50 protein-coding genes, 1 tRNA gene, 3 rRNA genes and 1 riboswitch (2 of these 55 cut by a window edge) are annotated in these 57,671 nt (G+C 49.5%); of the genes, 12 read left to right on the top strand and 42 right to left on the bottom strand.

Annotated features, from left to right (window positions below):
* The 3 genes in view from MKX74_RS00590 to MKX74_RS00580 are tightly spaced (at most 19 nt apart) and all read right to left on the bottom strand, a layout consistent with a single transcriptional unit that may run on beyond the window.
* Window positions 1-53, bottom strand: the start of a protein-coding gene (locus MKX74_RS00590) for an ABC transporter permease (RefSeq protein ID WP_018888094.1). Its footprint begins 1,615 nt before the window's first position; the window shows 53 of its 1,668 coding nt (coding positions 1-53); the start codon lies at window positions 51-53; its stop codon lies beyond the left edge, outside the window.
* Between the two features lie 13 nt (window positions 54-66).
* Window positions 67-1,125 (bottom strand): ABC transporter substrate-binding protein, encoded by a 1,059-nt coding sequence (locus MKX74_RS00585; RefSeq protein WP_341177174.1) that lies wholly within the window; start codon window positions 1,123-1,125, stop codon window positions 67-69.
* Window positions 1,126-1,144: 19 nt separating this feature from the next.
* Window positions 1,145-2,128: an ABC transporter ATP-binding protein gene (locus tag MKX74_RS00580; RefSeq protein WP_341177173.1), complete on the bottom strand. Its 984-nt coding sequence runs from the start codon at window positions 2,126-2,128 to the stop codon at window positions 1,145-1,147.
* A gap of 183 nt (window positions 2,129-2,311) precedes the next feature.
* Here MKX74_RS00580 and MKX74_RS00575 point away from each other — a divergent pair, with 183 nt between their 5' ends.
* Window positions 2,312-3,211: a LysR substrate-binding domain-containing protein gene (locus MKX74_RS00575; protein ID WP_018888097.1), complete on the top strand. Its 900-nt coding sequence runs from the start codon at window positions 2,312-2,314 to the stop codon at window positions 3,209-3,211.
* Window positions 3,212-3,330: 119 nt separating this feature from the next.
* Here the strand turns inward: MKX74_RS00575 and MKX74_RS00570 are convergent, their stop codons facing one another.
* The 6 genes from MKX74_RS00570 to speE all read right to left on the bottom strand — a co-directional run bounded on the left by MKX74_RS00570 (window position 3,331) and on the right by speE (window position 11,098).
* Window positions 3,331-4,302 (bottom strand): MBL fold metallo-hydrolase, encoded by a 972-nt coding sequence (locus MKX74_RS00570; RefSeq protein WP_018888098.1) that lies wholly within the window; start codon window positions 4,300-4,302, stop codon window positions 3,331-3,333.
* A gap of 267 nt (window positions 4,303-4,569) precedes the next feature.
* Window positions 4,570-6,249, bottom strand: coding sequence for an arginine--tRNA ligase (gene argS, locus MKX74_RS00565; protein ID WP_018888099.1), 1,680 nt, complete (start codon window positions 6,247-6,249; stop codon window positions 4,570-4,572).
* Window positions 6,249-6,671 (bottom strand): DUF1934 domain-containing protein, encoded by a 423-nt coding sequence (locus MKX74_RS00560; protein ID WP_018888100.1) that lies wholly within the window; start codon window positions 6,669-6,671, stop codon window positions 6,249-6,251. Before MKX74_RS00560 ends, argS begins: the two co-directional genes overlap by 1 nt.
* 156 nt (window positions 6,672-6,827) lie before the next feature.
* Window positions 6,828-8,525 carry a methyl-accepting chemotaxis protein gene (locus tag MKX74_RS00555; RefSeq protein WP_341177172.1) on the bottom strand — a complete coding sequence of 566 codons (1,698 nt, stop codon included), beginning with the start codon at window positions 8,523-8,525 and terminating at the stop codon, window positions 6,828-6,830.
* Window positions 8,526-8,744: 219 nt separating this feature from the next.
* Window positions 8,745-9,947 carry a WD40/YVTN/BNR-like repeat-containing protein gene (locus MKX74_RS00550; protein ID WP_341177171.1) on the bottom strand — a complete coding sequence of 401 codons (1,203 nt, stop codon included), beginning with the start codon at window positions 9,945-9,947 and terminating at the stop codon, window positions 8,745-8,747.
* Window positions 9,948-10,270: 323 nt separating this feature from the next.
* Window positions 10,271-11,098 carry a polyamine aminopropyltransferase gene (gene speE, locus MKX74_RS00545; RefSeq protein ID WP_018888103.1) on the bottom strand — a complete coding sequence of 276 codons (828 nt, stop codon included), beginning with the start codon at window positions 11,096-11,098 and terminating at the stop codon, window positions 10,271-10,273.
* Window positions 11,099-11,351: 253 nt separating this feature from the next.
* Here speE and MKX74_RS00540 point away from each other — a divergent pair, with 253 nt between their 5' ends.
* The 3 genes from MKX74_RS00540 to MKX74_RS00530 all read left to right on the top strand — a co-directional run bounded on the left by MKX74_RS00540 (window position 11,352) and on the right by MKX74_RS00530 (window position 15,169).
* A complete protein-coding gene (locus MKX74_RS00540) occupies window positions 11,352-13,352 on the top strand; it encodes a transglycosylase domain-containing protein (RefSeq protein ID WP_341180495.1) in 2,001 nt (666 codons plus the stop codon).
* A gap of 263 nt (window positions 13,353-13,615) precedes the next feature.
* Complete coding sequence (locus MKX74_RS00535; RefSeq protein ID WP_018888105.1) at window positions 13,616-14,311, top strand: DNA-3-methyladenine glycosylase; 696 nt, start codon at window positions 13,616-13,618, stop codon at window positions 14,309-14,311.
* A gap of 117 nt (window positions 14,312-14,428) precedes the next feature.
* Window positions 14,429-15,169 carry an MBL fold metallo-hydrolase gene (locus MKX74_RS00530; RefSeq protein WP_018888106.1) on the top strand — a complete coding sequence of 247 codons (741 nt, stop codon included), beginning with the start codon at window positions 14,429-14,431 and terminating at the stop codon, window positions 15,167-15,169.
* 139 nt (window positions 15,170-15,308) lie between these two features.
* On the opposite strand, the gene MKX74_RS00525 is transcribed toward MKX74_RS00530, so the two are convergent.
* Window positions 15,309-15,812, bottom strand: a complete 504-nt coding sequence (locus MKX74_RS00525) for a YwhD family protein (RefSeq protein ID WP_018888107.1) — start codon at window positions 15,810-15,812, stop codon at window positions 15,309-15,311.
* A 168-nt stretch (window positions 15,813-15,980) separates the two neighbouring features.
* On the opposite strand from MKX74_RS00525, the gene MKX74_RS00520 reads away from it, so the two are divergent.
* The 4 genes from MKX74_RS00520 (at window position 15,981) to MKX74_RS00505 (ending at window position 20,763) form a co-directional block, all read left to right on the top strand.
* On the top strand, window positions 15,981-17,954 hold the full coding sequence (locus tag MKX74_RS00520) for a M1 family metallopeptidase (protein WP_018888108.1): 1,974 nt from the start codon (window positions 15,981-15,983) through the stop codon (window positions 17,952-17,954).
* Window positions 17,955-17,966: 12 nt separating this feature from the next.
* Complete coding sequence (locus tag MKX74_RS00515) at window positions 17,967-18,812, top strand: hypothetical protein (protein WP_341177170.1); 846 nt, start codon at window positions 17,967-17,969, stop codon at window positions 18,810-18,812.
* Window positions 18,813-19,350: 538 nt separating this feature from the next.
* Window positions 19,351-19,488, top strand: a riboswitch (cyclic di-AMP (ydaO/yuaA leader).
* Window positions 19,489-19,493: 5 nt separating this feature from the next.
* Window positions 19,494-19,994 carry a C40 family peptidase gene (locus MKX74_RS00510; protein WP_018888111.1) on the top strand — a complete coding sequence of 167 codons (501 nt, stop codon included), beginning with the start codon at window positions 19,494-19,496 and terminating at the stop codon, window positions 19,992-19,994.
* Between the two features lie 268 nt (window positions 19,995-20,262).
* Window positions 20,263-20,763 (top strand): GNAT family N-acetyltransferase, encoded by a 501-nt coding sequence (locus MKX74_RS00505; protein WP_018888112.1) that lies wholly within the window; start codon window positions 20,263-20,265, stop codon window positions 20,761-20,763.
* A 104-nt stretch (window positions 20,764-20,867) separates the two neighbouring features.
* Here MKX74_RS00505 and rbsK read toward each other — a convergent pair whose 3' ends face one another.
* From rbsK to MKX74_RS00490, 3 genes are all read right to left on the bottom strand, one after another.
* Complete coding sequence (rbsK, locus tag MKX74_RS00500) at window positions 20,868-21,833, bottom strand: ribokinase (protein ID WP_341177169.1); 966 nt, start codon at window positions 21,831-21,833, stop codon at window positions 20,868-20,870.
* Between the two features lie 94 nt (window positions 21,834-21,927).
* On the bottom strand, window positions 21,928-22,227 hold the full coding sequence (locus MKX74_RS00495; RefSeq protein ID WP_018888114.1) for a 4a-hydroxytetrahydrobiopterin dehydratase: 300 nt from the start codon (window positions 22,225-22,227) through the stop codon (window positions 21,928-21,930).
* Between the two features lie 139 nt (window positions 22,228-22,366).
* Entirely contained in the window at window positions 22,367-22,660 is a 294-nt protein-coding gene (locus tag MKX74_RS00490) for a hypothetical protein (protein WP_018888115.1), read from the bottom strand.
* Window positions 22,661-22,919: 259 nt separating this feature from the next.
* Here MKX74_RS00490 and motA point away from each other — a divergent pair, with 259 nt between their 5' ends.
* The gene (gene motA, locus MKX74_RS00485) at window positions 22,920-23,714 is read left to right on the top strand and encodes a flagellar motor stator protein MotA (protein ID WP_133570602.1); all 795 of its coding nucleotides are present in this window, start codon (window positions 22,920-22,922) and stop codon (window positions 23,712-23,714) included.
* Window positions 23,707-24,504 (top strand): flagellar motor protein MotB, encoded by a 798-nt coding sequence (gene motB, locus MKX74_RS00480; RefSeq protein ID WP_028591795.1) that lies wholly within the window; start codon window positions 23,707-23,709, stop codon window positions 24,502-24,504. Before motA ends, motB begins: the two co-directional genes overlap by 8 nt.
* Before the next feature lie 175 nt (window positions 24,505-24,679).
* On the opposite strand, the gene rluF is transcribed toward motB, so the two are convergent.
* Window positions 24,680-25,381: a 23S rRNA pseudouridine(2604) synthase RluF gene (gene rluF / locus MKX74_RS00475; protein ID WP_028591796.1), complete on the bottom strand. Its 702-nt coding sequence runs from the start codon at window positions 25,379-25,381 to the stop codon at window positions 24,680-24,682.
* A 5-nt stretch (window positions 25,382-25,386) separates the two neighbouring features.
* Window positions 25,387-27,210 (bottom strand): ATP-binding protein, encoded by a 1,824-nt coding sequence (locus MKX74_RS00470; protein WP_341177168.1) that lies wholly within the window; start codon window positions 27,208-27,210, stop codon window positions 25,387-25,389.
* Between the two features lie 348 nt (window positions 27,211-27,558).
* On the opposite strand from MKX74_RS00470, the gene tadA reads away from it, so the two are divergent.
* Together tadA and MKX74_RS00460 are read left to right on the top strand one after the other, a co-directional pair.
* On the top strand, window positions 27,559-28,044 hold the full coding sequence (tadA, locus tag MKX74_RS00465; protein WP_018888120.1) for a tRNA adenosine(34) deaminase TadA: 486 nt from the start codon (window positions 27,559-27,561) through the stop codon (window positions 28,042-28,044).
* Complete coding sequence (locus MKX74_RS00460) at window positions 28,041-28,613, top strand: GNAT family N-acetyltransferase (protein ID WP_341177167.1); 573 nt, start codon at window positions 28,041-28,043, stop codon at window positions 28,611-28,613. The genes tadA and MKX74_RS00460 overlap by 4 nt, the downstream gene beginning before the upstream one ends.
* A 187-nt stretch (window positions 28,614-28,800) precedes the next feature.
* On the opposite strand, the gene MKX74_RS00455 is transcribed toward MKX74_RS00460, so the two are convergent.
* The 27 genes from MKX74_RS00455 to cysK all read right to left on the bottom strand — a co-directional run.
* Window positions 28,801-29,877 carry a hypothetical protein gene (locus MKX74_RS00455; RefSeq protein ID WP_341177166.1) on the bottom strand — a complete coding sequence of 359 codons (1,077 nt, stop codon included), beginning with the start codon at window positions 29,875-29,877 and terminating at the stop codon, window positions 28,801-28,803.
* 324 nt (window positions 29,878-30,201) lie between these two features.
* The gene (locus MKX74_RS00450; RefSeq protein ID WP_018888123.1) at window positions 30,202-30,354 is read right to left on the bottom strand and encodes a small acid-soluble spore protein P; all 153 of its coding nucleotides are present in this window, start codon (window positions 30,352-30,354) and stop codon (window positions 30,202-30,204) included.
* Window positions 30,355-30,518: 164 nt separating this feature from the next.
* On the bottom strand, window positions 30,519-30,734 hold the full coding sequence (locus MKX74_RS00445) for a hypothetical protein (protein WP_341180681.1): 216 nt from the start codon (window positions 30,732-30,734) through the stop codon (window positions 30,519-30,521).
* A 124-nt stretch (window positions 30,735-30,858) separates the two neighbouring features.
* Window positions 30,859-31,200 (bottom strand): hypothetical protein, encoded by a 342-nt coding sequence (locus tag MKX74_RS00440; RefSeq protein WP_018888125.1) that lies wholly within the window; start codon window positions 31,198-31,200, stop codon window positions 30,859-30,861.
* Between the two features lie 159 nt (window positions 31,201-31,359).
* A complete protein-coding gene (locus MKX74_RS00435) occupies window positions 31,360-31,827 on the bottom strand; it encodes a DinB family protein (protein WP_018888126.1) in 468 nt (155 codons plus the stop codon).
* A gap of 121 nt (window positions 31,828-31,948) precedes the next feature.
* Window positions 31,949-32,037: transfer RNA gene (locus tag MKX74_RS00430), tRNA-Ser, on the bottom strand.
* A gap of 83 nt (window positions 32,038-32,120) precedes the next feature.
* Window positions 32,121-33,401 carry a serine--tRNA ligase gene (gene serS, locus MKX74_RS00425; RefSeq protein ID WP_018888127.1) on the bottom strand — a complete coding sequence of 427 codons (1,281 nt, stop codon included), beginning with the start codon at window positions 33,399-33,401 and terminating at the stop codon, window positions 32,121-32,123.
* 160 nt (window positions 33,402-33,561) lie between these two features.
* Window positions 33,562-34,137, bottom strand: a complete 576-nt coding sequence (pdxT, locus tag MKX74_RS00420; protein ID WP_018888128.1) for a pyridoxal 5'-phosphate synthase glutaminase subunit PdxT — start codon at window positions 34,135-34,137, stop codon at window positions 33,562-33,564.
* A 13-nt stretch (window positions 34,138-34,150) separates the two neighbouring features.
* Window positions 34,151-35,032, bottom strand: a complete 882-nt coding sequence (pdxS, locus tag MKX74_RS00415; RefSeq protein WP_018888129.1) for a pyridoxal 5'-phosphate synthase lyase subunit PdxS — start codon at window positions 35,030-35,032, stop codon at window positions 34,151-34,153.
* A gap of 157 nt (window positions 35,033-35,189) precedes the next feature.
* Window positions 35,190-36,575 (bottom strand): D-alanyl-D-alanine carboxypeptidase family protein, encoded by a 1,386-nt coding sequence (locus tag MKX74_RS00410; protein WP_341180494.1) that lies wholly within the window; start codon window positions 36,573-36,575, stop codon window positions 35,190-35,192.
* Between the two features lie 360 nt (window positions 36,576-36,935).
* Window positions 36,936-38,393: an IMP dehydrogenase gene (guaB, locus tag MKX74_RS00405; protein ID WP_018888131.1), complete on the bottom strand. Its 1,458-nt coding sequence runs from the start codon at window positions 38,391-38,393 to the stop codon at window positions 36,936-36,938.
* 338 nt (window positions 38,394-38,731) lie between these two features.
* Window positions 38,732-40,840 carry a methyl-accepting chemotaxis protein gene (locus MKX74_RS00400; RefSeq protein ID WP_341177165.1) on the bottom strand — a complete coding sequence of 703 codons (2,109 nt, stop codon included), beginning with the start codon at window positions 40,838-40,840 and terminating at the stop codon, window positions 38,732-38,734.
* Between the two features lie 260 nt (window positions 40,841-41,100).
* Window positions 41,101-41,217 (bottom strand): 5S ribosomal RNA (gene rrf, locus MKX74_RS00395).
* Between the two features lie 133 nt (window positions 41,218-41,350).
* Window positions 41,351-44,273: ribosomal RNA gene (locus MKX74_RS00390) — 23S ribosomal RNA — on the bottom strand.
* A 347-nt stretch (window positions 44,274-44,620) separates the two neighbouring features.
* A 16S ribosomal RNA gene (locus tag MKX74_RS00385) occupies window positions 44,621-46,172 on the bottom strand.
* The 16S, 23S and 5S rRNA genes sit together here, the layout of an rRNA operon.
* A 578-nt stretch (window positions 46,173-46,750) precedes the next feature.
* Window positions 46,751-48,088: a TrkH family potassium uptake protein gene (locus MKX74_RS00380; protein ID WP_341180493.1), complete on the bottom strand. Its 1,338-nt coding sequence runs from the start codon at window positions 48,086-48,088 to the stop codon at window positions 46,751-46,753.
* Between the two features lie 165 nt (window positions 48,089-48,253).
* Window positions 48,254-49,792: a lysine--tRNA ligase gene (gene lysS / locus MKX74_RS00375; protein WP_018888012.1), complete on the bottom strand. Its 1,539-nt coding sequence runs from the start codon at window positions 49,790-49,792 to the stop codon at window positions 48,254-48,256.
* Window positions 49,793-49,969: 177 nt separating this feature from the next.
* Complete coding sequence (gene greA, locus MKX74_RS00370; protein WP_018888013.1) at window positions 49,970-50,446, bottom strand: transcription elongation factor GreA; 477 nt, start codon at window positions 50,444-50,446, stop codon at window positions 49,970-49,972.
* A gap of 192 nt (window positions 50,447-50,638) precedes the next feature.
* Window positions 50,639-51,640: a tRNA dihydrouridine synthase DusB gene (dusB, locus tag MKX74_RS00365; RefSeq protein ID WP_341180492.1), complete on the bottom strand. Its 1,002-nt coding sequence runs from the start codon at window positions 51,638-51,640 to the stop codon at window positions 50,639-50,641.
* A gap of 11 nt (window positions 51,641-51,651) precedes the next feature.
* Entirely contained in the window at window positions 51,652-51,870 is a 219-nt protein-coding gene (locus tag MKX74_RS00360; RefSeq protein WP_026281389.1) for a helix-turn-helix domain-containing protein, read from the bottom strand.
* On the bottom strand, window positions 51,822-52,367 hold the full coding sequence (gene folK, locus MKX74_RS00355) for a 2-amino-4-hydroxy-6-hydroxymethyldihydropteridine diphosphokinase (protein ID WP_025678977.1): 546 nt from the start codon (window positions 52,365-52,367) through the stop codon (window positions 51,822-51,824). The genes MKX74_RS00360 and folK overlap by 49 nt, the downstream gene beginning before the upstream one ends.
* 9 nt (window positions 52,368-52,376) lie before the next feature.
* Complete coding sequence (gene folB / locus MKX74_RS00350; protein ID WP_018888017.1) at window positions 52,377-52,739, bottom strand: dihydroneopterin aldolase; 363 nt, start codon at window positions 52,737-52,739, stop codon at window positions 52,377-52,379.
* 70 nt (window positions 52,740-52,809) lie between these two features.
* Window positions 52,810-53,667, bottom strand: a complete 858-nt coding sequence (gene folP / locus MKX74_RS00345; RefSeq protein WP_026281390.1) for a dihydropteroate synthase — start codon at window positions 53,665-53,667, stop codon at window positions 52,810-52,812.
* Between the two features lies 1 nt (window position 53,668).
* Window positions 53,669-54,553, bottom strand: a complete 885-nt coding sequence (locus MKX74_RS00340; protein WP_341177164.1) for an aminotransferase class IV — start codon at window positions 54,551-54,553, stop codon at window positions 53,669-53,671.
* Between the two features lie 3 nt (window positions 54,554-54,556).
* On the bottom strand, window positions 54,557-55,132 hold the full coding sequence (pabA, locus tag MKX74_RS00335) for an aminodeoxychorismate/anthranilate synthase component II (RefSeq protein WP_018888020.1): 576 nt from the start codon (window positions 55,130-55,132) through the stop codon (window positions 54,557-54,559).
* 18 nt (window positions 55,133-55,150) lie between these two features.
* Complete coding sequence (locus tag MKX74_RS00330) at window positions 55,151-56,725, bottom strand: anthranilate synthase component I family protein (protein WP_018888021.1); 1,575 nt, start codon at window positions 56,723-56,725, stop codon at window positions 55,151-55,153.
* Window positions 56,726-56,871: 146 nt separating this feature from the next.
* On the bottom strand, window positions 56,872-57,671 hold the 3' portion of the coding sequence (gene cysK / locus MKX74_RS00325; protein ID WP_018888022.1) for a cysteine synthase A. The gene runs 139 nt beyond the window's last position; the window shows 800 of its 939 coding nt (coding positions 140-939); its start codon lies off the right edge, out of view — the gene reads right to left on this strand; it ends in the stop codon at window positions 56,872-56,874.

Genomic DNA, 57,671 nt, shown 5'->3' with positions numbered 1-57,671 from the left:
AGGACGAGCAGCGCCAATGCTATGCTACACGCCCGTATATAACGACTCGTCATGTATACTCCCGTATTACTTGAATAGCTTCAGGAAGCGATCAGTTACGTCAGCACCGTGCTCAGACATCCAGTTCCAGTCCACTGCAAGCACCGGAATCTCATCGAGATTGGCACGATTCTCAGCGTGAATATCCGTACGCCCTGGTAGCAGATAAGCATCTCCCACCAGCTTCTGTGCTTCATCCGAGAGCAGGTAGTCAATGAATGCCTTGGCTTCATCCACGTGCTGGCTGGATTTCATAATCATCGCTGGTCGTGGGCTGATTACAGTGCCTTCCTTCGGGTAAATAATGTCGATTGGCTCGCCCTTATCCTTGGCCTTATAAGTCATATAATCTACCGCAGACGCAACTACGCCCTTTGCACCAGTAATAACCGGATCAAGCGCCTCCTGGTTCGCTCCAGCGAGCGCAACTCCGTTAGCCTTGTAGTCGTCGAACAACGTCCAGCCTTCCTCGCCCTTCACGCTCAGATAGCCCGTCATGAAGTCCAATGCAGACCCTGACAGCGATGGATCGGGAATGTTCACCTGATCCTTGAACTCGGGCTTGCTGAGATCTGCCCAAGATGTCGGTGGGATCTTGACCTCATTCGTGTTGTACGCAATGCCAAGTGCAGATGCGCTGGTGCTGAAGTAATGACCCTCAGCATCGGACCAGTCCGGGTTCAGCTTGTCTGCGTTCGCAGCTTCTGGATAAGCCATGGTCAAGCCGTCAGCCTTGAGTCCCTGTGCGGATGGCAAGGATGCCAGAATGACGACATCTGCGACTGGATTGGATTTCTCTGCTTCCATTCTGGCCAGAATCTTGCCAGTCGTACCTTGGAACATCTCCACCTTAACACCACTTGCCTGCTCATAGCCTGCAATCAGATTTTTGGCCAGCCCCTCTGGTCCGGCACTGTACACGACCAGCTTCTTCTCTGCTGATACTGGTGCTGCTCCTGCTTCAGCTCCAGATGTCCCTGTCGTCGCCGCAGGGCCCGCCGCTCCACAGCCTGTCACTGCCAACCCAATCATCAAGGCCAGACTGCTCAGCACAGGCCCACGTGTCCATTTCATCTTGCTCTTCATCTCTCCATCTCCCCCTAATTCATGATTGCTTCATATAGTGAATATGTTCTTTGGATACAAAGACATCGCGCTGCTCACCAACAGATAACCTTGTGTGATGGTAGGCCAGCCAGTGCTGCCCTGTATCTGTAGTGAGTCCAATCTCGTATCGGTCCCCCAAATAGCTGACATGTCGTATATTCACCCGATAACGCTCCAACTGCTGAACAGAAGACTGTTGATCCGCCTCCCATAAGATGTGCTCTGGCCGGAACATGATCTCGTTCTCGATCAACCAGTTGGATTTGCCAATGAACCGGGCTACCAGCGCATTTCTAGGACGGTTGTAAATATCCTCCGGGACTCCTGATTGCAGAATCTGCCCGCTGTTCATCACCACGATCTCACTCGACATGGACATGGCCTCCATCTGATCATGCGTGACATATAATGCCGTCAGTCCGAGATCATGTACCAATGACATCATTTCCACCCGCATTTCCTCACGCAATACAGCGTCCAGCGCGCTTAACGGCTCATCGAACAACACCAGTCTTGGACGGATCGCCACTGCCCGGGCAAATGCTACCCGCTGCTGCTGGCCACCCGAGAGCTCGTGAGGATAGCGTTGCTCCATACCCTGAAGCCGTACAGATGCCAATGCCTCCATCACCGTGCTACGTACATCTTTGTGACGTTTGCCTGCCATAAGTCCATAGGCTACATTGTCATACACCGTCATATGCGGCCAGAGGGCGAAATCCTGGAACACCATGCCGAACTGACGCTTGTGCACGGGCACATCCTTGCGCTCCGTAGCTGAGAACAGCGTCTGGTCACCCATGGTTATCCGTCCTGTATCAGGACGTTCCAGACCAGCTATCATCCGCAGTAGCGTTGTTTTGCCACAGCCGGAAGGACCAAGTAACGTAGTGAACCGACGATGGCGTACGACGAGATCCGTCTGATGCAGTGCAGTGGTCTCACCGAATGTCTTGCTAACTCCTTGTATATTCAGATCCATTGCTTACTCCCTGTTATTTCTTATCTGTCATGACTGTTTACAGTGTAATTGTTCAATTTAAGAGCAGTGTCAGCGGAAGGTAAGAGCAAAATTAATAATTTCAATGAATTCTATTAACATTCATAGATTTAATCTATATAGAGGGATCTTCAGATGGGTACCAGCTTGAAAGGAGAGAGTGAATTGCACCTGAATCTACTAAAGCTACATATCGTGGAATTGCTGGATAAGCATCAGAAAATCACCGCAGTTGCCGATTTGCTGGGATTGAAGCAGCCAACGGTGACCTTTCATATGAAAAATCTGGAGAAGGAAATGGGGGTTAAGCTCTTCGATGCACGTATGGGTCGAATCCTGCTCACGGATGCGGGACGTGCCTTACTGCATTATTCGGTCAAAATTAACGCGCTCGCGAACGAAGCGCAGCGGGTGGTCCGTGAATTCGACAGCCTGCAGCGTGGCCACATCTCCATAGGCGCGAGCTATGTATCGGCAACTTACATTCTGCCATCCATTTTGCATCGGTTCTCTCAGGAGTATCCTGGCATTCAGATTTCGTTGTCCGTCAAGACCGCTCCAGTCATTCAAGAGAAGCTGCATCGCCGTGAATTCGATCTTGGTCTCGTCTCCACCGAGCCATTCACTATGAGCTCCCTAACAGCTGAACAGATCTGTAAGGATGAGCTGGTCTTAATCTGTGCCCCGACACATCCACTGGCGAGCACGCAGGAGCTTACCCCGGATATCTTGGCCTCGGCCTCCTTCATTCTCCACGGCAGGGATTCCAACACACGACAGCTAACGGACAAGTGGCTAGCTAATGCAGGCAGATCCCTTACGTCCAGACTGGAGATGGACTCTCTGGAGGCCATTAAACAGACAGTTATGCTGGGAGAGCACGTATCCTTCGTATCCCGTATTGCTGTGGAGGCCGAAGTCGCTAGGGGGCAACTTATCGCTCAGCCGATTCCTGACAACCCTTACGAACGGTACATCTACCTCGTCAGCAACTCAGATCGGCACCGTTCGGCACTCATTCAACATCTAGCCGGGTATATAGCACTCGCATACCAGCCTGTCTAATCTCTATTGGGCCCAAGTAAAGATTCTGACAGGAAGGCTTCCGTTCATACGAAAAATGGGGTTGTCACCCAAGTGAACATCCCCATTTTTCAGAAATTTATAAATATTTAAACGAATACTTATCGTACACCCACAGATTCCGTAATCATGGCATGAATTTTACTCAAATTTGACTTGAAATATGTAGTAAAGTACCAGTCATGATATTCTAGCGGTACATGAATCTCATCAATGCTTTCCTGACGCTGAACGGCTTCGGTCACTATTTCAGTGATACGCATTATGTATCCCTTCACTTCGTAAAGCTCTTGCAAAGAGCATACCTCGCCATGTCCCGGTACGATAGTCTCGACATCCAGCAGTTCGACCTGCCCCAAAATATTAAGCCATTCCTGAGGATTGGCATACATTAGAACCGGGTGATGCTGTGATAGTACCAGGTCCCCCATTACGACAATTTTGTCCTCCGGGATGTACACGATTGCATCGCTTTGCGTGTGACCGCCGCCAAAGGTATGGAGCTGAATGCTACGCTTGCTGCCATGTATGGTCATCTGTTGCTCAAAAGTGACCGTCGGCAGCGAATGTACGAGATTAGGTAGCATCTTCACGAACTCACGGTCGGTAGCATTTTCCCATGCCATTTCCCTTTTCAGCTTTTCATCTGTCTCGTATTGTATTTGCACATCCGATTCATCAATAGCCTGATTGAGCTTCTCCATGTTTTTCAGATGTTGAGCCAATCTGTCTCTCGCAAACGTATCCATAATCTCTCGAGTAATGGATGTTGAGATGATTTGGGCCGTAGGGATGAACACTTGATTTCCAGAAGTATGGTCACTATGCCAATGCGTGTTGACTACGTAGGACACAGGGTTTCCCGTAAGGTGCTCTGCAGCTGCCTTCAAATCCTCTGCAGCCTGTATTGTCGAGAAGGTATCCACCACAACAGTTGTATCGCCTAAATCAATGATTGCTGCATTCCCCAAAGAACCTGTACCAGGAATTGCAATTGCTGCTACTACACTATCCGCTACGCGATTCAGTCGAAAATGTCTGGATCCCCTAAATGATTCAATCCTATTGTTCATAGTCACCTCTCCCATCAATATGGGAATAGATTATAAGCCAGAAGAATGTGGTCGACAATGATTTTTTTTCCAAAGAATCCTGGTGGAGAGCACCCAAATGGGCTGAAACCGCGGCTACTGCACCTTATAAAGAAAATAGGCCACCCCCTAGGATGGCCCTTTCTTTGAGTCTCAGCACACTTCGCATTACAATCCGTCCTGCAACAAAACTAGCTCTGAGACCATTTTATTTAAATTGTAATCACTTAAGAGGTACGGTTGAACAAGCTACATCCGTTCTGGCGCGCTCACGCCTACCAGCTTCAGTACGTTCGCAATGACAACACGTACTGCAGACAGCAACGCCAGACGAGCCTGGGTCTGCTCTACATTGTCAGTGATGACACGCTCGGCCTTGTAATAGCTGTGGAACATGGATGCCAGGTCATATACATAGCGGATGACACGATGCGGTGCGTAGTTGGCTGCTGCTACAGATATTTCCTCAGGCAGCTCACCCAGCTTGCGAATCAGATCATACTCGCGCTCGGTATTCAGCTCGGTCAGTGCAATCTCAGAGAGTGGGCGCAATGTAATACCCTGCTCCTCTGCTTGACGCTGCACACTGCATACACGAGCATGTGCATATTGTACATAGAATACCGGATTCTCGTTGGACGTGGAGATCGCGAGATCCATATCGAAATCCAGATGCGAGTCCATACTGCGCATGGTGAAGAAATAACGGATGGCATCCACGCCCACTTCATCCATCAGATCCTCCATCGTTACCGCTTTGCCCGTACGTTTAGACATCTTGACCTTCTCGCCGTTCTGGAAGAGACTGACCATCTGCGCAATGAGGACTTTAAGCTTGTCTGGATCATTACCCAGTGCCTCCATAGCCGCCTTCATCCGTGGAATGTAACCATGATGGTCTGCTCCCCAGATGTTAATGATCGTATCGTAGCCGCGGGCATACTTATCCCGATGATAAGCAATGTCCGGTGTCAGATAGGTGTAAGTCCCATCATTCTTGATCAATACACGGTTCTTGTCATCACCGTATTTGGTGGTGTTCAACCAGGTTGCGCCTTCCTCCTCGTAGATCTCGTTGCGATCACGAAGCTCATTCAGCACCTTCAATACTTCACCATTCTCATACAGTGAGGTCTCGCTGAACCAGGAATCGAATGGCACACGGAAGCGCTCCAGATCACGCTTGATCTTGCCAAGCTCCTTCTCAAGACCATAATCGCGGAAGAAGCCTGCACGGTCACCAGGGCTCATCGACAGCAGCGAATCCCCCTTCTCAGCCACGAGCTCCTTGGCGAAGCCAATAATATCCTCACCGTGGTATCCGTCCTCAGGCATCTCGGCATCCTGCCCCAGCTCCTGAAGGTAACGTGCCTCGATGGAGCGGCTCATGTTATAGATCTGATTACCGGCATCGTTGATATAGTACTCACGGGTTACCTTATAGCCTGCAAAATCCAGCACATTACAGAGTGCATCTCCTACAGCCGCACCACGCGCGTGACCGAGATGAAGACTTCCCGTCGGATTCGCGCTTACGAATTCCATTTGTACCTTCTTGCCAGCTCCATCCTCTACCCGTCCATATTGCGCCTGCTGTTCCAACACACGCTGAATTACAGGATACAAATAGCTCTTGTCCAGTCGAAAATTAATGAAGCCCGGGCCTGCAATCTCCGCTGTCTCGATGGATGCAGACTTCCGATCCAAATGCTCAATGATCTGCTCAGCAATCTGACGTGGATTGCGCTTGGCAATACGGGTCAACTGCATAGCCACATTCGTAGCGAGGTCACCATGCGCTTTATCCTTCGGGACCTCCAGTGTAATCGCCGGAATCTCTTCCTGGCTCACAATACCAGCTGCCAGTACCGCAGCTTCGATGGCTTCCACCACCTGCTGGTGAATTCGTTCAAGGGGATTGCTCGTCATTATTCCTGTTCCTCCTGTATATGCAAACTGATAGCGAACGCTCCGGACAAATCCTCATACACATATAAATCATAGTCCCATTCCACATGCGCAGTCAGACCTTCACGCTGAATGGTTAACCTGCTAGTATCCGTGGACATGGAAAAATTAGTGTAAGGAGAACGATAAAAACCGGGCAGTCGTTTTCCTTCTTCGAAGGACTGCTCGGATTGCACCTCACCGTGTCGAATCAGCTTCAGTTCAGCTTGTCCTATTTTAATCGTGACATTGGTTGTTCCGCCCAGCGGACTTTCCTGCGGTTCCTCATACCTTATGTACAGCGTGCTGCCGCGAAGGATGGCCTCAGCTGGAATGTCCTGCACCACATCTTCACCTTGGTGGCGACTGTGCAGACGGACTCTTACCTGTGTGAATTGCGGCATGGCTTTGACTCCCTGCATATCTGTCCTATTGTACTACTATATCCAGTTCACCCAAGCAATTCAATTGGGATTTAGCAGCACATTTCTATGTTATCACAAAAGACCGGAAAATTTCATACTGCAAGAGTAGAAATCTCCGGTCCTTATTCTTCATTTCTAATATACTTTGAATCGCTCGATTAATTGCTGTAGCTTGCCCGACAATTCGGACAGCAGCGCTGCGGAGGCATCTACCTCCTGCATCGCCGCAAGCTGCTGCTGAGATGCAGCGGACATGCTCTGTGCTCCGTCCACTGTCGTATCCGCTACTTCAACCAATTCGTTCATAGACTGCACGAGATGGTCCGAGCGCAGCAATAAATGGTCCGCCGCCCCTGCTACCTCTGCAATAGCCGTCTCTGTCTGACGTGCAGACTGCTCGATGGCGACAAAAGCCTCTCCGGCGCTGCGCACCAGCTCCGTACCGTGGGCAACCTCCCCGGAGGTCGTCTGCATCATCTCGGAGGCCAGCTGCATCTGTTGCACGACGACTGATACAATATCCGCAATCTGCTTCACAGAAGCCGTGGATCGCTCTGACAGCTGACGGACGGACTGTGCAATGACACCAAAGCTCCTCCCATGCTCTCCAGCATGCTGGGCTTCAATGGTTGCATTGAGCGCCAGCAAATGGGTCTCGCCTGCAATACCGGTGATAACGCCCAAAATACCGTTAATCTGTGTAGAGAAGCCTGTTAAGCTCTGAATAATTGAAGATAGCTCACTGATTCGACGATCCATGGCGTTCATCTGCTGATTGCTGAGCGCCACGGACTGTCCTCCTGCGAGAGCAAAGGAGGATGATTCGCGAGCAATACGTGCAGCCTCATGAGCATGCTCAGTCATGCGAGATAAGTGGGTAGCCATGTCTTGTATCGTTGCAGATCCGGACTCAAGGCTCTGTAGCTGTCTCTCTGCGCCATCAGACATCTCTTGAATAATCATGACGGCTTGCTCACTGGCTTTGCTGGTCTCCTCAGAGCTGGCTGACAGCTCCTGTGCTGATGAGCCCACCTGCAAGGAGGCATCGTTCACCTTCGTTATCATGTCCCGTAGCTGCGCCACCATCGTCTCCACGCTACGTGCGAGCCTTCCTACCTCATCCTTGCTCGTCCATGGGAGCGGCTTGATCGTCAGATCTCCCGCCGTCACCCGATCCACCTCCGCTGTTAACAGCGTAATCGGCCTCATCATCCAATGGACCAGAAGATAGATCAACAGAGCTGTCACCAGTAGCACCCCAGCTCCAATCATTAGCGGCGTAGACAGGGTATCCCAGGTACGCTCGTTCAGGATGGAGGCATCGAAGTTGATCACCATCACAGCAATAATGTCCTGACTGGAGTCATTATTTTTATAAATAGGCCCATAGCCAGACATCAGTTCCACACCATCATAGGTGAATACGTCCGAGTACATGGAATGCTTCTGTTCCTTAATCATCTGCTGCGCCACTGGATCAAAATAAAAGCTATCTCCTGACTGATACCCACGCGCCTTCACATTCTGATCGGCGGCTAGAATCTTACCGTCCAGCGAGAGCAGAAAGACCTCCTTGAAGAGAGATTTATGCTCCACGGTCCAATTCAATCGCTGCTCCATACTTGCCAGACCTGCGTTATTACCTTGCAGCAGCTGCTCGACATCGCTGGGATTAACCAGCCCTGTCGTAATATTGGCACAGCCGACCAATTCAACGCCAGCCGACGTCTTCACCTGCTCATAAGCAGTCCGGTAGCTGAATATCCCCAGAATCATGCCCATGACCAACAGCAGAGCAATCAGGCTATACGTAATTTTAGATGCTAAGCCCATAACTCACTTCCCATTCCCATATGAAATTGTACGCGAAAGCCGTTAAGGCCCTCGGGCTGTACTCATTATAGGGAGGGAGCGATGTTTTCACATGTGATCTAGATCATAAGAATTGGCAAATATAATGCTATTTTCGGAGTAGACGATGAATTTAGCGAAGATTTTACAATTCCTCCGCTCCACACCTTGCAGCAACCTCGGCCAAACCTCATATGGATATCAAAGGGATGGTAACCTCAGCAGCTGGCTCCAATGCTTACCGCTATCCTGTGTAGCATACACTGCTGGTGTCGAAGAGCCGATCACTGCCATATACCCTGTCTTGCTGTCTGTAAATGATATTCTCGCACCATAACCTTCTACTACAGGAGTGTTGTTGGTCCAATGAACACCGGCATCAGTAGTGTAGCCTACGGCCACTTTGCCGCCTGCCGGAGAGCCACCAGCCAGAAATGCAGTCTGACTCCCGATCAGCTCCATATTACCTGGATGTCCTCCAGGGTTAGCAGGACCTTCGTGCACCTTGGATACCTGTCCACCTGGTGCCGGGCCTCCGCCTGCTGTCGCCTGATTCAGCACCTGTCGCCATTGCTTACCCCCATCCTTGCTGCCATACAGCGCGTAAGACACCTGTGACATACCAGAGTCGCCATACAGCAAGGCATAGACCTGTTTATCCTTCACATACAGATCACCTTGAACGGGGTCCTTGAAGGGAACCTCCAATACGAGACTCCAGCTAGTGCCTCCATTCACTGTCTTCATCACCGCATATCCTTTTCCCGGACGAACGACGGTTGCCCATCCATCCTGTGCACTAGCAAAGGTCGCTCCACGCGTGTTGGCTGGCACCTTGACCTTGCTCCAGCTGTCACCACCGTCCTTGGTCACATAAGCACCTGACGATGTATAGCCGAACCCCGTGCTCTTGTTCAGCAGCTGAATGCGGATGAACGGAGCTGGCGTATTCAGGCGCTTCCAATGCGATCCACCATCTTCTGTTCTTAGTAAGTACATCGTCGGCTGCTCGCCTACAGTGGCCAGAGCCCAGCCTTGCACATTATTGGGGAAGTCGATCTGCGCGAAATTCCACTGACCTGTATAAATAGCCTGCCAATGACAGCCTGCATCCGATGTCCCTATTAAAAAACCACTGCCCGCTACGCGGCCCGTCTTCGTATTCAGAAAATCAATATCCGTCAGGACCAGCTGCTCTCTCGGATGGCCTGTGCCCTCCTGCTTCAGCTTGCTTAACAATTCCTGATCTCCACTCATGCATGCTCCGGTTGCCGCTGTAGCATTCACTGTTCCTGCTGGCATACTCGCCACCGTCAGCAGTCCCATAAGCATTATGATTCCTATTCGCCGATATAGGGTGCTCCATGACAATCTGGCTGACTGACTTGATTTCATTCGTTTCATGATGAACACCTCCTGAATGGCTTGTCTCACACCTCACATTTTATAGGTCAAGGTATACATATACAAGTTACGATATATACATATCCGGCTAAAAAAATGACACCAGTATGCCCCATATCCGCATGAAAAACCGCCTTCGCCTGCAGACCACCAGGGAAGACGGCTACTATGGCCATACCTCGCTATATTCAGCTAACCTCATAATTCCAATCTACTACCACATTCCAGTAGAGCGTGGGCTGTCATACTGCTGGGGACTGTCCTTGGATAAAGACTTGAATGCATCCAGTAGCTTAGCTACAAGCAGTCATAGCTGCAGCAGTCTACTTCGTCAAATCTTCTACGAACTTAGGCAATACGAATGCTGCTTTATGCAGGCGTGGACTGTAGTATTTCGTGTCCATCTCCGGAATCCGTGACTCATCCACCTCTAGCGGATCGTATTTCTTACTGCCCAACGTGAACGTCCACAGCCCACTTGGATAGGTTGGAATATTGGCACTATAGACGCGAACAATCGGGAAAATCTCTTTGACGTCCTTGTTTACCTTCTGGATGAGGTCCGCCTTGAACCACGGGTTATCGGTCTGAGCGACGAAGATGCCATCCTCCTTGAGCGCCTCATAGATCCCTTGATAGAAGCCCCGCTCGAACAACGGCGCAGCCGGACCGACAGGCTCGGTAGAATCGACCATGATGACATCATATTCATTTTTGTGCTCCAAAATATGCATATATCCGTCGTTCACCAGCACTTCTACGTTCGGCTCATCCAGCTTTCCTGCAATCTCCGGCAAATATTTCTTGGAGTATTCGATCACCTTGCCATCAATCTCAACCAACACAGCCTTCTCTACCTCGGGATGCTTGATCACCTCACGAATTACACCACCATCTCCCCCGCCGACAACCAGTACGCTCTTGGGGCTCGGGTGCGTGTGAAGCGCCGGATGGGCCACCATTTCATGATATACAAATTCATCCTTTACCGTCGTCATAACCATGCCATCCAGCACGAGCATGTTGCCGAATTCCTCCGTCTCGATCATGGCCAGCTCCTGATATTCCGTCTGTTCTGTTACATAGGTCTGTGTGATCTTGGCTGTAATTCCGAAGGTTGGTGTCTGCTTCTCCGTGTACCACAATTCCATCGTATATCCCTTCTTTCCGTTAACATAGTGTTGGTCTTCCTATCATCACCTTGGCTTCCATGGTGCATACATCCAGAACCATCCCACAACTCTTCTTGCATCTTCACTACTAACCGCCTGTCCCAAGCACATGAATAGACCGATGCAGATTGCACATACTGAGTATAAAACCATGGAAGAAGGTGGAAGCGTGAGTCGCGCCGATGGCAGGCCCAAATCACGCCTGCGTGCTTTTATACTGCTCCTCAAGACCATGTGGGTTACGGGCGTGTTGTGCGTATTACTAACCGCAGTAGCCGCATTGTACCTATATACGACCAGCCTGCCTCTGGCAGATACGGACCGCAACTCCAGAATGCTAGATAGCAGCGGACAAGTGATCGCCACCTTCTCAGCCGGCGGAAAAGACAGCATCCCTGTAGCACTGGAGAACATTGCACAGCCCGTCATTGATGCAACTATTGCTGTGGAGGACCGAAAGTTCTTCGAGCACTTCGGCTTTGATATTAAGGGCCTTACCCGTGCCGTACTCGTAAATCTGCAAGAGATGAACATGTCACAAGGGGCGAGTACCCTGACACAGCAGTTGGCCAGGAACCTCTATCTTAGTCATGAGAAGACCTGGACACGGAAGGCCAAGGAAGCCGTATATACAGCTCAGCTTGAGATGAAATACAGCAAGCAGCAGATTCTGGAGATGTATTTGAATCAGATCTACTACGGTCATGGGGCCTACGGCATTGAAGCAGCTGCCCAGATGTACTTCGGGAAGACTGCCCGTGAGCTCAATCTGGCGGAAAGCACTCTACTAGCCGGGATTCCCAAAGGCCCTACCTATTATTCACCCTATAATCACATGAAGAATGCAAAAAACCGGCAAAAAGTTGTGCTACAGGCCATGGTGGACACTGGCAAAATTAGCCCCGCCGAGGCATCTGCGGCCTATGAACAGCTGCTGCCGCTGAAGGCGCCAAGCGAACGAACCACGGTGGAGGCCGCGCCATATTTTCGGGATTACGTCCGCAATGTTGTTCTGAACGAGCTGGGAATTAGCAAAGCACTGCTGGAGCATGGGGGACTCAGCATTTATACGACACTCGATATGGGGATGCAGGAAGCTGCAGAACAGGCTGTAGCCAAAGGATTGCAGGGTACCGAGGAGCTGCAGACAGCCCTTCTCTCGATTGATCCTCGTACAGGTCACGTCAAGGCCATGGTCGGCGGACGTAACTATAGAGTCAACCAGTATAATCACGCGTTGACTGCGACCCGGCAGCCAGGCTCGTCGTTCAAGCCGATCATGTACCTGACCGCCATTGATTCGGGGCAATTGACCAGCTCCTCCAAATTCGAGAGCAGGCCTACTTTGTTCCGATACGACGATGACCGCAAGACCTATCAGCCCCGCAATTTCGGGGATAAATATTGGGGAGATATCGATATGCGGCGAGCCATTGCGGCCTCCGACAATATTTACGCGGTCAACACGATCATGCAGCTCGGAGCAGAATCCGTCATCGAGATGGCACGTAAGCTGGGTGTCACCACTGAGCTGGAGGCAGTACCTTCTCTCGCTCTGGGTGCTTCCCCCGTCAGTCCGTTCGAGATGGCATCGGCCTTCGCTGTCATGGCTGGAGGAGGCCAGAAGCGCCCTACTATCGCGGTGCTCCGAATCACGGATGCAACCGGACGCATCCTTTATGAAGCCCCCCAACCTGTTGGTGTCCAGGTCGTGAAGCCCGCCGCCGCCTATGTGCTGACCCGCTTGATGGAGGGCGTCTTCGAAGAGGGCGGAACAGGCAACCGTGTTGCGAAGACGATGAAACGCCCTGTAGCCGGGAAAAGCGGCACGACGCATACCGATGCCTGGATGGTCGGGTATACACCAGAGCTCGCTACAGCGGTCTGGGTCGGCTACGATAAGAACCGTGCAATCAGTACGACGGATGGCAGAAGGGCGGCTCCGATCTTCGCGGAGTATACTGAGCAAGCTCTGGCGAATGTGCCACCCAAGATTTTTCCGATTCCGGATGGAGTCGTGAGCGTCTATGTTGATCCTGACTCAGGCAAGCTGGCTTCAGCCCAGTGCCCGAACAAGCAATTGGAGGTGTTCGTCAGCGGCACCGAGCCTAAGGAGACATGTGACGGACATGGTGGAGGGCCACTTGTGCCAGAGCCAGCTGGAACCACAGAGATTAGACACGAAGAGAAGCGCTCCTGGTGGTCTGACTTCAAGCGCTGGTGGATGGATTAAGTCGATGGTAAAAGAGAGCTTCACCCTGGCTGCGGCCAGAGTGAAGCTCTTGTTATGTCGTATCCATCGTTAGCTATACATTCGATGACTATACATTTAATAACCACACATTCGATGACCGTACATTGGTAACCATACTTGGGTAACAACCATACATAAGATTGCTATACAACCGATTGCCGATACAATAGAAGAAAGGGATCAGAAGTATTAGACGCTTCAGGTCACCTCGTACGAGAAAGGCCGAGAAAGGAGGCGTCCACTTGCTGAATAATGGCTCTGCCGATGCTGAGAGAGTCACTATATCCGACATTTACCCCCTTACCGCCTTAGAAGCCGCTCCACTGCTCTTGGGCCATACGCTGGTTAGAGCTACCGAGGATGGGGTCATTCGCTGCCGCATTGTGGAGACTGAGAGCTATGGAGGGGCTGAGGATCAGGGCAGCCATGCTTACCAGAATCGGCGCACGGCCCGCACGGAGCTTATGTTCCAGGCGGGTGGTCCTGCATATATCTATCTCATCTATGGAATGTACCACTGTCTCAATGTAGTCACTGGCGCCATAGATGACCCTCAGGCCGTACTGATCCGTGCCGTCGAACCGCTGACACTACAGGATGAGCTGTTAATGAAGCGCTATCGAGGGACTGAGCTCAGGAAGCCAGCTGATATGAGCAATGGTCCAGGCAAGCTATGTCGTGCATTGCGTATTGATAAGAGCCTTAACGGCTGCTCGCTTCGCAGTACAGAGGGGCCGCTCTGGCTAGAGACGGCCACGATAGACCCAGATATGCAAATTATGAGCGGGCCCCGCATTAATATCGACTACGCAGGCGCCTACGCCGAGAAGCCTTGGCGCTTCATCATCCGGGATCATGCGTTTAATTCGGTACCCAAGGCGCCACTATCCTTTTATAAGAAATATGGTAACTTGGACCAGATCAACGGACAACATTGAGGCTGTCTCATCTATGACCTTTTCCCTGACGGTAGGATACTTTACTATTTTCCTTAGAAACCTTACAACCGTATCCTATTGGGGGTAAAGGCATAAGTACATGGAGGTGCGTATGAAATGAACATATATATTCGAGCTCTAAATATTGAATTTGACTATAACGGAGAGACCCAGGTCATTACCCCAACCTTGATTAGAGATGAGCAGCATACTTTCCTGGTGGATTGTGGGTACCCCGGCTTCATATCTAAGATCGAAAAAGCATTAAATCAAGAAGGGACTTCTTTCTCAAACCTAACAGGAATAATCCTGACACATCATGATCTGGACCATGTAGGCTCGCTTGCCGAGATCAAACGAACGTTTCCCCACATCCGTATTATTGCCCATGAGCTGGAGGCTCAATATATAGAAGGAAAGTGCACCGCACCACGCCTACAACAGGCTCTGGATTCGCTGAATCTCCTCCCTGTACAGGAGCTGCCAGCAGCGAAGGAATTCATCGGGGTATTGGAGTCACTTGAATCGGCCCCAGTCGATCAGACTGTGCAGGATCAGGAGCAGCCACCTGGGTGCTCAGGAATGAAAATTGTGCATACGCCTGGGCATACACCTGGACATATCTCCATTTATCTGGCGGCTAGCCGCACACTGATTGCCGGTGATGCTGTAGTTATTGAGCCCAGTGGAGAGCTAGGAATTGCTAATCCGCAATATACGCTGAATCTTCCCGAGGCAGTGAGATCCGTTCAGCAACTGGCCAACTATGAGATCGATACACTGATCTGCTATCATGGCGGGATTTTCAGCGGTGAGGTTCTGCCTGCCCTGCAAAGGCTGCTTCGTTCCTACACCTAACACAATAGCTGCTTTCCAGCCATACAAATAACCGGAAGGATCATAGGATCTCTTCCGGTCTTATTTTTGTATACATATACTCTGTACAACAGAATTCATGCTCAGTCTACTAACGATACATCAATCGCAGCTACGAATGCTAGGCCTCCAGTGCTTGCTTCAGCTCATCAGGTGAGGCATTCCACCATTCTTCATTATGGGAGATCAGCAGAGTTTTCAGCGCTGCCTTCTCCTCTTGCCCCAGCTCATCCAGCATGATGCGACGCTTCAGGGCATAATCCATCTTATTCACATGTTCGGCGAGAATCTTCCAGCCACGCTTGGCCTCTTCATCAATCCACATCTCACATGCCGTAGCCCCTGCATACAAGCGGCCTTCTGGCGTACGATCCACCGCTACCCAGACGAGCCATACCTGACGTCCATTGGGTACATCTTCTTTATTGGTAGAAAATTTAATACCGCGCTCCACCTTGCTCTTGGCATGCATCGCTCCAATATCAATCTTGGCCTCACCACGATCAATAATGACCGGTGACATGTTATTCAGGTCAATGGACCCTGCACCAAAGCCCTTGTGCTTGCTCTTCGCGCTTACAATATTCAAGGCAATCTGCTTCTTGCCATCCTGATTCTGCTCCATATCGATCCTCCATGACACGTTGTATTTAGTATATCAACCCTAATTCCAGCAGGTAACTTCCATAGCATCCATACCAACCAGTATGTACTCTAAATATTTTAACTAATAATCTCCTGATTGCAAACATATACATGCTGTAGATGCTTGTCAACGGGAGGTATCCAATGTATGGCTCCAACACGCGCCAAAACTTTTATTCAGTGCTTGCTCATGATCGTGCTCATCACAGGAGAGCTGGTAGCTGGCAGCTGGCTGTATCCTGATCCCGCCTCTGCGCTTGCCTCCAATCCGGCCAAGCCCTCCGCAGCAGCGGCGGTTCCAACACCACCCACGCCCCCTCCTGCACCCCAGGCTGAAGTGTTAAGCAAACGGCTTGTGGAATATCACATGGATGTCGCCTTGGAGGATGGAGGGATATTGCAAGGCACCCAGACCGTAACATGGAAGCATCCCGGCACGAAAACGGTAACCGAGCTATACCTCCACATGTATCCGAATGCCTTCGAATCCGCCAATACAACCTTCATGAAGGAATCAGGCGGCAAGCTGCGCAATGACCGAATGCCCAAGGATGGATATGGCTCCATTACGCTCAAGGAGCTAACAACCGAGGACGGGCTTTCCCTGATGCACCGTACGCAATATGTACAGCCGGATGATGGAAATGTGAATGACCGCACCCTGCTCAAGGTTCGCCTTCCTAAGCCAGTCAAGGGCGGGGAGAGTATCACGCTGCATATGAAGTACGAGGTTAAGCTTCCGCAGATCTTCGCCCGCATGGGCGTGGCTGGGGATTTTGTAATGGCTGGACAGTGGTTCCCCAAGCTGAGTGTATATGAGCCGAAAGGCCGTAGAGGACGGGCTGTGGAGGGCTGGAACCTGCATCAATATCATGGCAACTCGGAATTTTATGCAGATTTCGGAATTTACAGTGTCCGCATTCGCGTCCCTGACCGCTACATTGTAGCTGCTACAGGCTTCCCGACCAGTACCCCTGTTACACAAAATGGGCAAAAGATTTATCAGTTCTATGCGGATGATGTACATGACTTTGCCTGGGCAGCCTCACCCCACTTCGTAACAGCGGAGGAGCCCTTCTCCTCTGCAGGCGTACCTGGCGTTAAGATCAAGCTTTATCTCGATCCTGCTCACAAGGACCTTAAGGATCGTTACTTCTATGCTGCCAAGTCAGCACTGGAGAACTATAGCAAATCGTTCGGCACCTACCCGTATTCCACACTATCCATCGTAGTCCCTCCCAAGATGGGCAATGGAGCCGGCGGCATGGAGTATCCTACTCTGATCACAGCCTTTGGAGCAGATGACAGCCAACCTGGCTATGAGCTTGAGCGCACGGTAGTGCATGAGATTGGGCATCAGTATTTTTACGGGATGATTGCGAGTAATGAGTTCGAAGAGCCTTGGCTGGACGAAGGCTTCACTAGCTATGCTGAAGACCGCTTGATGGAGCAGGAGTATGGCTTAATTCCTAATCTGCCCTTACAGGCCAGTCAGATATCATCACCAGAGCCTTTGACCCGGGAAGCATGGAAATACAGCTCGTCCACGAACTACGCCCAGAACTCCTATCTCAGGGGAAAGCTGATTCTGTATTCCATTGAGCAGCAGGTGGGCAAGAACAAAATGAATACGATTATGCGCACCTATGCGCGCAAATTCCGCTTCAAGCATCCGACCTCGCAGGATTTCCAGTCTGTCGTGGAACAGGTTACCCATAAGTCCTGGAGCGATTTCTTTGAGCAATATGTGTACGGTAGTCAGATGGCCGATTTTGCGGTCGATCAGATAAGGACGAAGAGACTTGGAGCCGGCCGTTATGAATCGACAGTCACGATCTCCAAGCGCGGGGGAGATGTGCCGGCGGTACCCATTCAGATCACATTTGAAAATGGACAACAGCTCATGAAGTCCTGGAACGGTGCAGACAGCAGCGTTACCTATAAGCTCGAAGGCAGCTCACCAGTCGCTCTCGTTACCATCGATCCACTGCATACCATCGTACTGGAGCACAAGCATATCAATAACATGCTTCGGGCCCGGCTTGATGAGCAGGTCTCTATCCGCTGGAATCTAGGTATTACCAAGCTGATTGAGCTATGGCTTGGAAGTCTGTCATGGTGAGGTGTCTGCTGAATGCCTGCATATATTAAGGAAGGCTGGGGGCTGGTGTGCGCCCGGCTGCACATAGTCGTGATGTTGTTTTTATACCGTCTGCTCTGGGGTGTCTTCATTTACCAAGTTGTGCAATACGCTGTAGTCCCTATCCTGCTCCGCTATCCTGGAAAGGAGCAAAGCGAGCTGAACCAAGCGCTGTTCTGGATAGAGGGCCAGCTGGCGCTCACAGGAGAGCGTAGCGTCCAGACCTATATATGGGTCATCATTGTGATGGCGCTTATACGCATGATAGTGACCCCAATCATTCGCGCAGGTATCTACTACGCACTGTATGCCCAGAATGGAGAGCACGGTAAGCTCGCCTTCTTCCATGGCATGAAGACGACTTGGCGCTCATCCATGCTCTATTACTGGATTGAGACCTGCCTGATTTGGCTGCCTGGATACTGGATACTTCAGAGATTGCTTCCCCATATCGAAGGACTTCCGCAAAATCTCGCTCATCTTACCTACATCCTTCCTTATGTAGCCGCATGGATCGCTTATGGCTGGCTTATAAAGCAATGCATCCTACACATGCAGCTCGGCACTGTCAGCCACACTGGAGCCTGGGGAGCTCTCCTACGTTGTCTGCGGTATCTGCTTCCCGGGATGACGATATCCTTACTGCTCGGTCTGTTCTCCTGTCTGCTATTCCTTCTCTTTGGTGGTGTACAGTGGCTGTGGACAGGTCTCGCTGCGCTCATTCTTCAGCAGTTGTATCATGTGGTGATCAGTCTCTTCGGACTCTGGCACGTTAGCTCGCAATATGCACTCTGGCACTCTGTTGCTCCACCAGCTTCAACATCCAGATTGTCTTCATAGTAGTGCTCCCTCACATCAGTAGATATATAATGAAAACTGTACTAATATAATCGAAGCAGCCCAGCGACCGCCAGAATGTATCCCCTTATCGCTCAAGATTGATGTCAGTCTTCAGGAGTATCTGTTGTCCTGGGCATACGAAGAGGGGAAGCTATCTTCAAAAGGCGAGAAATTCTTTAAAGAAAATTTCAAGAAAAAGTATGAACTATTGGCAATGTTGAGGAACAAATCGTTGTAATCGTGTTTTGAAAAAGAGACATTCCTGAAGAAATCCACTGCACATACACGAAGGAATCTTGACCAAAAAGCAAGAAAAAACGTCTGTTCTTGTTCATAATTACGCATTATTTTTACAAAGAAAGCCCTTGCAAAAATGCTAGGGCTTCTTTTTTGTTACTTTTTGCTTTGAAACATTTGCCAAATTGATAATCCTTTGTTACAATAGTCGCAGTGATTGGATAGTAACAACTTTGTAATTTTTGCCGTGATGATTATGAATAACTTGTAATCTGCTGATATCGCTTGAATCTAGGTGCAAAATTATGTGTTGCCGAATCCTCGCACCTGGGGAGCGGGGGAACCAGTTTTGGGTGAATTGATCTTGTAACAGAGGGATCATAGGGGACCTTCTTACCGAATCCTTAAGCTAACCTCGTAGGCATTGGAAGGGGCTTGTCTTTTTTGAAGAAGAAACTAACTATCGCAGCTGTGAGCTTCGCGATCGCATTCTCCACTTTCTCCTTTGGAGCAGGAAGCGCTTTTGCGGACTCTAAGATGAATCAGGTCATCGATGATGCCGTTGGTACTAAATATCGTGCTGGTGGAACAACTCTTAACGGATTTGATTGCTCAGGATTCACTCAATTTGTATTCAACAAACTTGGCATCAAGCTGCCGCACCAATCCGGTGCACAATACAAGATGGGAACAGCTATCTCCCGCGCGGATCTGAGAGCAGGCGACTTGGTATTTTATAATACTAGCGGTAGAGGCGTATCTCATGTAGGCATTTATGTCGGCGACGGCAAATTCGCCCACTCCTCTTCTTCTCGTGGCGTTATTATCAGTTCTATGAGCGAGAGCTACTATGTGAATCGTTATGTAGGTGCAAAACGCATCATGAGTACAGACACTTATCATGAAGCAGCTGTCGACAGTGAAGATTTCGACGATGTGGAATAATTAAGCTAATTTTTCCAATAATATATCCAACGGATAAGACCGCAGATCATTCTGCGGTTTTTTTGTATTCTCTACTTCATTAACGATGTAAGTCAAAGAAAGGTTGCAGAAATTATGCACATAACCGAATGGTTATAACGTTCTATATAGACTATTTACCCCGCCGGCTAGCTTCCAAACATACCATCACGTAAGATGAGAGGTTGACTTGACCCACTCATTGGGGGATATTAAGCTAATATTCAAGATATGCAAGGAGTTGAAGACGGTGACATCTGAAGCAGGTGACTATCATGTCCTCCCCATGGAGGAGGCTCATGGAGCCATCATAAGCAGCTGGAAATACACTCCACCTTATGACATATACGGCTGGCTCCCCTGGGAGCAGATGAAAGCACTGGAGATTGAATTCGGTAATCCCGAGCTACGACAGGCCCAATATGCGGTTGTCTTCAATGCTACCGGCACGCTATGTGGATTTGTACAATTCTTTCCCATGGTTGGTGTTACCCGTCTCGGTCTAGGTATGCGCCCCGATCTGTGCGGACACGGACAGGGCAAGCATTTTGTCACAGCCATCGTTAATGAAGCCATACGAAGGAATCCGGAGAACGAGATTGACCTTGAGGTGCTGATCTGGAATGAACGGGCCATCCGTGCTTATCAGGCGGCAGGCTTTCGAATTACGGACACCTACGAGAGACAGACTCCTGAGGGCATGAAGCCCTTCCACTGTATGGTCTATCAGGCAGGTAGCCAGAGCGAATAATGCAAAAGGGAGCCGTGTTAGTGCACGACTCCCTTACATTATTCGCTATTTTTCTATTGTAATAGCTGTTCCCCAGCGGCCATAACTCTTCATCAGGTATTCACTCAGACTTGAGACTGCTTCTTCTGGAAGGCCTCGACCTCCACCGCAGTTGGCATACCCGATTGGGCTCCAAGCTTGGTGACGGACAGAGCGGCCGCAGCCATCGCATAGGATACTGCCTCATCGAGCGATTGCCCTCGTGCCAAGGACACAGCCAGAGCTCCATTAAAGCAGTCTCCCGCGCCCGTAGTGTCTACAACATCTACCGTATAGCCCTTCACATGACGTACTACGATGTCCTTACCAGCCTCCGGGATGGAGGCGTACACTGCTCCATCTGCCCCCAGAGTCGTTACTACATCGGCTCCAATGGATGCAGCCAGCTCTGCTACTGCGGCCTCGACCGCCTCACGTTCCTCCAACACCCCACGCCCGGTGAGCATAGCAAGCTCACTTCGATTAGGTGTGATCACATGCGTATTCCGCAAGAGCTCCTCGGGCAGGTTCTCCACGGCTGGGGCCGGATTCAGCACGACCCGCGCTCCTCCGGCAGCAGCTATACGTGCCGCCTCGGTCACTGTGCCCAGTGGTACCTCCAGTTGCAGCAGCACCAGCTTGGCCTGACCAATCGTCCCTGCTACCTCTTCCTCATGTAGGATGGAAGGGGTCAGCTGTCCATTTGCACCGGGAATGACGATAATCCGATTATCTCCGCCAGACAGCCAGATGGAGGCCGTTCCTGTCGTTTGCCCGGACAATCTGCGAATCTTCGTTGTGTCTGCGCCACTTGCCTGCAAAGAGTCGATTAGCTGTTGACCAAAGGCATCATCACCGACCGTCCCAACCATGTACGTAGACGCACCCAGTCTTGCAGCAGCAACAGCCTGATTGGCTCCTTTTCCCCCCGGAAGATAATACAGTGCCTCACCCGACACAGTCTCCCCCTGCTCAGGTGCACGAGTCGCCTTAACCACCAGATCCATATTCAGGCTTCCTACAACAGCAATAGTATCCTTGCGCTCATTCATCGTCTCGTTCTCCATCCTGTGCTAAGCACATAGTTGAGCCGTGAACCCTGTCCTCTCACAATCCAGGGCAGACCTCACGCATCCATGCCCAATTCTAATCAACTGCACGCATCTTCTCGTAGAGCTCATTAAATTGCTGAGCTTCCTTAATATCCACAGCTGTTATTCCTCCATCATCCCAGGAGGTTAGACGGAGCGTAACAATTTTATGATCAATGGTAATGAAGGGGTGATGATTAAAGGCCTCTGATATGCCAGCAACCTCATCAACGAATGCGATTCCCTTCATGAAGCTTGAGAAATTGAATTTGCGGATAATCCAGCGCCCCTCTTCCAACTCCCAGCCTTCGAGCTTCTCCAGGTGGGCCTCAACTTCTTCTTGTGTAAAAGGCATGATTCTCTACTCCTCTCCGCTAGACAAACCCCCGCCATTACACCTCTTCACAGCATTAGCTGCCTTCGATGGTGCAATGCGCCGATTAATATCGTGTTTCATATTACCATGACGATAGCCAGAATGCCACCAAGGGCTTCTATACCAGGGATACAACGGTAATTTCTTCCTCACCGATGAGGATATTAATCCGATGGTGTTCCGGATCATGAATGATGACCCCACTACCCACCGTAATAACGGGATTCTCACTCAGTGCATAGAACAAATCTTCCGCAAGCGCCTCATTCACTTCGTGCTGCTCTACCTGACCAAGGGCCCCCCATTCGTCCGACTCCATCTCAAAAAATAAATAGCTATCCGCAATCTGTCCTACGGCAGTTGTTAGCTCCCGCAAAATCTCTTCATATTCACGTCCATGCTTTACGCCCATCTTGGCCTGTTCATCCTTCCTGTAGCGGCTTCTGCTCCCTGCCCGGTTACATAATTTCCAATCAATAGATGCTCTTATGGGGACAAATTCAGTAAGCCAAAAGTAAGAATCGTACTTGTGCACTATATTATACCGGAAAATTGCCCTTAAAAAAAAAGCGGATTGTGTCGATAAATACTATAATCGCGTTTCAATACGCCGGGGCAAGGATGTCCTTTCGGCGTAGATTGTTAATAATTTCTCATGGATGAGGTGTATCATGCAAATTTCAACAATTATCGGGCTGGTACTCGGGCTAGTTTCGCTCGTTGTAGGTATGATTTTGAAGGGAGCTCCGGTTGTCAATCTGGTGAATAACCCTGCTGCCTACATGATCATCTTCGTGGGTACCGCCGCGAGTGTATTCATGGCCTTTCCTATGTCCGATATGAAAAGGATCCCTAAGCTGTTCAAGATTCTGTTCACCGAACAAAAGCTGCCTGACCGCAAGCAATTAATCTCTACCTTTATGGAATGGGCATCCATTACTCGTCGTGAAGGTCTGCTGGCCCTGGAGGCCAAAGTCGAAGAAATTGATGATGCCTTCCTGCGCGGTGGTATGCGGATGATTATCGACGGTAACGATCAGGAATTTGTAAGAGATGTATTAATGGAAGATATTAATGCCACAGAGGATCGACACCGTAGTGGTGCGTTAATGTTCTCACAGGCCGGCATGTATGCTCCTACGCTCGGGGTACTCGGTGCGGTCGTAGGTCTGATTGCAGCCCTTGCTGACCTTAGTGACATGGAGAAGCTCTCCCATGCGATCGCAGCTGCATTTATCGCTACCCTGCTCGGTATTTTCACAGGTTACGTCCTATGGCACCCGATGTCCAATAAATTGAAGCGTCTATCCAAAAAAGAAGTCGAAGTGAAGCTCATGATGGTTGAAGGTCTGTTGTCCATTCAATCTGGCGTATCCACGATCGCAATCAGCCAGAAGCTGACTGTCTTCCTGACTCCAACAGAGCGGGCAACCATGAGCGACAGGGAGGAGAGGGGCAGTGAGTAAAAAAGGTAGACATGAGCCGCATGAAGAACATGCAGACGAAAGCTGGCTGCTCCCTTATTCGGACTTAATGACCCTGCTGCTCGCTCTGTTCATCGTACTGTTCGGAATGAGCTCTCTGGATGCCAAACAGTTCGAAGAAATGGCGAAGTCTATGAGCTCCGCCTTCAATGGCGGCACAAGCGTTCTTGATTACAAATCTGCCAATCCTACAGATCCTACCGTAGATTTGGGCAAGAGCAAGCAGACGACCGATAACCTTCAAAAACAGCTGGCCAAGCAAGAGCAAGAGGACCTGGAGAAGCTCAAACAGCAGATGGATCAATACATCTCAAGCAACGGCCTCACAGATCTGCTCAGCACCAAGCTCAATCAGTCCCAGCTCATGATTACCATCGCCGATAATGCACTATTCTCATCAGGACAGGCTATCGTGAAGCCTGAATCACGCGAGATCGCTCTAGCTATTGCTACTATGCTGGAACGCTTCCCAGACTATGATATCATTGTATCGGGGCACACGGATAATATACCAATCTCCAACAGCCAGTACCCGTCGAACTGGGAGCTGAGTGCAGATCGAGCATTGAATTTCATGCGTATTCTCCTGCTGGACGACAAGCTGGACCCACGCAAATTCAGCGCTATCGGATATGGAGAGTATCGTCCGGCAGCCTCCAATAATGATAACGTAGGTAGATCGAAGAACAGACGTGTTGAAATATCCGTCATTCGTAAGTATCAGAACGGAACTCAAGTCATAAGTGCAACCTCAGACAACAATAATCCATAAGAAAAAGAGGCATCTCCTTGAACTCCATGAGTCAGGTGATGCCTCTTTTGCTGCCTATTTACTACCTTTTTACTACAAGCTTGAGGCCTTCGTGCTTGTCATGCTGCAAATATACTTGCTGGTGGAATTACAGGCAGAATACCTCTTCCCCAGCTTCAGACTTAGCACATATATGCTAAGTAAGCTTGTAATCGAGCAGCTGCCCCAGTTCTTGCTTCTCTGCCTGCGATAGATCACGCCAGCTACCTCTCGCTAGCGTGCCGAGCTGGATATTCATAATGCGAATACGCTGAAGACGGTGCACTTCGTAGCCGAACGCAGAACACATTCGCCGGATTTGTCGATTCTTGCCTTCTGTCAGTATAATACGGAATACTCGCTCCCCGACCTGAGTCACTTTGCAAGGCAAGGTACGCTGCCCCAGAATCTTTACCCCTGTGGACATCCCGTACAGGAATGAGCTTGTCACCGGCTTATTCACAGTGACGATATACTCCTTCTCATGACGGCCTTCTGCCCTTAAAATTTTGTTCACAATATCCCCGTCATTCGTCAGCAGAATAAGTCCTTCAGAGTCCTTATCCAACCGTCCGATCGGGAAGATTCGCTCTGTATGTCCTACAAAATCTACAATATTCCCTTGAATATGACTCTCGGTAGTGCTGGTGATGCCTACAGGCTTATGCAAGGCGATATAGACATGCCCGGACTTCCCCGTCAGCGGCTTGCCATGCACACGGACATCGTCACCCTCCTCGGCTTGGCTCCCCAGCACAGCAGTCACGCCGTTAATTGTCACATGGCCGCCTTCTACCAACTTGTCCGCCTCACGTCGCGAACAGAAGCCTGTCTCGCTGATAAACTTATTGATACGCAAGCTCTCTACACTCCTATCTCATTCTCACCCTCTGCAGGACCTGCCAGCTTAGAAGCTGAATGTCTCTGGGCCTCGGGCAGATGCACGGTAACAACTGTTCCTTCCTCTGAATGACTCTCAATCTCCAGCGTACCCTGATGATTCTGAATAATACGCTGGCTCACCATTAGTCCTAGCCCTGTCCCCGAAGCCTTGCTGGTAATGAAGGGCTCACCCAGCTTCGCCAGAATCTCAGGCGCGATGCCTGGACCCTGGTCCTTGATCTTGATTGTAACGCTTCCCGGTAAAGAGAACAAACTAATACGGATGATTCCTCCCCTTGGCATGGCTTCAATGGCATTTTTCAGAAGATTAATGAATACCTGCTTCAATTGATTCTCCTCGCAATAGACCATAGCGCAGGCCAGACTGATCTCCAGCTCAAACTGGATATCATGCAGATGAGCTTGACTGTCCAAAAGAGATACCACATCGCCCAGTACATATCGAATATCCAGCTTCTGATATTGAACCGCCTGCGGCTTCGCCAGAATCAGAAACTCACCCACGATCAGATTAATACGGTCGAGCTCCGATAGCATAAGGTCTACATGCTTTGCATTCAAGCGATCTGTCTGCTGCTGAAGCTGCAGAAAGCCTCGCAATGTCGTGAGCGGATTACGAATCTCATGTGCGACCCCGGCGGCTAGCTGGCCCACCGTCTTCAGCTTCTCGGAGCGACGGAGCAGCTCCTCCATTCGGTTGTGCCCGGTAATGTCCCGGGAGACGCTGATGTAGCCCGTTATCCCTTCATTCTCATCATGAATCGGAGAAATACTGATACTCACTTCGACCTGACTTCGATCCTTATGTAATCTCACCGACTCATACGAATGAATCTGATGCCCTTCGAGCAATCTATGCTGCTGCTGCATATGCTCTTCCTTCAATTCCTCCGGAATGAAGTCCAATTGCTTGCCCAGAATCTCCTGCTGTCGCCAACCATATAGCTGTTCGAATGCCCGATTGACACGCACGACAATCCCGTTGGCGTCCGTCACATGAATAGCATCAGCAGTCTGATTAATGACCGATTCCAGGTAATCCTTGACCTTGCGATTCTCCTCGTTCATTTGCTCCAGACGGTGGGTATACAGGCTTAGATTGTTGGCCATGACATTAATACGGCTTCCCAGCTGTCCCAGCTCATCCTGACTACGAATCGTCAGACGCGTATCAAACTGCCCTGCCGCCATCTCATTCACTTTGCCGAGAATACCCTGAATTGGCTTAATAATCATTCCGGCCAAGAAGTAGCTGCCGATAATAATGACCTCAAGTAATACTAATGAGATAACTACCATGCTCAGCAGCTGCTCCTGTACCATGATAGCCACTTGAGAGTTATCCGCCATGATGCGGATGACATATGCCTCGAAGGTATTGGAATAGAACGGATAGAAGATCTTGACGACTTGATTCTGCCCCCAGCCACTGTACTGGAATACCATATTGGAGGTGCGAACAGCCTCCTCAATGGCAGATCTTTCATCACTTAGAGTACCCTGCTCATAATTGCCGAAGGCTACGGCCAAAGAGCTATCGTTCGCTGTTCCCTCCAAAAGCTGCTGTGCGCGCACCCCCGTAATCTCCAGAATTCTTGGATCGCTTTCCACCGTATGCGCTACAATGTTATCACTCACATAATTTCCACTCTCGTTGGCAGCGTGACTAAGCTGCTCTGCCAGTTGATGCAGCTGTACTTCAACAGCCCTTCGTTCGTTCTCATTCAATAAATAGAGATTAAGCGCAATGTTCAACAACAGAATCAATAGTGCAGAACCTGACATAATTAGAGTTAGTTTTATTTTCATCGACACACTGAAAGTTCACCCCTTAACGGGTTATGGGGATAACTGGCAATAGTAATTCCATCATAACCGCTTTACAGCATTTTGAAAAGAAAAGAAGGTGTTATTTCAGCCGGGATCACTTGGTATTGTCATTAACTCTGGCATTGACTACAATAAAGAAGGATTTCATCCACATATTATACACAAATCCACAAAATTATTAACGGATTGTGCATAACTCTGTGTATAAATTCAGACTTATACACAGAGTTATGCACATCATGTTAACAACGGAATATCTGTTCGTCGAATAACCGTTGGAGAAAGGGGCCCACATTAAGCATCATGGAGCAAGAGCATAATCATGAATATTGGATGAGACAGGCGATAGCTGAAGCTTTAAAAGCACAGGAGCTTGGCGAGGTCCCCATTGGGGCTGTCATTGTGCATAATAATGAGATTATTGGACGCGGCTATAATCTGCGCGAGACGACAAAAGATGGCACAGCCCATGCAGAAATTGTTGCCATTCGCCAGGCTAGTGAGCATTTGGACGCTTGGCGTCTACTGGATTGCCGTCTGTATGTAACGTTAGAGCCGTGCCCTATGTGTGCAGGAGCCATCGTGCAGTCCAGAGTGCCCCAAGTCATCTATGGAACAACAGATCCGAAGGCTGGCTGTGCAGGAACGCTGATGAACCTGTTACAGGAACCTCGCTTTAACCACCAGACAGAGGTGATTCCGAATGTACTTCAGTCGGACTGCTCCTCTTTGCTTACTGATTTTTTTCGACAGCTACGCAAAAAAACTAAAGGAGGCGATCCAGTATGACTATTACTTTATATAACACCCCCCAAGGAATCTTTTTGCGCCAGCTTCAGCTAGACGATGCACACAGACTGCTGGAGCTTCGCATCAACAATAGAGAGGCGCATGCGATCTACGAGCCGATCCGGGAGGAATCCTTTTTTACCCTAGACGGCCAACAAAGGTTCCTTCAGCAACGTCTTGATGATGCCGCGGCGGACCGGGGTTGTTTGTTTGGCCTGTTTGATTTGAAGGACGAGCGATTAATAGGGCAGATTAACATATCCAATATCGTTCGGGGCGTTGCCCAATACGCCGATATTGGCTACTTCATCAATCAGGGGGATGCTGGAAAAGGCCATATGACAGCCGCTCTAAAGCTTATTGTCCAATATGGCTTCAACGCCCTGCGGCTTCATCGACTTCAAGCCTGTACACTTCTGCATAATGAAGCCTCGCAGCGAGTACTGCTCAAGGCTGGTTTTCAGAGCGAAGGTATCTCGCGTCGCTATCTGAAGATTCATGGTGAGTGGCAGGATCATCGCAGATTCTCTGTTATGGTAGATGATGAGCTGGATTATTTGCAAGGGTAGCCTCATTCGCTCTTGCTTAGCATGCATTAGCATGAATTCCCTGTACACAAAAACAACGCCCGTATCATGCATATCATTGGCATGGTCGGGCGTTGCTTTTTGTTTTCAACAGATGTAAGAGGATCCTCTCAAACGCAAGAGAACTAGCTACACGATCTGTTGTCAGTTTATTATGATGAAGCTGATATTAGAAGCCTGCACCTGTTTGTTGTTGGAACTCTTCCATCGTGATTACGTCATCACCCGTTGGAATGCCAATGACGAAGGTCTGCTTCTCATTAATCTTGGAGTATTGGGATGTACCCGTGAAGGCAACCTTCACATTGCTTTGGGATTCTGCATCATTAAACTCCAGATTTGCTTTCATTTCTTGATAGATCGGCAGATCGTCGCTGTTCACCGCAGTGTTAACGTCGAACTGATTCACCTTCAGCGATTTCTTCAGCTCATCAAGCTGCTTGGTGATCTCTCCGCTATTGGCTTGGAGCTCTTCCTTGGCTTTTACAATCTCAGCTTGATCTCCTTGGAGTAGCTCTTTGTACTCTTCCTTAGCTAGAATATCGAGCACATTAGGAAGTGCCTTTGTGATGAAAATATTCAGTGTCTCTTGAACGTTATCATTAGTCACACTGAATTGCACGACTTGCTTGGCATTTACACCCTCTGGAAGAGCAGCATCCTTAGGATCAATGTCCTTGAAATAGGTATCTTGATCATACTCTGCAAGTACAGCAGTAGACAGTTCATTCACAAGCTTCTGTGCTTGGACTTGATCCACTGATCCTGCAGTGAACTCGCCACCGCTTTGCTCCGCCAGCTCCTTCAGATCCAGCTCCAGGAACTTGCCTACAACCGTCTCCGGCATTGGCAGCATCGGAATTCTTGGGATTTTCACATACATTTTATCTTGGGTTACTACCATAGGGATCGTAAGCTCTGTTGCCATATCACCCTTCAGATGAATACCTACTGTTACTTCCGTCTGTGCTGGCTCCAGCTGGTAGACGCCATTCACTGTAAGTTCAGCATCCTTCAGCATACTCATCATCATGCCAGCTGTTGGATCGTTCTCCAGCGCTGGTGAAGTGAAGGATAGGTCATTAATAGTCAATTTTGTAGCCATCTCATAGGAAGTCATTGTGCTCGTCTTCTCTACAACTGAGTTAATCAGTTCCTTCGGCTCCTGCTTTTTAGCACAGCCTACAAGTGCCAACATGAAGACCAGTAGCGCACACATTGCCAATGTTGTCCATTTTCTGTTCATGCTAAGTTCTGTCTCTCCCCTCGTATTAACCCCTCAAAAAAATAGATATGTATTTATCGATTGTTCATCAATATAACACATATCACCTTAATCATAACCTAACTAGCGAGGTATTGAAACACTTTAAAGGGAAATTGATACCTGAGACATAAGCTTTGTGTATATTAACGCATGGAACAGAAAACAACCCTGATTAGTATGTGGACTAATCAGAGTTCCTTTCGCACGCTGTTATTTTAAATAGGTCAAATTCGAAGCATAGAACACTTTCAGCTAATACTACGTCCCAGATCATTACACATGTAATCTGATTCGGTTAAGGTACTAACCTTGCGGATTCAGATGGTCGACATGGTTGCGATTTTTCACCTTTTTGGAGCCCGACAACGGCTCCTGCATGCCACCGCTTCGGTCGTCATTTCTTCTGGACTTATTGTCCTGAGCTTCCGGTACTGGTACTGCTTTGGGCTTGCTCATCCTTTATACCTCCTTATGCAAACATAGTTGAAGCACACAGATGTATTTTGTCATGGACGCCGTCTACTTGATCAGTATAGTACGTATCTGAATCTCAAGCAGATCGATGTTCTGAACTTATGAACTACTTATCCCTCTATCGGAGAGCTTGTTCATCTGTGCCTTCAGGAATGACTTGGGTTCATATCCTCAGTCTCATCATGGTTCAGAGCGTCCTGATGTCTGCGATCATTGCGATCCTGTTGAAGCTGCTGTGCGTGATGAGAATTCACACGGGTAGTATTCAGGTCCTGCACTACATTGCTCAGGTTTTTGTCCAGGCCTTGCTTGGCTTTGCTCATGCTCGCTACACATCCTTTCCATTCCATTAAATGTTCCATCGGATTGGACATCTGAAGTTCCATCAATTGGACATCCTTCGTTATTAAGAACGCTTCACTTCTTCAAGGCTTTCTTTGCACGCTACTTCCACCTCTTATACTGGTAGACGGTCGCGCATTTTAACTAGGGGTTCGTAATCTGTTGCAATGCTTGGGCGCATTGATGAATATGTCTCGTGTAATGATCAGCGAGCTCCTGAACATAATCTCCCCGCTCATCAATCGTCTGTCCATCCCGTTCAACATCGACGAGTTGGACCTGCACCTCGCGTGTATCTACGTACGTACAGGCGAAGTCCAATGAATAGCTTTGACGCCCATTAGCATCAATATGAATGCGCAGCGCTTTACCATTTGCCTCATCTGCCGCGACCAGCGAATGATCTCCTGGATGCAACAACTCAGGCAAGCGCTCTTGCCAAGCTTGAACTAACTGCTGTTGGTCTATGTTTAGTTCTTTATTCATGTTAGCACCTCCTCCGTCTTGATAAGGTGCGGCAAAGAGGCGAAATATATACATTCTCTCCTGATCCCGGCTAGAGCTGATTCTTATCCTCTTCTTGGAGACGATCAACCGGGTGAGTGACTCGAAGTAACGTCTGGTATTCCCCCTGTATGCATGGCGTTATTGTGGAGCAATTCGCGAATATAAAATATAGTCCATAGGCACCGGCTCCAACCCAACCGTACGAAGCATAGCGTTGATTTGTCCTCGGTGGTACTGACCATGCAGAGCAATATGTATTAAAATGTCACGGGTAGATGTCCTATGAGGTGTGCCATTCTGACTGGCGTATTCTACAGGCAAATCCAATGCATCCTCTGATAATGCGCCCAGCAAAGCCTGAAATCCCTCTCGGTTGGCCTTGGTTAGCTCCTCACAAGTATCCATGTCAGCCTCATGGACCCATACTGCAATTCCCTTGCTACTTTGACCCTGAAGCCTTGTCAGCCAAATGCTCTCCGCCTGGAGCACGTGTCGAAACAGAATTGCAGCTTTACTTGCCTCAGCGGGTGTGGCTACTCGCAATGCCTCAAGCAATCGCAGATTGGCCCAATCCATATGATCAAATAACTTTTGAATTGTGTGCATAACCCTTAACCTCCATCATAGAGTGATCCCCTGCAAATACAAAAAAACTACTTAAACGGCATCCTCCTCACACTCATGTATAAGGTCTCAATCCAATTCAAGTAGTTGTATTTATATAATATGGCGGAGAGGATGGGATTCGAACCCATGTGGAGTTGCCCCCTAACGGTTTTCAAGACCGCCCCGTTATGACCGCTTCGGTACCTCTCCGAGTAGGTAAAACATAATGTTGACTTCTCACAAGAGCGCAACAAAATTATTTTACCACAAGTTATTGAGAAATGCAATTATTCTTAACGTGGGGAAATGACCTGTACTCCGCCCATATAAGGCTGTAGCACTTCTGGGATGCGAACAGAGCCATCTTCCTCTTGGTAATTCTCCAGGATAGCCGCTACCGTGCGTCCTACTGCCAATCCAGAGCCGTTCAGTGTATGCAGGAACTCCGGCTTCGCCTTGGCCTCTGGCCGGAAACGAATGTTGGCACGACGTGCCTGGAAATCCTCGCAATTCGAACAAGAGGAAATCTCACGATACACACCGCTCTCAGGCAGCCACACTTCAAGATCGTAAGTCTTCGCAGAGCTGAACCCCATGTCCCCTGTGCACAGCAACAATACGCGGTATGGCAGGTTCAATAGCTGAAGTACACGTTCAGCATTTGCCGTCATTTTCTCCAACTCATCGTAAGAGGTCTCCGGGTGAACCAGCTTCAGCATCTCCACCTTATTGAACTGATGCTGACGGATTAATCCACGGGTATCACGGCCAGCTGCGCCAGCTTCAGAGCGGAAGCAAGAGCTATAGGCAACATAATGCTTAGGAAGCTCCTCTGCATCCATAATCTCTTCACGGTGATAGTTGGTTACGGGTACCTCAGCTGTAGGGATCAGATAATATTCGGTATCCCGGAGTTTGAAGAGGTCCTCTTCGAACTTGGGAAGCTGTCCTGTTCCATACAGACTGTCTTTATTGACGATATATGGTGGAAGCATCTCTTCGTAGCCATGCTCCGTGCTGTGCAGATCCATCATGAAGTTAATCAGCGCTCGCTCCAGACGTGCACCCAGCCCTTTGTAAAAGGTGAAGCGTGAACCTGTTACTTTGGCACCTGCTTCAAAATCAAGGATACCAAGCTGCTGTGCAACTTCCCAATGTGGCTTGGGAGTGAAGTCAAACACTCTAGGCTCCGCCCAACGACGAACCTCCTGATTCTCTTCTTCGGACGCGCCTACAGGAACATCTCCGCTTGGCAGGTTAGGAATCGCCATGGTAAGCTCTTCGATTTGCTCCTCCAGCTCACGGACCTGATCATCCAGCTCCTTGATGCGATCAGATACCTGACGCATTTCCAGAATTAGCTCATCTGCATTTTCCTTGTTCTTCTTGAGCTTAGCTACTTCACCAGAGACCGTATTTCGACGGTTCTTGAGCGCCTCACTCTCCTGCAGCAGCTCTCTGCGCCGCGTATCCATCTCCGGGAAACCACTAATGAGCTCCAGCGACTTGCCGCGATTCTGCAGCGCTTGTTCTACACGGCTGAAATCGTTACGCAATATTTTGACATCTAACACGAATAGCCCTCCTACACAAAAACCCTGACCCTCCAGCAGAAACATCTTCTCTGGCTAATCCTATGCCTTAATCGGCTCCAAGAGGCTTGTACCGAGTTAAGGAGTCAGAATGAAGGGTCAAGGTTGGTTTGATTGACATGCCTATGCTTTCATATGCATCTTACATACTCTGCTGCTTGACCATATCCACGAAATACTGGTGCAGCCGATAATCGTCAGTCAGCTCCGGGTGAAATGACGACGCCAGCAGATGCCCTTCACGCGCAGTAACGATTTCATCTTGGTACTCTGACAGCACCTCTACACCTTCACCTACCTGGCTAATGAGTGGAGCACGAATGAACACCGCACGTACAGGCTGCTCGATCCCCTTGATGTCCAGATCTGTCTCAAAGCTCTCGCGTTGGCGACCGAAGGCGTTACGGCTTACAGTGATGTTCATCAGTCCAAGATGTGGTTCTTCGCTTCCTTCAATGTCCTTGGCCAGTACGATTAGACCTGCACAGGTGCCGAATATCGGCCTGCCCTGCCCCGAGAATTCCCGGATCGCTTCGATAAAACCGTACTTCCGCATCAGCTTGCCAATCGTAGTGCTCTCTCCACCAGGAATGATAAGCCCAGCTATCTCACTTAATTGTTCGATCTGCTTGATGGCAATTCCTTCTGCACCTGCAGACGAAATACTCTTCAAATGCTCTGCTACAGCGCCCTGCAGCGCCAGTACTCCAATCTTCATGAACCCGCTCTCCTTACCAGCCGCGGTCCTGCATGCGGTCTTGTGGAGCTAGCTTGGAGATCTCAATGCCCTTCATTGGCGTACCCAGATTCTTGGACACTTCAGCGATCAGCTTATAGTCCGTATAATGAGTGGTCGCTTCCACGATAGCACGTGCAAATTTCTCAGGGCTGTCCGATTTGAAGATGCCGGAACCAACAAATACCCCATCAGCACCCAAATGCATCATCAACGCTGCATCCGCTGGAGTTGCTACACCACCAGCTGCAAAATTCACCACAGGCAGTTTGCCGTTCTCATGTACTTCAAACAAGAGTTCATAGGCAACACCCAGATTTTTGGCTTCGGCATACAGCTCGTCCTTGGACATATTCTGTACCTTGCGGATCTGACTATTGATGAATCTCATATGACGAACTGCTTCTACGATGTTACCAGTACCCGGCTCACCCTTTGTACGAATCATCGAGGCACCCTCACCGATCCGACGCAGTGCTTCACCCAAATCCTTCGCGCCACATACGAATGGAACAGTAAATTCTTTTTTATCAATATGAAATACCTCGTCTGCTGGCGTGAGGACTTCACTTTCGTCCAGATAGTCGACGCCCAGAGACTCAAGCACCTTTGCTTCTACATAATGCCCGATCCGCGCCTTCGCCATGACGGGAATGGTAACGACCTTCATAACCTCTTCCACAATGGTAGGATCAGCCATACGAGCTACCCCGCCAGCTGCACGGATATCAGATGGGACACGCTCCAAAGCCATAACCGCAGTGGCACCCGCAGCCTCAGCAATTTTTGCCTGCTCAGCATTCATGACGTCCATAATGACGCCACCCTTTTGCATTTCCGCCATACCTCTTTTTACACGCGATGTTCCCGTTTCCATACCTGACCTCCTGTGTTATGGTTCTACCATAGAAGAATTGTAAGCTCATGTAACCTATACATTCACTGTGCGTTAACACAATGATCTTGTGTATTATTCTAACTTGTTATTCTACTGGAATAGGATTAAAATCACAACAAAAATCCACAGTTCAAAGCTAGAAGAGATTCTTAATCCCGTCGAATAGATCCCCGAAGAAGCTTCCAATGGCACGGAACAACATTTTGAACCAACCCGCTTCCTCCACGGTAGCTGTCGTGATCAGATCCACTGTCTTTTCCTGTGCCTGCTCCATCCCATCTGTCTTATAGGAGTAGGTTACAGTTCCAACCTTGGCACCTTGTGTCAAAGGCGCAACCAACTGATCCTCAGGTGTAATATTCGTCGAAAAAGTAAGCTGCGGATTGGCCGCGTTCTTAGGAACAATGAAGCTCACAGCATCACTTGTGACGACACCAACCGTCTTCTCTTTACCTTTGGTAACAGGTACGCTCTCCACGCCTTGAACGACGGATTTTGGAGCTACCACCTGTTTGATCTCAAAGTTATTGAAGCCGTAGTCGAGTACTTTACGTGTCTCTGTAAAACGCTTCGGTTCGGTCTTAGCCCCCATAACTACACTAATGAGCGTCATTCCATCACGTACGGCTGTGCCTGCAAAACAGTATTTAGCTGCAGTTGTATGTCCCGTCTTCATACCGTTCAGGCCTTCATACGCATATTGCCTGAAGTTGCGAATGTCCTTATTAGCCTCCAGCATCCAGTTCCAGTTGATGATTGGCGCTGTATCTTTCTCTCGGAATTGATGAGACTGGATCGTTGTAAATTCGGTATAATCTGGATGATCACGTACAATATAACCAGCCAGGGTAGCCACGTCACGTGCTGTCATTACTGTCTCGCGGTCTGTGCTAGGCTGATATTTCGCAGGCATATCTTTCTTATCAAGGCCCGTTGAATTAATAAAGTATGAATTCGTCATCCCCATGCGCTGGGCTTCTTCGTTCATCATAGCCACGAAGTTCTCCTCAGAGCCTGCCACTTGCTCAGCCAAGGCAACCGTTGCATCATTTGCCGAACCGACTGCCATAGCGATATATAGATCCCGGACTGTATGTTGATCTCCTTCTGCAAGGAAGATGCGTGAACCCACACTTTTGGCAGCATTCTCACCAACGGTGACTACCGTATCCCAGCTTAGTTTCCCCTGCTTCACCTGTTCAGCTACGATATACTCCGTCATCATTTTGGTCATACTTGCCGGCGGCAAAGGCTGATCCGGATTCATGGACAGAATAACTTGTCCTGTAGTAGGCTCGATCAGGATCGCTGAGCTGAGCTCCAGATCTGGTGTCTTAATGCCGCCAAGCCCCACCAGGGCAGTCGTAGAGGCAGTCGCTGTTCCTTCAGCAGCAGCTACAAAAGCCGGGTTAAGTACATTTACAGACGGTAAAGCCACTCCATACAGGAGGTTAAGAGCTACTAGTGCAGCAGCGCTTTGTTTCGCCAGCTTGCCAGCCTTGGCACGCTTGCTCTTCTTCATGTCACGATTCACATTCAATGATTTCAATTCTTTCAACGGTTACGAACTCCTCTCATACTCAACCCTACCTATAATGCCGCATATGCCAGGTACTTCATGGGTTGTCTAAGCCAATTATGCTGTCAAAAACGCTTGATTCCATATCATTTCACTATATTATCTATGTCTGAGCTAACGCCCGTTCTTATCATTCATCATAGGTGTGTTGCATTTGTTCGCTGGCAGTAGTCGTTAGAACTCCCAGTCATGCCAACTTAATAACTTAGTACTTGTCTATTCTATCACAGGCCATACAGCAAAAAAAGACAGGCTAAGCGAATCTGCTTAACCTGTCTTTGGTGATATAGGAATTAATTCGTATTACAAGGAATAGTTAGGAGCTTCCTTCGTAATCTGTACATCATGCGGATGGCTCTCACGCAGACCAGCTCCAGTGATCCGAATGAAGTGTGTATCGTTACGCAGTGACTCAATGCTAGGTGTACCACAGTATCCCATACCTGAGCGCAAGCCGCCCAGCAGCTGATGTACTGTCTCAGACAATGGACCTTTATAGGCTACGCGGCCCTCAATTCCTTCTGGCACGAGCTTCTTGTCATCATCCTGGAAGTAACGATCCTTACTTCCTTGCTTCATAGCTCCTACAGAGCCCATACCACGGTAAACCTTGTAACGACGACCTTGGTAAATCTCAGATTCACCTGGGCTTTCCTCCGTACCTGCGAACAAGCTACCCAGCATAACTGCCGATGCGCCAGCTGCCAATGCTTTGGTAATCTCTCCAGAGTACTTGATACCGCCATCAGCGATAATTGGAATACCATACTCACGAGCTACAGTAGCACAATCGTAGATAGCTGTAATTTGAGGTACACCAATACCTGCGATTACACGCGTCGTACAGATCGATCCTGGTCCGATGCCCACTTTGACAACCGAGGCGCCAGCTTCGATCAATTCACGTGTGCCGTCTCCAGTTGCCACGTTACCTGCTACAATCGTAAGATCCGGATACGCTGCGCGAAGCTTTCTGACTGCATCAATGATGTTGATATGATGTCCGTGAGCAGAGTCTACTACGATCAAATCAACACCTGCCTTAACTAGAGCGGCAGTCCGGTCAAAGGTATCGCTGGAAATTCCTACTGCAGCACCTACAAGCAGGCGTCCTTGCGAATCTTTTGCCGCATTCGGGAACTGGATGGCCTTCTCGATATCCTTAATGGTGATAAGACCCTTAAGATTATTGTCTTCATCGACCAATGGCAGCTTCTCGATCTTATGCTTCTGGAGAATTCCTTCAGCTTCCTGCAGGGTTGTCCCTACTGGAGCAGTAACCAGGTTTTCCTTGGTCATTACATCGCTAATTTTAATAGAATAATCATGAATGAAGCGCAGATCGCGGTTCGTCAAAATCCCTACAAGCTTATTTTGCTCATTAACAATCGGTACACCGGAGATACGGAACTTGCCCATAACGACCTCAGCATCTGACACTAAGTGGTCTGGAGTCAATGAGAATGGATTCGTAATAACGCCGCTCTCGGAGCGTTTAACGCGGTCTACTTCCTCTGCCTGCTGCTCAACAGTCATATTCTTATGAATAATGCCGACGCCACCTTCTCTGGCGATAGCTATAGCTAATGCCGCCTCAGTAACGGTATCCATTCCGGCACTTAACAGCGGCATGTTCAACTTAACCTTGTCGCTTAGACGACTTGAAATATCCACCTCTTTAGGTAATACCTCAGATTTACGCGGTACCAGCAATACATCATCGAAGGTTAAGCCTTCTTTTGTAAACTTATCTTCCCACACCCGATTGTTCCTCCTTAAAAGTTCTATACTCTCACACAAATGTGTGCCTGTGACGGACATTTTGAAAGCTTCTGAAATTATATTATTGCTTATCTTAGCAAAGCAGTATAGGGGTGTCAAGGCACCATATCCTGCTGTTTGTATCTTTTACTGCAGCCTTTTCGGAACTGTGTGCGGGGGGTGGACATATGTACATGCATCAGAGTATTTGCCACGATATTTGCCGAGTATTACATAATATATAGGGGACAAAATAACACAAGCAAGTGGGCCTCCGCTAGAGAGTCATGCCACTTGCTTGTGTATATTAGTACAGCTATACAATTTAGTTATGCGGATTAGATTTTGAACCGGGTCACACTTGTCATTAATTCCTGCACCATAGAGCTAAGACTCTCCGCTGCAGAAGTAATCTCCTGCATTGAAGCCAACTGCTGCTCGGATGCCGCGGCCACTTGCTGGGAGTTGTCAGCAGCATCCTTAGCGATATGCACCAAGTGCTCGGTCGTCTGCGTTACGCTCTCTGCACTGGCAATCATCTGCTCAGCTGCCGCTGATACCTCCTGTACCTGCTCCGTGGCCTTCGCCATCTCATCCGTGATGAGAGCAAAGATACGTCCGCTCTCCTGCACACTCTGTGTACCTTGCTTGACCTCAGCCGTACTCATCCCTACCGCCGTCACAGCCTGTGCTGTCTCTGACTGCATCTCCACCATGACCGTGCGAATTTGATTAGCTGCATCCTTTGTCTGCTCAGCCAGTCTCCGTACTTCATTGGCTACTACCGCAAACCCCTTACCCTGCTCACCAGCTCGTGCCGCCTCAATACCTGCATTCAATGCCAGCATATTTGTCTGGTTGCTGATTACAGTGATTAAGTCAATAATCCCAGTAATCTCCTGAGACTTCTGCTCTAGAGAGCGCAGCGCTTCCTCGGACTGGACTACACGCTCTTGAGCTTGGAGAATTTGTGCTACAGATTGATGAATCTGAGTATTACCCTGCACCGTCTGAGTCTGAACCTCCTCCACAGCCCCAGCGACATACGAGGATGCCTCAGCTATTTTCTGAATGCCAACAGACATCTCCTGAATGGCTCGCATCATCTGACCGCTGGCCTGCTGTTGCTGTTCTGAGCCTCCGGCAACCTCCTGAATGGATTGGGTAATGGTCTCGGCAGCTTGGCCCGTCTGCTCGGCACCAGCTGTCAGCTGCTCTGAAGTAGCACCTACAGATAACGATAGATCAGATACCTGTCTGAACATGCTGCGAAGCTCGCCAGACATGGCGTTGAATCGTTCTCCCATCTCGCCAAGCTCGTCCGCCGCACGAATCTTGATGGTCTGGGTGAAGTCACCTTCTGACATTAATCTAAACTTCTCACTAAAGGCACCCAATCGGCGTGTAACCATGAATCGAATGCAAAGGTATACAATAAAAGCGGTAATAAGCAGCGAAGATAACGCTATGATAATTGACTTAAGCCGCTCACTGGTGTATTGCTGTAGAATGCTGTACTGCGGTATGACCGATTCCACATACCAGGCTTCGTTAGCAGCCTGCAGCTTTACCGGAAGAAGCACTCTCAATTCCTCGTCGCCTTTAGCATTGCTCGTATAGCCGGAATTTCTTGCGCCCTGTACGACGTCCTCCCAGAGCTGCTGCTTCTCCGGACCATCCAAATAGGTCTGTGACACTTGATCTGCGCTGTTTGAATTGGCAATATAGACTCCTGAATTGGAAATGATATTCACGTGCCCACCCATTGGCGAGTAAGCTAATGCCTCTGTCTGTAAAGAATCCAAGGAAAAGTCCACTCCGACTATTCCTACAAAGGCGCCTGACTCATCCAACATAGGCAGTACTAGCGAAGTGATTAGTACCGTTTTGTTGCCGACTTGATAGTTGTAGGGCTCAACGAGCGTAGTCTTATTCGTCTGTTTCGGCAATAAATAGTAATCACCTGCTCCCTGCTGCTCATAATCCACGAGTGGATCGACAATAATTTGGTTATCACTGCGAACAACATATGGAATAAAGCGGCCTGTAGCATCATGATAAGCATTAATATTCTTATAACGAGCATCTGCACCATCAAATTGATTCGGTTCCCATAGTGTGTATATAGCTAGAACCTTCTCATCTGCTGCCAGCATCTTCTCAAAGAGGGCCACGACCTGCTCACGCGAGTAAGTCTGATGCTCTCTCGCATCCATCAGCAAAATAGAAAGGGCTTTCAACATATTTTCGTTAGCGACTAGTTTGTTCTTAATCTGCGTTGCGAACTGTTCACCAGCAATCTCTGCCTCTAGTTCACCATTATGCATACTCAGATTTTTCACTTGTCCGAGATTGATGGTTATCCATGCTCCGAATAGTAAGGTAAGGACGAGAACAAGCGATGTAACCAGTTTAACCGTTAGTGACCATTGGCGAACCCACTTCATTGAAAGTCAACTCCTTAGAAATATTCATTAGACGACTCACAGAGGAGACAATAGTATTCCTCTGCATAAACTCTGCATATTGTACGGTTGGTTCAGGTGGTGATTGTGGGATCACACATTTCGACATATCTAATGGTTAATTCTCTTTTAAGATGATTCCTTTCTTTTTATATCGGTTGTAATTGGTTTTTGAGTATAACTTTCTAAAAAATCCAAATAACACAAAAAAACCACCACCGAAAATCGGTAGTGGTTCTTGTGCTTGGCGGCGTCCTACTCTCCCAGGACCCTTCGGTCCAAGTACCATCGGCGCTGGAGGGCTTAACGGTCGTGTTCGGGATGGGTACGTGTGGAACCCCTCCGCTATCGCCACCAAACGAGTGTTTGTGAAACAAACACGGTATGCGAAACATTTGGTACAGCACATCTGTGCGTATAAATGTTGCAGCATATGCCTCAAGGTGTTACACCCTGAAAACTGGAACCGAAACGAATCATTGCATTCTACTTTAGGATAAGCCCTCGACCGATTAGTACTGGTCAGCTCCATGCATTACTGCACTTCCACCCCCAGCCTATCTACCTCGTCGTCTTCAAGGGGTCTTACATACTGGGAAATCTCATCTTGAGGGGGGCTTCACGCTTAGATGCTTTCAGCGCTTATCCCGTCCGTACATAGCTACCCAGCGGTGCTCCTGGCGGAACAACTGGTACACCAGCGGTACGTCCATCCCGGTCCTCTCGTACTAAGGACAGCTCCTCTCAAATTTCCTACGCCCACGACAGATAGGGACCGAACTGTCTCACGACGTTCTGAACCCAGCTCGCGTACCGCTTTAATGGGCGAACAGCCCAACCCTTGGGACCTACTTCAGCCCCAGGATGCGATGAGCCGACATCGAGGTGCCAAACCTCCCCGTCGATGTGGACTCTTGGGGGAGATAAGCCTGTTATCCCCAGGGTAGCTTTTATCCGTTGAGCGATGGCCCTTCCATGCGGTACCACCGGATCACTAAGCCCGACTTTCGTCCCTGCTCGACTTGTAGGTCTCGCAGTCAAGCTCCCTTCTGCCTTTGCACTCTTCGAATGATTTCCAACCATTCTGAGGGAACCTTGGGGCGCCTCCGTTACTCTTTAGGAGGCGACCGCCCCAGTCAAACTGCCCACCTGACACTGTCCCCGTACCGGATTACGGTACCAGGTTAGAACCTAGATACGATCAGGGTGGTATCCCAAGGACGCCTCCACAGAAGCTTGCGCTCCTGCTTCTACGGCTCCCACCTATCCTGTACAGATCGTACCCAAATTCAATATCAAGCTGCAGTAAAGCTCCATGGGGTCTTTCCGTCTTGTCGCGGGTAACCTGCATCTTCACAGGTATTAAAATTTCACCGGATCTCTCGTTGAGACAGCGCCCAAGTCGTTACGCCATTCGTGCGGGTCAGAATTTACCTGACAAGGAATTTCGCTACCTTAGGACCGTTATAGTTACGGCCGCCGTTTACTGGGGCTTCGGTTCATAGCTTCGCCTTGCGGCTAACCACTCCCCTTAACCTTCCAGCACCGGGCAGGCGTCAGCCCGTATACTTCGCCTTGCGGCTTCGCACAGACCTGTGTTTTTGCTAAACAGTCGCTTGGGCCTTTTCACTGCGGCCCCCTCGGGCTATTCACCCTACCGAGGCACCCCTTCTCCCGAAGTTACGGGGTCATTTTGCCGAGTTCCTTAACGAGAGTTCTTCCGCGCGCCTTAGAATTCTCTTCTCGCCTACCTGTGTCGGTTTGCGGTACGGGCACCTTCACCTGACTAGAGGCTTTTCTTGGCAGTGTGAGATCATGACCTTCGCTACTGTAATTTTCACTCCCCATCACAGCCCAGCCTTACGATGTGCGGATTTGCCTACACATCAGCCTCACTGCTTGGACGGACATCCATCAGTCCGCGTCACTACCCTCCTGCGTCCCCCCATCGTTCATAACGGTTTACGGTGGTACAGGAATTTCGACCTGTTGTCCTTCGACTACGCCTTTCGGCCTCGCCTTAGGTCCCGACTTACCCTGAGCGGACGAGCCTTCCTCAGGAACCCTTAGGCTTTCGGCGGATCAGATTCTCACTGATCTTTTCGTTACTCATACCGGCATTCTCACTTGTATGCTGTCCAGCGCTCCTTACGGTACACCTTCAACCTGCATACAACGCTCCCCTACCCCTGATGCAAGCATCAAGCCATAGCTTCGGTGGTGTGTTTAGCCCCGTTACATTTTCGGCGCAGAGTCACTCGACCAGTGAGCTATTACGCACTCTTTCAATGGTGGCTGCTTCTAAGCCAACATCCTGGTTGTCTGTGCAACTCCACATCCTTTCCCACTTAACACACACTTGGGGACCTTAGCTGATGGTCTGGGCTGTTTCCCTTTTGACAATGGATCTTAGCACTCACTGTCTGACTCCCGGAACTAAGTCTATGGCATTCGGAGTTTGACTGAGCTTGGTAACCCTTGCGGGCCCCGCACCCAATCAGTGCTCTACCTCCACGACTCTCTTTTCCGAGGCTAGCCCTAAAGCTATTTCGGGGAGAACCAGCTATCTCCGGGTTCGATTGGAATTTCTCCGCTACCCCCACCTCATCCCCGCACTTTTCAACGTGCGTGGGTTCGGGCCTCCAGTGCGTGTTACCGCACCTTCACCCTGGACAGGGGTAGATCACCCGGTTTCGGGTCTACGTCCACGTACTAACTCGCCCTATTCAGACTCGCTTTCGCTGCGGCTCCGGCTCTTCACCTTAACCTTGCACGGGAACGTAACTCGCCGGTTCATTCTACAAAAGGCACGCCATCACCCATAGATCGGGCTCTGACTTCTTGTAAGCACACGGTTTCAGGTTCTATTTCACTCCCCTTCCGGGGTGCTTTTCACCTTTCCCTCACGGTACTGTTTCACTATCGGTCGCCAGGGAGTATTTAGCCTTGGCAGATGGTCCTGCCGGATTCATACGGGGTTTCACGTGCCCCGCACTACTCGGGATCCGTCTCGGAGGGTGTACCATTTCGATTACAGGGCTTTTACCTCTATCGCGGGCCTTTCCAGACCTCTTCATCTAGGGTACACCTTTGTAACTCCGTGTGAGACGTCCCACAACCCCAGGAAGCAAGCTTCCTGGTTTGGGCTAATCCGCGTTCGCTCGCCGCTACTGACGGAATCACTATTGTTTTCTCTTCCTCAGGGTACTTAGATGTTTCAGTTCCCCTGGTCTGCCTCTCCTTTGGCTATGTATTCACCAAAGAGTGACTACCTGTTACAGTAGCCGGGTTTCCCCATTCGGACATCCCCGGATCGAAGCTTGCTTACAGCTCCCCGAGGCATTTCGTCGTTCGCCACGTCCTTCGTCGGCTCCTGGCGCCTAGGCATCCTCCGTGTGCTCTTATTAGCTTAACCATGATTTTTGCCACAGGCAAAATATCAAACCGCTAATAACTTTCACTTGCTTACACAAGTTCAGCTAAAAGATGTTCTAAAACGCAATGTTTTCGTTTCGGTATCCAGTTTTCAAGGTGCAATGCTGTTGTGAAACAACAGCCCCTGTGTGAAATCCGGTCCATCTCGCTTGAGCGGATGAATTTCATACAGATGAGTTTGAGAGTTGAACTCTCAAAACTGAGCAACGAGTGAGCTGTTAAGAGGATTTCATACGCGCAGAGCGCAGTACCGAATTCCTCTTCTTATGATCGATGGAACATCGATCTGATTTGAATGCTTCCGTTGCAGGAAGCGATTCTCCATAGAAAGGAGGTGATCCAGCCGCACCTTCCGATACGGCTACCTTGTTACGACTTCACCCCAATCATCTACCCCACCTTCGGCGGCTGGCTCCTTGCGGTTACCCCACCGACTTCGGGTGTTGTAAACTCTCGTGGTGTGACGGGCGGTGTGTACAAGACCCGGGAACGTATTCACCGCGGCATGCTGATCCGCGATTACTAGCAATTCCGACTTCATGCAGGCGAGTTGCAGCCTGCAATCCGAACTGAGACTGGCTTTTTAGGATTGGCTCCACCTCGCGGCTTCGCTTCCCGTTGTACCAGCCATTGTAGTACGTGTGTAGCCCAGGTCATAAGGGGCATGATGATTTGACGTCATCCCCACCTTCCTCCGGTTTGTCACCGGCAGTCACCCTAGAGTGCCCACCCGAAGTGCTGGCAACTAAGGTCAAGGGTTGCGCTCGTTGCGGGACTTAACCCAACATCTCACGACACGAGCTGACGACAACCATGCACCACCTGTCTTGAATGTCCCGAAGGAAAGGACCATCTCTGATCCGGTCATTCAGATGTCAAGACCTGGTAAGGTTCTTCGCGTTGCTTCGAATTAAACCACATACTCCACTGCTTGTGCGGGTCCCCGTCAATTCCTTTGAGTTTCAGTCTTGCGACCGTACTCCCCAGGCGGAGTGCTTAATGTGTTAACTTCGGCACCAAGGGTATCGAAACCCCTAACACCTAGCACTCATCGTTTACGGCGTGGACTACCAGGGTATCTAATCCTGTTTGCTCCCCACGCTTTCGCGCCTCAGCGTCAGTTACAGCCCAGAGAGTCGCCTTCGCCACTGGTGTTCCTCCACATCTCTACGCATTTCACCGCTACACGTGGAATTCCACTCTCCTCTTCTGCACTCAAGTCATCCAGTTTCCCGTGCGATCCGGGGTTGAGCCCCGGGCTTAAACACCAGACTTAAATGACCGCCTGCGCGCGCTTTACGCCCAATAATTCCGGACAACGCTTGCCCCCTACGTATTACCGCGGCTGCTGGCACGTAGTTAGCCGGGGCTTTCTTCTCAAGTACCGTCACTCCTTAAGCAGTTACTCTTAAGGACGTTCTTCCTTGGCAACAGAGCTTTACGATCCGAAAACCTTCATCACTCACGCGGCGTTGCTCCGTCAGGCTTTCGCCCATTGCGGAAGATTCCCTACTGCTGCCTCCCGTAGGAGTCTGGGCCGTGTCTCAGTCCCAGTGTGGCCGATCACCCTCTCAGGTCGGCTACGCATCGTCGCCTTGGGGAGCCGTTACCTCTCCAACTAGCTAATGCGCCGCAGGCCCATCCTCCGGTGACAGATTGCTCCGTCTTTCCTCACTTCTCCATGCGAAGAAGTGAATTATCTGGTATTAGCTACCGTTTCCGGTAGTTATCCCAGTCCAAAGGGCAGGTTGCCTACGTGTTACTCACCCGTCCGCCGCTAACTCTCAGGAGAGCAAGCTCTCCATCAAGTCCGCTCGACTTGCATGTATTAGGCACGCCGCCAGCGTTCGTCCTGAGCCAGGATCAAACTCTCCAATAAAGTTATTGAAAAGAGCGATTGCTCATTTTGAATCTGACGAGATTTAATATCTCATTGTTTGAATCTCACTTGCGTGAAATTCGCTCACTCGTTGTTCAGTTTTCAAAGATCAACTTTGTTTTCTTCACCAAGCAACTCTCGCTCAGCAACTTTTATATCTTATCATATCCTTACCAATTTTGCAAGCATTTATTTTAATTTCTTTTGGCTGTTAACCTTGGAAACTAAATACTGCTTTGTCGCTCTGATTTCTCAGTGCTTTCTTGGCCGGAATTAGAATATACCATGTGCATTAATTTAATGCAACACTTTTTTTCAAAAAAACTGCAACCCTTTTAATTATCATGTTTAACACCGATACAGCCTCCCTCTTCAAATAACAAAAAACCGCAAGCAACAATGCAGCTTCCCGTTGTTACCACGGGCTATTGCAGTGCTTACGGCTTTGATATAGAAGAACTCGCTCATAGCGAGCCTTCCCATTACATCCTTTATCTATACCTCTATAACTTCTACTATTCAGCAGAATTACCCACCGCTTCATTCCTTGCATGTTGCTGGTCAGGTCCGACTGATCATTACCCAATAATAATTCGGCCCTCAGGATGACGATACAGCTGCTTCTCTTTACGCGGACGGAGTGCATAAGCAATCGTTAACGGCCCAATCCGGCCGACGAACATTGTAAACGCGATTAGGATCTTCCCTATATCACTCAGCTCCGCAGTTACCCCTACCGATAAACCAACCGTACCTACGGCTGAGGCTGCCTCGAACATAATTGACAGGAAAGGCTCATCCTCGATTACAAGGAGCAACATAACGACCACCATGAAGATCATGAGCGTTACCATAATAATAGTCAGAGCTCTCATCAATAGCTCCCTTGGCACACGATGACGGAAGAATACAATATCTCGGTTGCCCCGAATCATGGCATATACCGCCCCGATCATGAGCAGGAAGGTTGTGGTCTTGATTCCGCCGCCGGTAGAACCGGGTGAAGCCCCAATGAACATCAGCAAAATGAAGAAGAACTGAGTTGCCTGCCTAATCTCCGTAATATCAATGGTACTCGTACCCGATGAACGTGTGGACACGGACTGAAAGATCGAAGCATAGATCTTCTCGCTCCAGTTCAACGAGCCCAAGGTGTGAGGATTGGTGAATTCGAACACGAACAGAACTAGGGCTCCAATCCCGATCAACGCACCGGATACGGAAAGCACGAGCTTGGAATGGAGTGACAGACGCCGGGTCTTGCGATACTCGAATAGATCATTCAACACTACAAAGCCTAACCCACCCGAGATAACCAGCACCGAGGCTACCAGATTGAACAGCCAGTCTCCCGTATAGAACTGAAAGCTATTCCCGAATAAATCAAAGCCACCATTATTGAATAAGGATACTGAATGGAACAGCCCATAATATATCGCCTGACCCAATGACATCTCTGTCGCCCAACGCAGTGCAAGTATGACAGCAGCAATACCTTCAATGGTAAATGAGAAGATCATAACCTTACGGACGATCCGGACGATCCCTTCCATGCTCTCCGCATTAATGGCCTCTTTCAGCAGTAACCTGTCCCTGAGTGACAAACGCCGCCCTAGCACTAATGCAAACAGCGTAGCCATGGTCATGAACCCCAGACCGCCAATTTGCATCAACACGACGATTACGGTCTCTCCGAAGACGGTGAAGGTAGTCTCAACATCAACGACAACCAGTCCAGTCACACAAGCTGCTGAGGTCGCAGTAAAGAAGGCATCCACCCATTGGAGGGTTACTCCATCCTGGGTCGAGACAGGCAGCTTCAACAGCAATGTGCCAATAGCGATAGTTATGAGGAGCCCAAGCACCAGAATAATAGGCGGCGAGGCCCAGCGGGTAATTTTGACGGTGAGCTTCATAGCTGCCTTCTCTCCATCCATTTTTTCAAATCTACACTTCATTACATACGTTATTTAAGAAAAAAGAGGAACAGGGCATGGACACGACCTGCCTGATCCTCTTCTTTTACATATCATACGAGTTACAGTAAACATCTTTAATTATGCTACTCTACTCAGAGCTAATTATTCTACAGAACGATTACGCATATGCGGGAACAACAGCACATCGCGAATGGAAGCTGCATCCGTCAGCAGCATGACGAGTCGGTCAACACCGATGCCGAGGCCACCTGTTGGCGGCATACCGTACTCAAGCGCACGGATGAAGTCATCATCCATCTCATGAGCCTCATCATTGCCTTGCTCACGCTCCACCAGTTGCGCCTCAAAGCGCTGACGCTGATCGATTGGATCGTTCAGCTCTGTGAACGCATTAGCATGCTCACGCGCTACAATGAACAACTCGAAACGATCCGTGAAGCGAGGGTCTTCCTCGTTCTTCTTTGCAAGCGGCGAGATTTCAACAGGATGTCCTGTAATGAACGTCGGCTGAATAAGAGTCTCCTCTACGAATTGCTCGAAGAAGGCATTCAGGATATGACCAAAAGTCATATGAGGCTCTACAGCCACCTTGTGCTCCTTAGCCAGTCGATGCGCCTCTTCATTCGTCATGTGCACTCCGAAGTCCACACCCGTGACTTCTTTGACTGCATCTACCATAGAGACACGACGCCATTGCGGAGTCAGATCAATCTCACGCCCCTGGTAGCTAATGTGCTGGGAGCCCAAAACCTCTTGTGCGATGTGAGCGATCATATTCTCAGTCAGCTGCATAATGTCTTTATAGTCCGCATAGGCTTCATACAGCTCAATCATCGTGAACTCAGGATTGTGACGTGTGGAGATTCCCTCGTTACGATATACGCGACCGATCTCGTATACCTTCTCCAATCCGCCGACGATCAGACGCTTCAAATGAAGCTCAATGGCGATCCGCATGTACAGCTGCATATCCAGCGCATTGTGATGCGTAATGAAAGGCTTCGCAGCAGCCCCACCAGCAATCGAATGCAGAGTCGGTGTCTCCACCTCCAGATACCCCAGTGAATCCAGATAACGACGCATGGACTGAATGATGCGGGAACGTGTAATAAAGGTCTTCTGAACCTCAGGATTCATAATCAGGTCTACATAGCGCTGGCGATACCGCAACTCAACGTCCTTCAGACCGTGATACTTCTCAGGCAGTGGATAGAGGGACTTGGAGAGGACCTCCAGATCCTGCACCTTCACGGAAGTCTCGCCTGTCTTCGTCTTGAAGACAGTTCCCGTCACCCCGATGATATCCCCGAGATCCAGCATGGTGAACGCCTTGTACTTATGCTCAGGCACCGTATCGAGACGCACGTAGATCTGGATGCGTCCGCTCAGGTCCTGGATATGGGCGAAGCTAGCCTTACCCATTCCACGCTTGGCCATAATCCGTCCGGCAAGGCTCACTTCAATATGCTTCTCTTCCAGCTCTTCTTGTGTCAGGTCATTATACTTGGCAAGAATCTGCCCCGCTTCCTCTGTACGGACATACTTGCGCCCGAATGGGTCAATACCAAGTGCTCGTAGCTCGTCCAATTTGGCACGGCGAACCTGCAAGAGCTCACTGAGCTCTTCCCCGGTCTGCTGATTGTCCTGATTCTCCTGGTTCATGTTGTTGTCCTCTTGCATCGCTAGGTCAACTCCTTTATTTACTAGCGGTTCAGACCGCTTGTTATTCGATATGCTGTATGCCAGATCCCATCGTCCGCGGAGCTTCGTCTAATATCATCAAAGTATGTACTTCCCTGATATCATGAGAAAAAAAGCTTCCCTCAGGAAGCTTTTCGTAATTCCGAAGTTATGGTGTTACTTCTTAATATCCACAATCTTATATTGGATGACGCCTGCAGGAACAGTCACATCAACGACAGTCCCCTTTTTCTTGCCCAGAATGGCTTTACCTACCGGACTTTCGTTGGAAATCTTGTTCTGAAGTGGGTTGGATTCTGCCGTTCCCACAATCGTATATTCCATTACATCGCCAAATTCAAGGTCTTCCACAATAACTGTGGCACCGATCCCTACCGAGTCAGTATCAATCTCATCACTATTGATAATGCGTGCGTTGCGCAGCATTTTCTCCAGTGTAATAACGCGGCCTTCGATAAAAGCCTGTTCATTCTTCGCATCCTCGTACTCGGAGTTCTCACTGATGTCACCGTATCCGATGGCTACTTTGATCCGCTCCGCTACTTCGCGGCGCTTAACCGATTTCAGATTCTCAAGCTCTTCTTCCAGCTTCTTGAGACCTTCCTGTGTAAGAATGACTTCTTTATCGCTCATCAACCGATTCTCCTGTCATGGAAAAAGTTAAATGTGCAGCTCATGCACGTTTCGTAACACTATATGCCGTTCTGAGAAAATGAGAACATTCTCTGCAGATGTCTTACTTGAATTCCTCTTGTGGGCTCACCACATCAGAATTTTATACTGAAAGATTATATGGCAAGGTTTTCAAAAAGTCAATGAAGCCTATCAGGATACTTTCGCTTCTTCTTCCTCTGCCGTCTCCAGTCCTGCTACATATTGTTCCAAAATCTGAACCATCTCATCACGCTTTGTTTCCTCCATGATGATGTCCTTGACGCGTGCAGCTCCCTTGAGTCCCTTTAGATACCAGGCCATGTGCTTGCGCATCTCCCGTACAGCAACAGCCTCACCCTTGAGCGCCACGAGTCTGTCCATATGCAGAATGGCTACACGAATCTTCTCTTCTGCCGCTGGATCAGGTAGCAGCTCCCCAGTCTCAAGATATTGAATGGTACGGTAGAGCATCCACGGATTACCAAGCGCTCCACGTCCGATCATGACACCATCACAGTTCGTCTCATCCAGCATCCGGCGTGCATCCTCTGGCGTAGCGACATCACCGTTGCCAATAACCGGAATGGATACCGCCTCTTTGGCCTGTTTGATGTAGCTCCAGTCAGCCGTTCCTGTATAGAGCTGCTCACGCGTCCGTCCATGCACACTTATAGCCTGTCCACCGGCGCGCTCAACCGCGCGGGCATTCTCTACCACGTAGATATGCTCGTGATCCCAGCCGATACGCATCTTGACTGTTACGGGCTTCTGGACAGCATCCACTACCGCCGACACCATTTCATAAATTTTGTTAGGGTCCAGCAGCCAGCGTGCGCCAGCATCACACTTCGTTACCTTTGGTACAGGGCAACCCATATTGATATCTATAATATCGGCATTTGTCTCTTGATCCACAACCTTGGCTGCTTCAACCAGTGTCTCCCGATCACCGCCAAAAATCTGCAGGCTGAGCGGCTTCTCACGCTCGTCGACGAACAGCATCTCACGCGTGCGCTTGTTACCATGCATGATCGCTTTGTCGCTAACCATCTCAGCACAGACCAGCCCTGTACCGAATTCCTTTGCAATCAAGCGAAAAGCCGGGTTGCAGACGCCGGCCATCGGAGCCAGCACAACCTGATTCTTCAATTCGATTGATCCAATCTTCAGCATGTTGTCCTCTTTCACCCCTTTAGCTCATCTTCCGGATTCAGCTCCTGGCTACTAACGCCTAGAGCTGCCGCAATTTTATCAACGATCTGAGAAGTTGCCTTGCGGTTACCTCTCTCAATGGACCCAATTAATACTAAGGATAGACCTGTCTTTTCAGCTAATTGCTGCTGCGTGTATCCCTTCAGCTTCCTGAAGGCTCGGATTCGATATGCGAGACGCATGTTTTCCACAGCCGGACGCCTCCCTTACCTTCCACTATCTCTAGGGCAGTCTGTACTAGATGATGGAGCACAGGCGTGTCAGCCGCAACAACATCCGCTAATGGAACGAGGACAAAAGCCCGTTCCTCCATTCGAGGATGGGGAAGCTCTAGTTCTTCCGTCTGAATACTCTGATCCTCCATCCACAGCAAATCCAAATCCACTGTGCGAGGGCCCCAACGAATGCTACGCTCGCGTCCCAGCTGCTGCTCTACTTGCAGCATACAGGCAAGCAGTGCCTGTGGAGACAACGTGGTAGTTACTGCAATGACCATATTTAGAAAAGCGGGCTGATCCAGATACCCCACAGGATCTGTCTCGTAGATTCCAGAACAGCGCAGTAGTTGAACCTCATCGTGCGCATCCAACAATGCAATCGCAGAGCGCAGCGTCTGTTCCCGATCTCCAAGATTAGCCCCCAAAGCAATATAAGCCTCTGATGATTCAGAGGTCGGATAAGCAGTCATGTACATGTCTCACTTTCTTGTACGATACAGCTCCACCGTCACACCTTGGAAATGGATATCAAAAGGCGGATGCGGCTTCGTGACCCTGACGGTCAGTGCATTGACACTAGTATAATTGTCCAGTAGGGAAGATGCAATACGTTCCCCCAAGGCTTCAATTAATTGGAACGATTCTTTCTCTACAATCGGCTTCACTTGTTCATGCACCTCGGCATAATTGACGGTCTGATTCAGATCATCCCTCTCACCAGCTGCCCGCAGATCAAGCTCCAGCTCCAGGTCAATATAGAAGCGCTGACCAAGCTTACGCTCCTCTGCGAATACACCATGATACCCGTAATACTCCATGCCGCGGATTATGATTTTATCCATCTTAATGCCCCCTTAACTAGTTAACGACGTATGTCCAGTACCTCACTGCAGCTTCAGCTACACTACACACTCAGATCCTTCTCAAGTCTTGCGAGGCATACAGCATCGCATCACTCATACGGACTGTTCTCGCGATCTTGCCCACATCATGCACGCGTACAATCTGGCACCCCTGCGCAATACCGAAGGCCACCGTAGCAGCTGTCCCCTCCACCACATCATCAGCAGGCAGATCAAGCACCGTACGAATAAATCGTTTGCGTGATGTGCCCAACAACAGCGGGTATCCCAGCTCGCCCAGTTTATATAGGGAGGCCATGACCTGCAGGTTCTCATCATGATTTTTGGCGAAGCCGATACCGGGGTCCAAAATAATCTGTTCACGCTGCACACCAGCGGCTTCAGCAAGCTTGATGCTTTCCAGAAGATCTGCTTCCATATCGTGTATCAGATGGGTATACTCCCGATCATGCCGATTGTGCATGATAATTACGGGACACCCGGCCTCAGCTGCTACGCCAGCCATACCAGAATCAGCCTTCAACCCCCACACATCGTTGATGATATGGGCCCCTGCATGCAATGCCTGCTTGGCTACCTCAGCTTTATATGTATCCACGGATAACGGAATATGCGGCGCCTCCTGCTGTAATAGCTCAATGACAGGTATAACGCGTGACAGCTCTTCGTCCAGTCCGACAGGATCATGGCCTGGACGCGTAGATTCACCGCCAATATCAATGATATCTGCCCCTTCCTCGACCAGTTGTAGTGCATGACGCAGAGCAAGCTCCGGAGTCTGATGGCTCCCACCATCGGAGAAGGAGTCTGGGGTTACATTCAGTATGCCCATGATCAGTGTGCTCTTCCCTAGCCTTAGCTCGGTTGGACCGCATGTGTAGCTTCGTTCATATATGACGGGTGTCATTTTACCCCCACGCTTTCTTCTGATAGTCTTCTAGCAGTTCTTCTGTCATCAGCCCTGGACGCCCGTTGCCGATCACATAAGTTCTCCCCTCCGGGTCAGAGAGTGAGGTCACAGGGCTAATCTCCTGAACTGAAGTCGTAAGAAAGACCTCCTCTGCCTCTATAAGCTCCTCCCAGGTGTACAGTCCCTCGTCCACTTGAATTCCTTTGGCACCTGCCAGTTCCATGACAAAGCCCCGTGTAATCCCTCCCAGTGCCCCCGTATCGAGAGATGGTGTACACAATCTGCCCTGCTTCACAAAAAAGACATTGCTCACGATCCCCTCGGCAACAATGCCCGCATCCGTAAGCATCAGACCTTCCGTCTGTAGACCATTCACTGCTACAGGGTACCGATTGAGCTCACGCTTCGCGAGAATATTATTCATATAATGCAACGATTTCAATCGCACGCCGCTTTCTGGTGTATTGCGCCGGGTATGCAGCAGGCATAGCGACTTAGCGCGAGCACTTGTTTCAGTAGGCACAGGTGGTAATGATTTTGCGAACAACACCTCATTCGGCTGCAGATAATCCGTTCCTGGCAAGCCTAGGGCGTACTCTCCTGCCGATACAGTGTATCTTACATAAGCATCCTGCAGGTCATTTGCGGCCATGAGCTGTGCAATGAGCCTCGATAGGGATGCTTCGTCACTAGTATAAGGAATACCCAACAGCTGACAGCCTTCTTCCAAGCGTCGCAAATGTCGATCCAGCAGGAAGGGGCGCCCTCTGTAGGTTCTAAACGTCTCAAATAGTCCCATGCCGTACAAAAAGCCGTGATCACTTACGTGAATCACGGCATCAGCGGCCTTTGTCAGGACACCGTTCAATCCAATCATCTGCATCGCTTAAACCCGAATACTACGCTGGAGGAAATTGCGCAAAATCTGGTGTCCATAATCGGTAATAATGGATTCGGGGTGGAATTGTACCCCTTCCACATCATACTCCTTATGGCGTAATCCCATAATTTCACCTTCAGCGGTCTCTGCGGTTATCTCCAGACAATCAGGCAAGCTGCTCCGCTCCACCAATAACGAATGGTATCTTGTTGCTGTGAACGGCGCAGGCAACCCTTCAAATACCGACTGGTTCTGATGATGAATTGGTGACGTCTTGCCGTGCATAAGACGCTCTGCACGAATGACGTTGCCCCCAAAAGCCTGGCCGATGGCCTGATGTCCGAGACATACACCGAAAATCGGTATTTTCCCTTTAAAATGCTCAATCACATCAAGGGTTATCCCCGCTTCATTGGGTGTACAAGGTCCAGGCGATAACAGAATATGATCCGGTCCCAGCTCAGAAATTTGCTCCAGGCTGATCTCATCGTTACGCTTCACAACGACCTCTTGCCCCAGCTCACCCAAATACTGCACCAGATTGTAAGTGAATGAATCATAATTATCAATTACCAGAATCATCAGCAATTCCCTCCTAATTTATGCCTTTTGAATATTGGCATGCTCGACTTCACTGTTCTCAACTGCCTTCATCACTGCTCTAGCTTTACTACGGGACTCGCGGTATTCTCGGTAAGGATCAGAATCAATGACAATGCCAGCACCAGCTTGTACATAACCCATTCCGTCCTTGGCCACTAACGTTCTTATAATTATATTTAATTCCATATCCCCGTTATAGTCAATCCATCCCATGGAGCCTGTGTAGGGACCACGACGAACGGGCTCCAGCTCTTCGATAATCTCCATCGTCCTGACCTTAGGCGCACCTGTAATTGTTCCACCTGGAAATGTTGCCGCAATCAGCTCATAGGCGCTATATCCAGCTGCAAGACGCCCTTCTACTTGAGATACCAAATGCATCACATGCGAATAATATTCGATGGTCATTAGCTCCGGGACTTGTACCGAGCCATACGCCGCCACTCTCCCGATGTCATTACGCTCCAGATCCACCAACATGATATGCTCGGCACGTTCCTTCTCATTGGTCCATAACTCTTCAGCCATCGCCTTGTCCAATTCAGCGGTCGCTCCACGCCTGCGAGTACCTGCAATCGGTCGGGTACTGATCTTCTCACCGCTCAGCTTCACCAATAGCTCTGGCGACCCGCTTATCAGCTGGAAGTCTGGCGTGCGTAGCAGACCCATATAAGGGGATGGATTCATCAAGCGCAACCATTCATACACTTCCTCTGGCGCGGAATCCAGCTTGCGATGTTGCCGTAACGAGAGGTTTACCTGAAAGACATCGCCTTGTGCAATATATTCTTGAATACGGGTTACCGCCTGCTCGAAATCCTGCTGCGGAAAGGGAGTAGCCCATTCTTCTGTTGCTACGTTATCCGTCTGATGTGTCTGTTGTGTCTGCTGAGCTAGCCACGTCTCTCGTCTGGAACGCTGGGTCTGCTGTTCGACTGGCAATGTGGTAATGTCTTGCCATAGCTTCTGCATTCTCAAGGCCTGTTGCTGCGCGTTGGCATACATGGCCTCAAGCTGACTGTCAGACACCTCGCCCTCTGAATCCGATAGACATACGCTAACCGCACAGGTGATGACCTGCTGATGGTGATCGTAAATCCATACCTCATTCAGACGCATCCATAGATAATCAGGCAGTCCTAGATCGTCAGTGGCCTGCTCTGGAAGTCGCTCCAAGGAACGTACGACATCGTAGCTCAGGAATCCGACACAGCCTCCATGATAATAGGGCTCGTCCTTAAGCCGAGGAGCACGATACGGAGTCATCCACTGCTTCAGCACTTCAAGTGGTTGTCCCTCATTGACACTCTCCCCGTGGTGCACCAGATTCTTCAGCTGTGCATGTAATCCTTTGCCTGACAGGATCTCGACAGGCTGCAATCCCAAATACGTATACCGTCCGTCCTTGCCGCTCTCCAGCACAAATGCATAATCAGAAGCCTGCTCCCAGGCCCGACTCCAGGTAGAGGGGAGGGCCGCAGCCTCTGTCTTCAGCAGGAAGGGAAGTACATTAGTTCCTTCCTGCCACCATGTCCTCCACTGCTCCAGTGTAATTACATCCTGTATACTCATGAGTCATTCCTCAATTCCGCCATTCCGGCTCATCTGCTTATCTCTTTATATCATGAGCAACTGGTGGAAATCTATCATAAGAAAAACCCCCACCCCTGTCACTACAGCGGACAGAGATGAGGGTATGGCTACAGATCACTATGCAATTAAGCCTCGAAGTTGTATAGTGGCGTACTCAGGTAGCGTTCTCCGTTACTAGGGACAATGGCAACTACGCGCTTGCCCTTACCCAGCTCCTTGGCTACCTTGAGCGCAGCGAAGACCGCCGCACCGGAGGAAATACCGGACAGGATGCCTTCTTCCTTGGCTAGTTGACGCGCTGTCTCGAACGCTTCATCATTCTCGACATGAGTAATTACATCGTAGACTTCCTGATTCAGGATTTCTGGAATGAAGTTCGCGCCAATCCCTTGAATTTTGTGAGGGCCAGGCTTACCGCCTGCCAGGATTGGAGAAGCAGCTGGCTCGACAGCCACTACCTTCACCCCTGGGAATTCCTTCTTGAGCACCTCTCCTGCACCTGTAATTGTACCACCAGTACCGATCCCTGCTACGAAAGCGTCAAGGCTACCCCCGATAGACTGTATAGCTTCTACAATCTCAGGACCTGTAGTCTCACGGTGGATTTTCACATTAGCCTTGTTCTTGAATTGCTCTGCTGCAAAGTATTCTGGATTCTCCTTCAGAATCTCCTCGGCCTTCTTGACAGCGCCGTTCATCCCCTCAGACCCCGGAGTAAGTACCAGCTCTGCACCGTAGGCGCGAAGCAGGTTACGACGCTCCAAGCTCATCGTCTCTGGCATTACAATAATTGCTTTATAGCCTTTAGCAGAGGCCACCATCGCCAAGCCGATTCCCGTGTTACCGCTTGTTGCTTCTACGATCGTTCCGCCTGGTTTCAGAAGACCATCTTTCTCCGCTTCCTCTACCATGCTGACAGCGATCC

The sequence above is a fragment of the Paenibacillus sp. FSL K6-1230 genome (assembly GCF_038002385.1).
Lineage (GTDB): Bacteria > Bacillota > Bacilli > Paenibacillales > Paenibacillaceae > Paenibacillus > Paenibacillus massiliensis.
This window is presented reverse-complemented; position numbering and strand designations above follow the sequence as displayed.

Excerpts from the sequence above, each read along its gene's own strand:
- MKX74_RS00555 (WP_341177172.1), bottom strand. The coding sequence starts at position 8,525 with ATGGGCTTAGCATCTAAAATTACGTATAGCCTGATTGCTCTGCTGTTG.
- greA (WP_018888013.1), bottom strand. The coding sequence starts at position 50,446 with ATGAGCGATAAAGAAGTCATTCTTACACAGGAAGGTCTCAAGAAGCTG.
- MKX74_RS00435 (WP_018888126.1), bottom strand. The coding sequence starts at position 31,827 with ATGCACACAATTCAAAAGTTATTTGATCATATGGATTGGGCCAATCTG.
- motA (WP_133570602.1), top strand. The coding sequence starts at position 22,920 with ATGCAAATTTCAACAATTATCGGGCTGGTACTCGGGCTAGTTTCGCTC.
- tadA (WP_018888120.1), top strand. The coding sequence starts at position 27,559 with ATGGAGCAAGAGCATAATCATGAATATTGGATGAGACAGGCGATAGCT.
- MKX74_RS00340 (WP_341177164.1), bottom strand. The coding sequence starts at position 54,553 with ATGCAGATGATTGGATTGAACGGTGTCCTGACAAAGGCCGCTGATGCC.
- MKX74_RS00330 (WP_018888021.1), bottom strand. The coding sequence starts at position 56,725 with ATGAGTATACAGGATGTAATTACACTGGAGCAGTGGAGGACATGGTGG.
- MKX74_RS00490 (WP_018888115.1), bottom strand. The coding sequence starts at position 22,660 with ATGGGCGTAAAGCATGGACGTGAATATGAAGAGATTTTGCGGGAGCTA.
- speE (WP_018888103.1), bottom strand. The coding sequence starts at position 11,098 with ATGGAATTGTGGTACACGGAGAAGCAGACACCAACCTTCGGAATTACA.
- MKX74_RS00410 (WP_341180494.1), bottom strand. The coding sequence starts at position 36,575 with ATGAAGAAGAGCAAGCGTGCCAAGGCTGGCAAGCTGGCGAAACAAAGC.
- rbsK (WP_341177169.1), bottom strand. The coding sequence starts at position 21,833 with ATGAATGAGCGCAAGGATACTATTGCTGTTGTAGGAAGCCTGAATATG.
- MKX74_RS00380 (WP_341180493.1), bottom strand. The coding sequence starts at position 48,088 with ATGAAGCTCACCGTCAAAATTACCCGCTGGGCCTCGCCGCCTATTATT.
- lysS (WP_018888012.1), bottom strand. The coding sequence starts at position 49,792 with ATGCAAGAGGACAACAACATGAACCAGGAGAATCAGGACAATCAGCAG.
- folK (WP_025678977.1), bottom strand. The coding sequence starts at position 52,367 with ATGACTGCTTATCCGACCTCTGAATCATCAGAGGCTTATATTGCTTTG.
- MKX74_RS00525 (WP_018888107.1), bottom strand. The coding sequence starts at position 15,812 with ATGGAGCAGAATCAGGATGGCAAGAAGCAGATTGCCTTGAATATTGTA.
- folP (WP_026281390.1), bottom strand. The coding sequence starts at position 53,667 with ATGACACCCGTCATATATGAACGAAGCTACACATGCGGTCCAACCGAG.
- argS (WP_018888099.1), bottom strand. The coding sequence starts at position 6,249 with ATGACGAGCAATCCCCTTGAACGAATTCACCAGCAGGTGGTGGAAGCC.
- MKX74_RS00440 (WP_018888125.1), bottom strand. The coding sequence starts at position 31,200 with ATGAATAAAGAACTAAACATAGACCAACAGCAGTTAGTTCAAGCTTGG.
- MKX74_RS00445 (WP_341180681.1), bottom strand. The coding sequence starts at position 30,734 with ATGGAACATTTAATGGAATGGAAAGGATGTGTAGCGAGCATGAGCAAA.
- MKX74_RS00515 (WP_341177170.1), top strand. The coding sequence starts at position 17,967 with ATGCCTGCATATATTAAGGAAGGCTGGGGGCTGGTGTGCGCCCGGCTG.
- MKX74_RS00460 (WP_341177167.1), top strand. The coding sequence starts at position 28,041 with ATGACTATTACTTTATATAACACCCCCCAAGGAATCTTTTTGCGCCAG.
- MKX74_RS00560 (WP_018888100.1), bottom strand. The coding sequence starts at position 6,671 with ATGCCGCAATTCACACAGGTAAGAGTCCGTCTGCACAGTCGCCACCAA.
- MKX74_RS00450 (WP_018888123.1), bottom strand. The coding sequence starts at position 30,354 with ATGAGCAAGCCCAAAGCAGTACCAGTACCGGAAGCTCAGGACAATAAG.
- MKX74_RS00580 (WP_341177173.1), bottom strand. The coding sequence starts at position 2,128 with ATGGATCTGAATATACAAGGAGTTAGCAAGACATTCGGTGAGACCACT.
- MKX74_RS00400 (WP_341177165.1), bottom strand. The coding sequence starts at position 40,840 with ATGAAGTGGGTTCGCCAATGGTCACTAACGGTTAAACTGGTTACATCG.
- MKX74_RS00570 (WP_018888098.1), bottom strand. The coding sequence starts at position 4,302 with ATGAACAATAGGATTGAATCATTTAGGGGATCCAGACATTTTCGACTG.
- folB (WP_018888017.1), bottom strand. The coding sequence starts at position 52,739 with ATGGATAAAATCATAATCCGCGGCATGGAGTATTACGGGTATCATGGT.
- pdxS (WP_018888129.1), bottom strand. The coding sequence starts at position 35,032 with ATGGAAACGGGAACATCGCGTGTAAAAAGAGGTATGGCGGAAATGCAA.
- pdxT (WP_018888128.1), bottom strand. The coding sequence starts at position 34,137 with ATGAAGATTGGAGTACTGGCGCTGCAGGGCGCTGTAGCAGAGCATTTG.
- MKX74_RS00550 (WP_341177171.1), bottom strand. The coding sequence starts at position 9,947 with ATGAAACGAATGAAATCAAGTCAGTCAGCCAGATTGTCATGGAGCACC.
- MKX74_RS00520 (WP_018888108.1), top strand. The coding sequence starts at position 15,981 with ATGGCTCCAACACGCGCCAAAACTTTTATTCAGTGCTTGCTCATGATC.
- MKX74_RS00455 (WP_341177166.1), bottom strand. The coding sequence starts at position 29,877 with ATGAACAGAAAATGGACAACATTGGCAATGTGTGCGCTACTGGTCTTC.
- MKX74_RS00530 (WP_018888106.1), top strand. The coding sequence starts at position 14,429 with ATGAACATATATATTCGAGCTCTAAATATTGAATTTGACTATAACGGA.
- MKX74_RS00470 (WP_341177168.1), bottom strand. The coding sequence starts at position 27,210 with ATGTCAGGTTCTGCACTATTGATTCTGTTGTTGAACATTGCGCTTAAT.
- MKX74_RS00495 (WP_018888114.1), bottom strand. The coding sequence starts at position 22,227 with ATGCCTTTTACACAAGAAGAAGTTGAGGCCCACCTGGAGAAGCTCGAA.
- MKX74_RS00585 (WP_341177174.1), bottom strand. The coding sequence starts at position 1,125 with ATGAAGAGCAAGATGAAATGGACACGTGGGCCTGTGCTGAGCAGTCTG.
- dusB (WP_341180492.1), bottom strand. The coding sequence starts at position 51,640 with ATGCTGAAGATTGGATCAATCGAATTGAAGAATCAGGTTGTGCTGGCT.
- MKX74_RS00540 (WP_341180495.1), top strand. The coding sequence starts at position 11,352 with ATGTGGGTTACGGGCGTGTTGTGCGTATTACTAACCGCAGTAGCCGCA.
- pabA (WP_018888020.1), bottom strand. The coding sequence starts at position 55,132 with ATGATTCTGGTAATTGATAATTATGATTCATTCACTTACAATCTGGTG.